Origin of the sequence: Microbacterium sp. C5A9, assembly GCF_022627955.1 — a bacterium.
Classification (GTDB): Bacteria; Actinomycetota; Actinomycetes; order Actinomycetales; family Microbacteriaceae; genus Microbacterium.
Map to the genome: position 1 here is coordinate 222,784 of NZ_JABXGD010000007.1, position 56,763 is coordinate 279,546.

Here is a 56,763-nt window from a genome sequence, read left to right on the forward strand (position 1 = left end):
TCTCGCGACCATCGCCCAGCGCATCGACACGCAGGGCGTGAACTACTACCACGGTGACCTGGTCTCGGGCACGGCACCCGAGGTCGCACCGGTCAGCGGCGGCCCCGCCACGGGGCGCCCCGGTCGCAGCCCCTATCCGTCGTCGGACGGCATCCACGCCGTCGAGCGCGGTCTCCCGCGCACCGCGCAGAACTGGGAGGTGCAGCCCGAGGGGCTGACCCGCCTGCTCCAGCGGGTGTGGTCGGAGTACGCCGAACCCGCCGGCACCGTGCTGTACATGACCGAGAACGGGGCCGCCTACGACGATGCGCCGATCGTGCAGAACGGCGAGGTCCGGGTGCACGACGACCCGCGCACCGAGTTCCTCCGCCTGCACCTCGGGGCGGTGCTCGACGCGGCGGATTCCGGCGTCGACGTGCGGGGCTACTTCTACTGGTCCCTGTTCGACAACTTCGAGTGGGCGTGGGGCTACGACAAGCGCTTCGGCATCGTGCGGGTCGACTACGACACCCAGGAGCGGTCTCTCAAGGACTCCGGCCGGGAGTACGCTCGCATCATCGCCGCTCGCTCTCTCTGAGCCGGGCGCTTTCGGATCGCTCAGGCGCCCCTGTTCCTCGTCGGAAGGGTCGCCTGAGCGATTCGAACGGTGATCAGTGTCGGAGTACGAGGGAGAGCTGTGTCGTCACGAGCGACCATCGAAGAGGTGGCGTCGGCCGCCGGGGTCTCGCGATCGACCGTGTCGCGGGTGGTGAACGGTTCGACGGCGGTGAGTCCCGAGGCGCTCGTCGCGGTGCAGCGCGCGATCGAGGAGCTCAGCTATGTGCCGAACCGCGCGGCCCGCTCACTCGCCTCGAGGCAGACGCACGCGATCGCGCTGATCGTTCCCGAAGACACCACGCGATTCTTCGGCGACCCGTTCTTCGCCGAGATCGTCGCGGGCATCACCGGGGCGCTCCGTCGCTCGGACTACCTGCTGAACCTGCTCATCGCGAGCGACGACCCCGGCGACAAGATGACGAGCTTCGTGCGCAACGGCGGCGTCGACGGCGCGCTCATCGTGTCGCACCACACGAGCGACGCGTTCATCGAGCGCGTGGCTGATGCGGTGCCGGTGGTCTGGGGCGGCCGCCCCACCCGGTTCCGCGACGGCGACTACGTCGTCGACGTCGACAACGTCGCGGGGGCGCGCACGGCGACGACGCACCTGATCGAGCGAGGACGTCGGCGGATCGCGACCATCGGCGGCCCCGTGACGATGGTCTCGTCGGCCGATCGCGTGCAGGGATTCCGCAGCGCACTGGCGGATGCGGGGCTGACGCCGTTCGCCGAGGAGGCGGGTGACTACAGCGAGGCGAGCGGGGCGGAGGCCGCGCGACGCATCCTCGCCGTCGGACGCCCCGATGCGATCTTCGTGGCGAGCGACCTCATGGCCCGGGGCGCTCTCACCGCGCTGCGCGGTGCCGGCATCCGGGTCCCCGACGACATCGCGATCGTCGGCTTCGACGACTCCTCGGTCGCCCAGAGCACCGACCCGCAGCTGACCACGATGCGGCAGCCCATGTATGCGCAGGGCGAGGCGATGGCCGGAGTGCTGCTCTCGCGCCTGGCGGGCGGCGATCCCGAGCACCTGACGATCCTGCCGACCGAACTCGTGGTCCGCGAGTCGGCGTAGGCTGTAGTCGAGCGCGGGTGCGGACCCCACGCCCCCTCGAAGAGGCCCGCACCGCGTCGATGCCCGATCACCCGAAGACCGGACTGAATGTCGTCAGGCATTCTCAGCCCCCGCTTAGCCTGAACGGTCATTCAACAACTAATATAGAGGTTTGGCTTCGATTTTCGAAGTCGTCCGATTTCTGGGGAAGAGGACGAAATGGCACGATCCGACGACCGCAACCGACAGGTGCGCGAGCGTGCACGCGAGGTCATCCTGCTCTCGGCGACCGAGCTCTTCGGCGAGAAGGGCGTCGCCGGCGCCAGCATCGCGGAGATCACGCGGCGGGCCGGAGTCGCTCAGGGGCTCGCGAACTACCACTTCGGTGCGAAGGACCAGCTGGTCGGCGCCGTGATCGACCGGTGGTTCGAGATGCTCTTCGACATCCCGCAGCGGCCGGGATCCCCGGATGAGAAGCTCGCGGGCATCATCGACGGGGTGCTCATGGCCACGGGTTTCGCACTGCCCCTGCAACGTGCGGTGCTCGCCATGCAGCAGCAGCCCGAGACCCATCGGCTCTTCGCCGAGTCCGAGCAGCGGTTCGTCGAGCAGGCCGCGGCCTCGGAGGAGATCGTGCGTGGCATCTTCCGTGATCGCGGAGCCACCGACCCCGCACTCGAAGAGGTCATGCTGCGCAGCACTCTCGAGGGCATCGTGATCAAATACGCCGTCTACGGAGACTCGTTCCCCCTCGAAGACGCGCGTCGGTGGATGTACCGCCTCTACGACCTGCGAGAGCCCGAGGAGCCGCTGGCGCTCGAGCTCGCTCCCCGCGACGCCGATCTCCGGCTGCGCGCGATCCGCGCGGTGCGACCGACGCACTGACCGGTCGGGTCACCCCAGCTGCATCCGGGCGAACGCTCCCAGCACGACCCGCTCCGACTGCACGAGGTAGCGCTCGAGCTCTGCGGCGCCTTCCTGCGCCCCTCGCTCGAGGAAGGTGTCGAGCACGGCGCGGTTCTTGCGCACGAACGGCTCGTGGAGCGAGCGCGGTTCATCGATCTTCAGGAACGCGAGCCTCAGCTCCGCGGCCAGGTCGCGATACGTGCGGGCCAGGCGGGGACTGTCGGCGAGATCGACCAGCGCGACGTGGAACGCCATGTTGGCGCTGCCCACCTCGCGCCAGGTCTGGGTGTCGTCGAGCAGTGCGTCCTGAGCGGCGGCCTCGGCGGCGCGCACCGCCTCCTGCATCCGCTGGACGGCGGGGTGCTCGGGCTCGGAGTGCAGCAGCGCCGTGCATTCGATGACACGGCGAGCCCGGTAGATGTCGATGACGTCGGCGATCGTCGGTGAGGCGACGGAGACGCCCCGGTGCGGCACGTGCTCGAGCAGTCCCTGCGCGGAGAGGGCGCGGAACGCCTCGCGCAGCGTGTTCCGCGCGACGCCGAAGTGCTCGGCGAGGGCCGACTCCGACAGGCGCGACCCGGGGGCGAATGCTCCGTCGATGATCTGCTGTCGGAGCGCATCGGCGAGCATGCCCTGCTGAGTCATGCCTTCATCGTAGGCGGCGTGCTGACGGATCGTTCCCGGGGTCGCGTCGGGACGTGCACGAACGCAACGTCGCTGTAGCACAGTCGAAACAAAGTTGTTGAACAATAATGCTCGATCCGTTCTACACTGGGTCTCGATCGAGACCCACCAACGACGATGGGAATTCCCCCGCCATGTCAGAGAACACCACAGCCTCGCTGTCCTCCGAAGACGAAGCCCGCGTCGCGGCCGCCAAGAAGCGGGCAGGCCGCAGCGCCGTGATCGGCGCGATCTTCCTGATGGCGACCAGCGCCATCGGCCCCGGATTCATCACGCAGACCGCCACGTTCACCGCGACGATGGGGGCGGCCTTCGCGTTCGCGATCCTCGTCTCGATCCTCGTCGACATCGCGGTGCAGCTGAACATCTGGCGCATGATCACCTCGTCGGGAAAGCGCGCCGGAGAGCTCGCGAACAGCGCCATCCCGTTCTCGGGGCACGTGATCGCCGTGCTCGTCGTGATCGGCGGCCTGGCCTTCAACATCGGCAACATCGCCGGCGGCGGCCTCGGCCTGAACGCACTGCTCGGCATCGATCCCAAGCTCGGCGGCGCCCTCACCGCTGCCCTCGCGATCATCATCTTCCTCGTCAAGAAGGCCGGACCGGTGATGGACGTCGTGCTGGTCGTGCTCGGCATCGGCATGATCGTGATGACCGTGGTCGTCGCCGTCATCGCCCAGCCGCCCATCGGCGAGGCGCTGCGACAGACGTTCGTCCCCGACGAGCTCAACTTCGCCACCATCACGACGATCGTCGGCGGAACCGTCGGCGGATACATCACCTATTCGGGGGCGCACCGCTACCTCGACTCCGGTCACACCGGCCCCGAGCAGGCCGGTCCGGTCATGCGCGCCGCGACCAACGGCATCCTCGTCACCGGCGTCATGCGCTACGTGCTGTTCCTCGCGATCCTCGGTGTGGTCGCGTCGGGCGTCTCGCTCGACCTCTCGAGCCAGGCCGCGAACCCGGCAGGGCAGGCGTTCGGCGCCGTGCTCGGCGACGCGGGTCTGCGCATCTTCGGCGCGATCTTCTGGGCCGCGGCGATCAGCTCGGTCATCGGCGCGGCGTACACCTCGGCGACCTTCCTCTCGACCTTCACGAAGAAGCTGAAGGGAGGGTGGCCCCTGCAGCTGGCGACCGTCGCCTTCATCGTCGTCTCGCTGATCGTCTACCTGTCCATCGGCACGGCGCCGGCCGCGATCCTCGTCTTCGTCGGCGGCTTCAACGGGCTCATCCTCCCCATCGGCCTCACGGTCTTCATGTACATCGGCTGGTTCCGCCGCGATCTGCTCGGATCGAAGAAGTACCCGATGTGGCTGCTCGTCGCCGGTACGCTCGTGACGCTGCTCACCTGGTACATGGGCATCGTCTCGGTGGGCCCCATCTTCGCCTTCCTCGGAATCGGAGCGTGACCCCATGACATCGATCGACCTGAACTCCGATCTCGGCGAGAACGTCCCCGACCGCATGGTCAGCGACGACGAGAGCATGCTCGGACTCGTGACGAGCGCGAACGTGGCATGCGGCTTCCACGCGGGCAGCCCCGAAGGCATCCGTGCGACGCTCGCGAGCGCCGTGGCCGGGGGAGTCGTCATCGGCGCCCACCCCGGATATCGGGACTACGAGAACTTCGGTCGCACGAAGGTCGACATCGACTCCGCGACGCTGCAGGCGCACGTCGAGTACCAGCTCGGCGCCCTGATCGGTCTCGCCGCGGCGGTGGGCGGCACCGTCGCCTACGTGAAGCCGCACGGAGCGCTGTACAACACGATCGCCCGCGACGAGCGGCAGTCGAAGGACGTGGTGGCCGCGATCCGTGCGATCGATCCGAGCCTCGTGCTGCTCGGGCTCGCCGGGGGCGTCGTGCTCGACGTCGCCGCACGTGCGGGGCTCGCGACCGCGGCAGAGGCCTTCGCCGACCGGGCCTATCAGCCCGACGGTCAGCTTGTCTCGCGCACCGAGCCCGGCTCCGTGCTGCACGACCCCGCCGAGGTCGCCGAGCGGATGGTGCGCCTCGCCGGAGAGGGAGTGATCCGCGCGATCGACGGCACCGACGTCCCGGTCAGCGCGCAGTCGATCTGCGTGCACGGCGACAGCCCGGGGTCGGTCGCGATGGCGGCCGAGACCAAGCGGATGCTGCAGGATGCGGGCATCACGATCGCACCTTTCGCGGGCGTCTGACATGACCGTCCTCGCCACCGCCGAACAGCTCGCCGAGGCGCGTGCGGCCCGCGCCGCCATCCGGGCGGGCCACGCTGCGCCGACCAGCGGGGTCGCGACCGGTCTGACCCAGGCCAACCTGATCTCGGTTCCTGCGGACTGGGCCTTCGAGACGCTGCTCTTCGCGCAGCGCAATCCGAAGCCGTGTCCCGTGCTCGAGGTCATCGAACAGGGTGAGGTCGAGTCACGGCTCGCGCCGGGCAGTGACATCCGCACGGACATCGGTCGATACCGCATCTGGCGCGACGGCGAACTGGCCGACGAGGTCACCGACGCGACGGCGGCCTGGGCGGAGCATCCCGACCTCGTCTCGTTCCTCATCGGATGCAGCTTCACGTTCGAATCCGGACTCGTGCAGGCGGGCATCCCGATCCGCCATCAGGAGCTCGGCCGCAACGTGCCGATGTATCGCACCGCGGTGCCCTGCGCACCCGCGGGTCGTCTGAGCGGAGAGATGGTCGTGTCGATGCGTCCGATCCCGGCGGGTCGCGTGGCGGATGCCGTGCAGATCTCCGGGCGGACCCCCGCCGTGCACGGTGCTCCGGTGCACATCGGCGATCCGGCGTCCCTCGGAATCCTGGATCTCGCCCGGCCCGACTTCGGCGACGCCCCCGAGGTGCGCGAGGGCGAGGTGCCGGTGTTCTGGGCCTGCGGCGTCACCCCGCAGGCCGCGATCATGGCCTCGAAGCCGCCGTTCGCCATCACGCATGCGCCGGGATACATGTTCATCACGGACGTTCCGGATGCGGAGTACCTCGTCTGATGCGCATCCTCACGGCATCCGATCACGCGCTCCTCGTCGAGGCCGCCGACCTCGACGAGGCGATGCGCCTCAACCTCGCCTGGCGCGGGGTGCGCGGTGTCGTCGAGCGCATCCCCGGGGCGCGCACCGTGCTCGTGCGCTTCGATCCTCTGGTCGTCTCGGCCGTCGACCTCGCGGACGCGCTCGCCGCGACCGAGGTCGACGCGGCTCACCTGCCGGCGACCGGCGAGGTCACGGTGCCCGTGCGGTACGACGGCGAAGACCTCGATGAGGCGGCATCCCTGCTGGGTGTGTCGGGGGACGAACTCGTGAATCGCCACCTCGCCGCCGACTGGAAGGTCGCCTTCTCGGGCTTCGCCCCCGGGTTCGGCTACGTGGTGAGCACCGATCCCCTCTTCGACGTGCCTCGTCGCGCGTCGCCCCGTACCCGCGTGCCGGCGGGATCGGTGGCGCTCGCCGGACAGTTCACCGGGGTGTACCCGCGTGAGAGTCCGGGTGGGTGGCAGCTCATCGGTCGCACGGACGCCCTGATGTGGGACATCGACCGCGACCCGCCGGCGCTGCTGTCGCCCGGCACGACGGTACGGTTCGAGCACGTGCGCGAGCAGGTCGTGATGTCGGCCGTGGTGTCGGAGAACGCAGATCACGCGGCCGACAGCGGGCGCGTTCCCGAGCGGCACGCCGCCGCAGCGGCGCCCGCTCCGGACTCTCCCGCGTCCGCCGCGATCGAGATCGTGCGTCCCTCGCTGCAGCTGCTCGTGCAGGATGCCGGACGCCCGGGTTTCGCGGCGCTCGGCGTCTCGGCCTCCGGCGTGGCCGATCGCCGTGCGATGCGCGACGCGAACCGCGCCGTCGGCAACGAGACCGGCGCCGCCGTGCTCGAGAGCGTCGGCGGTGCGGTGCTGCGCTTCCGCGGCGCCGGGGTCGCGGCGGTCACCGGCGCCGTCGGCTCCCTCGATCTCGTGGATGCCGGCGGCGTGGTGCGCCGGATCGCCCACGGCGAGCCCTTCGCCACCGTCGACGGAGACGAGCTCACCCTCGGGCATCCCGCCGGCGGTCTGCGCTTCGTCGTCGCGGTCCGCGGCGGTGTGGCCGCAGAGTCGGCGCTGGACAGCCGCGCGAGTGACACCCTCGCCGGGCTGGGTCCCGCGGCGCTCGCCGCGGGAGACGTCGTCCGTGTGGGCGATCGCGCACGGCATCCCGTCGAGCCCGATGCGCTCCCGCGTGTGCTTCCGGCGCCCGGTGATCTCGTCGATCTCGAGATCACCCTCGGCCCGCGCGACGACTGGTTCACGGCGGAGGCCCTCGCGACCCTCGGCGCCCAGGAGTGGACGGTGACACCGCGATCCGACCGAGTCGGCATCCGGCTCGAGGGGGCACAGCCGCTCGAGCGCGCGATCGGTGGGGAGCTGCCCAGCGAGGGAGCCGTCACCGGGGCGATCCAGGTGCCTCCCGACGGTCAGCCCGTGCTGTTCCTGCCCGATCACCCGCTCACCGGTGGATATCCGATCATCGGCGCCGTCACCGACAGCAGCCTCGACCTCGCCGGGCAGCTGCCGCCCGGCGCACGTGTCCGTTTCATCGTCAAGGAGACCTCATGACCACGGTGTTGATCGCGAATCGCGGAGAGATCGCCGTGCGCGTCATCCGCGCCTGCGCCGAAGCCGGGTACACGTCCGTCGCGGTCTACGCCGACCAGGACGCCGATGCCCTGCATGTGCGACTCGCCGACGAGGCGCTCGGCCTCGGCGGAGACACCGCGGCGAGCACCTACCTCTCGATCGATGCGCTGATCGACGCGGCGCGCAGGAGCGGCGCGGATGCGGTGCACCCCGGTTACGGGTTCCTCTCGGAGAGCGCCGAGTTCGCGCGGGCCGTCGAGGCCGCCGGCCTCGTCTGGATCGGCCCCTCGCCCGACAGCATCGACGCACTCGGCGACAAGATGACCGCGCGCCGGATCGCGCAGCGCGTCGGAGCGCCGCTGGCGGCCGGCACCGACCAGCCCCTCGCCGGGCCCGCTGAAGCCGTGGCGTTCGCCGAGCAGCACGGGCTTCCGATCGCCATCAAGGCCGCGTTCGGCGGTGGCGGCCGCGGGCTGAAGGTCGTGCGGGAGCTGTCGGAGGTCACCGACGCGTTCGACGCGGCGACTCGCGAGGCGATCGCCGCCTTCGGTCGCGGGGAGTGCTTCGTCGAGCGCTTCCTCGAGAGCCCGCGCCATATCGAGGTGCAGGTGCTCGGCGACGGACGCGGTGGCGTCGTGGTCGTCGGCGACCGTGACTGCTCGATGCAGCGTCGAAACCAGAAGCTCATCGAGGAGGCGCCTGCGCCCGGGCTGTCGAGCGATCAGCGCACACGGTTCCACGACGCGGCCCGGGCGATCTGCGCCGAGGTGCAGTACCGCGGCGCGGGAACCGTGGAGTTCCTGCTCGCGGCCGACGGCACGATCTCATTCCTCGAGGTGAACACCCGCCTGCAGGTGGAGCATCCCGTGACCGAAGAGGTGACCGGCACCGATCTGGTGCGCGAGCAGTTCCGCATCGCCTTCGGAGAGGGCATCTCCTTCGCCGAGACGCCGGTGCCCGCCGGGCACGCCTTCGAGTTCCGCATCAACGCGGAGGACCCCGGTCGCGGATTCCTGCCGAGCCCTGGTCGAGTGGCCTCGCTGCGCGTGCCCGGCGGCCCCGGCGTGCGCTGGGACAGCGGCATCGAGGCGGGCGACGCCGTGCAGCCGGCCTTCGACTCGATGATCGCGAAGCTCATCGTGCACGCCGAGAGTCGTGATGGGGCACTCGTGCGGGCACGACGGGCGCTGCGCGAGCTCGCGGTCGAGGGGCCGGCGACGGTCATCCCCTTCGATCGGCTCGTTCTCGACGACGATGCGTTCGCCACTGACACCTTCGCCGTGCACACGCAGTGGATCGAGAGCACGCTGCTGCCGCGCCTCGAACCGCAGCTGCGTCCGGCACCCGTCGCCGATGTCGCGCTCCAGCGCGTCCCCGTCGAGATCGACGGACGCCGCGTCATGCTCGGACTCCCGATCGGTCTGCTCTCGGGTCTCGGCGGACCGGCGGATGCCGAGGGCGCAGCCTCCGCATCCGATCCGACCGAACTCCGCTCGCCCGCGCCGGGGACGCTCGTGCGCTGGCTCGCCGATGACGGTGCGCGCGTGGCGGAGGGCGACGCGGTCGCGGTGCTCGACGCGATGAAGATGGAGACCACCGTCGTCGCCCACCGCGCCGGCGTTGTGTCGCACCGGGCCGAGCTCTCGTCGACGATCGCCCCGGACGGTGTGCTCGCCGTGATCGACTGAGCGCGGTCAGCCGCCGGACGCGACGATCCCGGATGCCGCAGCGGCAGCATCCGGGATCGTCGTGTTTGCGAGGGAGGGCTGTTAAGCCGGGTCGCCGCCCAGCGGACCCACGGCCTCAAGGGGCTTCGGGTCGTCGGCACCGGTCTTGCGCGCCCGGGCGACGAGGTTGCCCAGGTGGTAGATGAGCAGTGCCGCGACCGTGCCGAGCACGATGCCGCCGAACGCGAAGTCGCCCAGCTGCATCGAGAAGCCGGCGATGCCGATCACGAGCGAGACGGCCGCCGTGTACTGGTTGACCGGGCGCGAGAAGTCGACCTTGCTGTCGACCCAGATCTTGATGCCGATGATGCCGATCAGGCCATAGAGCGCAGTGGTCGCCCCGCCCAGCACCCCGGCCGGGATCGAGTTGAAGACCTCGCCCACCTTCGGTGAGAACGCCAGCAGGATCGCGAAGAGTCCCGCGACCCAGTACACCGCGGTCGAGTAGACGCGGGTGGCGGCCATGACGCCGATGTTCTCGCCGTATGTCGTGGTGCCCGAGCCGCCGAACCCTCCGGCGATCGTGGTGGCGACGCCGTCGGCGATGAGCGCGCGACCGGTGTGCTTGTTGATCGCGGGGTCTTCGGTCATGGTCGCGACGCCGCGCACGTGGCCGACGTTCTCGGCGATCAGCACGAGGACGACGGGCAGGAACATCGCGATCGTCGACCACGTGCCCGGTTCGACGAAGTTCGGGAACTGGAAGTCGGGCAGGCCGACCCAGGGCGCGTCCGCGATGAGCTCGGCAGGGGTCCTGCCGCCGCGGAGCTCGTTCGGCACCTCGAACGATCCGGTGAACGCGGCGTAGACGAAGCCCACGGCGACGCCGAGGAAGATCGAGATGCGTCCGAGGAATCCGCGGAACAGCACCGCGAACAGGATGATCGCGACGAGGGTGATCGTGGCGGTCACCGGGTCGAGGGAGAAGTTGTTCCACGCGGTCGGAGCGAGGTTGAACCCGATGAGGGCGACGATCGCGCCGGCCACCACCGGCGGCATCAGCGCATCGATCCACCGCAGTCCGGCGAACTGCACGACCAGGCCGACGACAGTGAGCAGGATGCCGACGGCCACCACGCCGGCCAGCGCCGAGCCCGTTCCGCCGGCGGCGACCGCTGCCGTGATCGGTGCGATGAACGCGAACGACGAGCCGAGATAGCTCGGCAGCTGGTTCTTGGTGACCAGCAGGAAGATCAGGGTGCCGAGCCCGCTGAACAGCAGGGTGGTCGAGACCGGGAAGCCGGTCAGCGTCGGCACGAGGAACGTGGCGCCGAACATTGCGACGACGTGCTGCGCGCCGATCGCGATCGTGGCGGGCCAGTTCAGGCGCTCTTCGGGGGTGACGACGGCGCCGGGTTCGACCGTGCGACCGTTTCCGTGGATCTTCCACAGAGGCATGCGGGCTCCTCAGGATCGGGGGAGTGGGAGTGCTTCCGCAACACTACCGATTCCTGAGTGTTGCCTGGGTGCGCTCCGGGCGCCTGCTCGGGCGGACTTCTCCGCGTCGGGCGGACGATTACCGAGGTCCCGTCCTCCCGATGGGGAGACGTCCTCCCCGGGGAGACGCCGCGGCGTCAGGCCCCGAGGCGCTCGATGAGCTCACGGTACCGATCGGCCGTGCGCTCCACGATGTCCTCGGGCAGCACCGGGGGCTCGCCCTGCTTGTCCCAGTTCGCGGCCAGCCAGTCGCGCACGATCTGCTTGTCGAAGCTCGCCATGCGCTCGGCAGGGGTCGTCCCGGTGCGCCAGGCCTCGGCATCCCAGTACCGCGAGGAGTCGCTCGTGAGCACCTCGTCGGCCAGGCGCAGGGTGCCGTCGGCGTCCGTCCCGAACTCGAACTTCGTGTCGGCGAGGATCAGGCCCTTCTCCTCGGCGATCGCGGCGGCGCGCGTGTACAGCGCCAGCGAGGCGTCGCGCAGCTCTGCGGCACGCTCGGCGCCGACGAGCTCGACCGTCTTCTCGAACGTGATGTTCTCGTCGTGCTCGCCCATCGGGGCCTTGTAGGCGGGGGTGAACAGGGGCTCGGGCAGGCGGTCGCCGTTCTGCAGGCCCTCGGGCAGCGGGATCCCGCACACGGTGCCGCTCTCGGTGTACTCGGCCCAGCCGGAACCGGTGATGTAGCCGCGGACGACGCACTCGATCGGCAGCATCTCGAGGGACTGCGCGAGCATCGCTCGGTCGGCGGCGCTCGCGGGGATCTCCCCGTCGGCCAGGTGGTTCGGCACGTCGCTCAGCTCGCTGAACCACCAGCGGCTGAGGCGCGTGAGCAGGGCGCCCTTCTGCGGGATCCCCGGAGACAGCACGAAGTCGAAGGCGCTGACCCTGTCGGAGGCGACCACGAGGATGCGGGTGTCGGCGGCGTCTTCCGAGGCGTACAGGTCGCGGACCTTGCCCGAGTAGATGTGGCGCCAGCCGGGGATGGTCTGCGCGGTGCTGTCCGAAGGTGTGCTCACCCGCCCATTATCCCGGTTCGCCGCGCCGGATGTCGGCGGGGATGCCTAGCCTGGACCCGTGACCGACGACACCTTCACCGAGCGCCTGCGGCTGTCGCGCCCGAAGCCCTCCGATCTCGACGCGGTCTTCGCGATCCAGAGCGATCCGCGGGTGTGGACCCACTACCCGAGCCTCCGTCACACCGACCCCGCGCAGACCGTCGAGATGATGCGCCGGTGGGAGCGCAGCTGGGCAGACGCGGGTCTCGGGTCCTGGGTCGTCCGTCTGCGCGACACCGGCGAGGTGGTCGGCAACGGCGGGTGCACGCTGCTCGGCGGCGAGGTGTGGAACGTCGGGTACCGGATCGCCGGAGATCATCACGGTCGAGGTCTGGCGACTGAGCTGGCACGGGCGGGGGTCGAAGCGGCGAGGGCGATCGCCCCTGAGCTCCCCGTGATCGCCTATCTCGTCGAGCACAACCGAGCGTCGGCGCACGTCGCCGAGAAGCTCGGCCTCGCACTCGTGCACCGGGCGCCCGATGCGGGCAACCCCGACCCCGAGGCGGTGCGGCTCGTCTACGCGGATCCACCGCTGACGCCGGAGCAGCTCGCCGCCACCCTGACCTAGGGCGGGCTCGGCATCCGTCTTGTCGACCGGCTCGAGAGAGCGTATAGTCCACGTGGACTATTTGAGGGGGAGCACGTGTCGAAGGATCCGGTGGAGCGGTTGACCCCGATGGGGGTGATGGTGCTCGCGCTGCTGCGCGAAGGCGACATGCACCCCTACGAGATGGTGCGCCTGATGCGCTCCCGCCGCGACGAGCGACTGCTGGCCATCACCAACGGCACGCTCTATCACACGGTCGGCCGGCTGCAGCGGGAGGGGTTGATCGACGAGGTCGGCATCGACCGCGACGGCAACCGACCGGAGCGCACCACTTACACGCTCACGGATGGCGGAGTGGATGCGCTCGTCGAGTGGCTGCGGCGCGAGCTCTCGGTCATCGACCGACCGGCCGAGTTCCGGATCGCGCTCGCCGAAGCTCACAACCTCGAGCGCCCCGACGTGATCGACTGCCTCCGCGCCCGCCGCGCCGCGCTCGACGAGGGGCACGTGATGCACCGTGACGGACTGATCGGCGCACGGGCCACGGCCGTTCCCGAGCAGGTGCTCGTGGAGTTCGAGCGCCAGGAGGTACTGCTCGACGCCGAGCTGCGCTGGCTCGACTCCCTTCTCGACCGCCTCGACGCCGAAGCCTTCCCCTGGGGCCCCACGGCATTCGAGAACACAGACCGCTATCTCGCTCAGCGAAAGGCTGCACAGCAATGACCGATTCCTCCTCGACAGGACGCCCGCCCGCGGCATCCTCGTCGTCCGGTCCCTCGACCGGAACCTTCGCCGCAGGGCATCGCCCCGCCAGCCCCTGGCCGGCGCTGTGGGCGCTGGTCATCGGCTTCTTCATGATCCTCGTCGACACGACGATCGTCTCGGTCGCCAACCCCGCGATCAAGGCCGCACTCGACCCCAGCACCAACAACCTCGACAACGTGGTGTGGGTCACCAGCGCCTACCTGCTCGCCTACGCGGTGCCCATCCTGATCACCGGACGCCTCGGCGACCGTTTCGGCCCGAAGAACATCTACCTGATCGGTCTCGCCGTCTTCACGCTCGCCTCGCTCTGGTGCGGTCTGTCGGACTCGCTCGAGATGCTCATCGCCGCCCGCGCGGTGCAGGGGCTCGGCGCCGCGTTCATGACGCCCCAGACGATGGCCGTGATCACGCGCACCTTCCCGCCCGAGCGACGCGGCGCGGCGATGGGCCTGTGGGGGGCGACCGCCGGTGTCGCGACGCTGGTAGGGCCGCTGGTCGGCGGCCTGCTCGTCGACGGCTTCGGCTGGGAGTGGATCTTCTTCGTCAACATCCCGGTCGGGATCGTGGCGTTCGTGCTGGCCTGGCGTCTCGTTCCGCAGCTCGCCACCAGCCCTCATCGCTTCGACATCGTCGGCGTGGTGCTGAGCGCGGTGGCGCTGTTCCTCCTCGTCTTCGGTCTGCAGGAGGGCGAGAAGTTCGACTGGGGCGTCATCTGGGGGCCGATCTCGGTGTGGAGCCTGATCATCGCCGGACTCGTCGTGCTGGCGCTGTTCATCGTGCAGCAGGCGCGCACCCGCAGCGAGCCGCTCGTGCCGCTCGATCTCTTCCGCGACCGCAACTTCTCGGGGGCGAACGTCGCGATCGCCGCCGTGGGATTCACGGTGACGAGCATGTCGCTGCCCATGATGTTCTTCCTGCAGACCGCGCGGGGTCTCACCCCGACCGAGGCTGCGCTGCTGCTCATCCCGATGGCCGTGCTGTCGGGCGTGCTCGCCCCGTTCGCCGGCAAGCTGCTCGACCGTGTCGACCCGCGCATCATCCTGATCCCGGGGCTGCTGTGCGTCATCGTCGCCCTCATCTGGTACTCGACGCTGATCACCATGGACACCCCGATCTGGATGTTCCTGATGCCGTCGGCGCTCATGGGCATCGGCAACGCGGGCATGTGGGGACCGCTCGCGACCACCGCCACCCGCAAGCTGCCGCCGCGTCAGGCGGGGGCCGGTGCCGGCATCTACAACACCACCCGCACCATCGGCTCGGTCATCGGGTCGGCCTCCATCGCCGCCTTCATGCAGTCGCGTCTCGAGGCGAACCTCCCGGGCCTCGCCGACTCCCCGGCGGGCATCAGCGGCGGCACCCTCCCGCCGCAGGTGGCCGAGGGCTTCGCCGCAGGCATGTCGCAGGCCATCCTCCTGCCGGCGTGCGTGATGGTCGTCGCGCTCGTCGCCTCGCTCTTCCTCGGACGCTATGACAAGGCGGATGCCGCGGCATCCGCGCGCGCGGAGGCGCCCGCTCCGTCGGCATGACCGATCTCTGACGACGGGCCGGGTCCTCTGCACGATCATGCGGAGGACCCGGCCCTCTTCCGTCGGCCGGGCTCCTGCACCGAGCCTGACCGGTTTGCCACCGCCGCAGCAGGTGTGATGTCATCGGGCGATGACGATCGAGCTCACGAAGCCCACCGCCGACCTCTTCGACTCCTGGGCGGCGGCCGTCGCCGAGTTCGGTGACGGGCACGTCGACGGATCGGGTCTGCACGCACCCGTCACCCCGGACCGCGCGACGCTCGACGCCCTGATCGAGAAGTCGACGCTGCTCGCCGACACGAGCGCCGAACTGCCCGCGGATGCGGTGCACAACGACCTGTACTGGATCACGGACGACGGCGAGGTCGTCGGCTTCCTCTCGTTCCGTCACGATCTCAACGACTACCTGCGCGAGGTGGGCGGCCACATCGGGTACTCCGTGCGGGAGTCCCGTCGCCGCCAGGGCTATGCGTCGGCGGCGCTGCGGCTCGGACTCGAGCGTGTGCGGCAGATCGGGCTCGACCGGGTGATGGTCACGTGCGACGACGACAACGTCGGCTCGTACCGCACCATCGAGGGCGCCGGCGGCGTGCTGCAGGACGTCCGCACGCTGCCCGAGCACGGCGAGCAGCCGGTGCGACGGTACTGGATCGCCCTCTAGTCGCGAGCGCCGCGGAGCCCCCTCGGAACACGACGACACGCCGTCGCCGGTTAGGGTGGATGGTCGACGACCATCCCGGTGGCAGCATCCTGTCGCCCATCCGATCCGAGGAGCATCCGTCGTGATCCCACATCCCTCCCCTGCGTCTGCGCGTCTGCGCACGCTCGGACGCACCGTCGGGGCGATGGCGCTCACGGCGTTCGTCGCGGCCGGCGCCCTGCTCGGCGGAGCTTCTGCCGCCACCGCGGCCGATGACACCGAGACGTACGTCATCGGCACCGACACGACGTTCGCGCCGTTCGAGTTCACCTCTCCCGAGGGCGACCTGGTCGGCATCGACATGGATCTGCTCCGTGCGATCGCGGAGGACCAGGGCTTCGAGGTCGAGATCCGCCAGCTCGGGTTCGACGCGGCGCTGCAGGCTCTGCAGTCGAACCAGGTGGATGCCGTCATGGCCGGCATGTCGATCACCGAGGAACGTCAGCAGATCTTCGACTTCAGCGAGCCGTACTTCACCAGCGGCATCCAGCTGGGTGTGCTCGACGCGAGCGACATCCAGTCGCTCGACGACCTCGACGGCAAGACGGTGGCGGTCAAGACCGGCACGCAGGGGCAGACCTTCGCCGAGGACAATCAGGACGAGTACGGCTTCCGCGTGACGCCCTACTCCGACACGACAGACATGGTCGATGCGGTCAAGGCCGGGCAGGCCGTGGGCTACTTCGAGGACTTCCCGGTGCTCGCCTACGGCATCCAGCAGGGATCCGGCTTCCGCCTCATCGGCGACCCGGAGCTCGGCGGCGAGTACGGTTTCGCGGTCAACAAGGGGCAGAACCCCGACCTGATCGAGAAGTTCAACGCGGGCCTCGAGAACCTCCAGGCATCGGGGGAGTACGACGAGATCGTCGACACGTACCTCGCCGGCGGTGAGGAGACCACGCAGGCGACCGACATCTTCTCGGTGGCCGTGAAGTACTGGCCCGCGCTCATGGAGGGCCTGTGGCTGACGATCCTCGCGACGCTCGTCGCGCTCGTCGCCGCGTTCATCCTGGGCATCGTGTTCGGCTTCGGTCGCATCTCGAAGTTCCTGCCGTTCCGGTGGCTCGCGACCGCGTACGTGTTCGTCTTCCGCGGCACTCCGATCCTGGTGCAGGCGTTCTTCGTGTTCTTCGCGATCCCGCAGCTGTTCCCCGGCCTCACGTTCAACCCGTTCGTCGCGGGAGCCATCACGCTCTCGCTGAACACGGGCGCGTACATGACCGAGATCATCCGCGGCGGCATCCAGGCCGTCGACCCGGGCCAGAACGAGGCCTCGCGCTCGCTGGGTCTCGGCCACTGGAAGACCATGCAGAAGGTCGTGCTCCCGCAGGCGTTCCGCATCATGATCCCGTCGTTCGTGAACCAGGGCATCATCACCCTCAAGGACACGTCGCTGATCAGCGTCATCGGTCTCGCGGAGCTCACGTTCGTGTCGCGGCAGATCATCGCCTCGACATACCTGTCGGCCCAGGTGCTGACGATCGTCGCCATCATCTACTTCGTCGTGATCACGCTCCTCACGCTGCTCGCGAACCGCCTGGAGAGGAAGTTCAACGCATGAGCAAGATCGAGGTCAAAGGCCTGCACAAGTCGTTCGGCGACAATCACGTGCTCCAGGGCATCGATCTGACGGTCGACGACGGCGAGGTCGTCGCGGTCATCGGTCCGTCGGGGTCGGGCAAGTCGACCCTGCTGCGCTGCCTCAACAAGCTCGAGGAGCCGACGTCGGGGCACGTCATCGTCGACGGCGTCGACCTGACCGACAAGAGCGTCAAGCTCGACGAGGTGCGTCAGCGCATCGGCATGGTGTTCCAGCACTTCAACCTGTTCCCGCACATGACGGTGCTCGAGAACATCACGCTCGCCCCGATCGAGCTCGGCAAGCTGTCGAAGGCCGAGGCCCGTGAGCGGGCACTCGGGCTGCTCGACCGCGTGGGCCTGGCCGAGAAGGCGGATGCCAAGCCGGCATCCCTGTCGGGCGGTCAGAAGCAGCGCGTCGCGATCGCCCGTGCGCTGGCCATGGATCCCGAGATCATGCTCTTCGACGAGGCCACCAGCGCCCTCGACCCCGAGATGGTCGGCGAGGTGCTGCAGGTCATCCGCGACCTCGCCTCGGGCGGCATGACGATGGTGCTCGTCACCCACGAGATGGGCTTCGCGCGCGAGGTCTCGGGCCGCACGGTCTTCATGGACGGCGGAGTCGTCGTCGAAGAGGCGCCGCCGGCCGAGCTGTTCGGTGCCCCGAAGAACGAGCGTCTCAAGGACTTCCTCTCGAAGGTCCTCTGAACCCCTCGCCCGCGTCGAGGGCCCTCACCCGGTAAAGCCGTGCCCCCGGGCGGAAGCCGTGCAGGGTGGGGCGGTGGGCCGAGTGGGCCGAGGGCTACTCCGCGACGCGGGCGGCGATGTCGGTGCGGTGGTGCGAGCCCTCGAGGGAGATCAGGGCGATCGCCTCGTAGGCGCGGTCGCGCGCGGTGCGGAAGTCGGATGCCACGGCGACGACGTTCAGCACGCGTCCGCCCGTCGCGATGAGCGAGCCGCCGGGGGCGTCGGGGCTGGCGGTGGCGGCGTGCACGAGGCGCACGCCCTCGACCGCGGCGGCCTCGGCGAGGCCCTCGATGGGGCGGCCGGTCTGCGGCGCCTCGGGGTATCCCTCGCTCGCGAGCACGACGGTGATGGCGACGTCGTCGCTGAACACCGGTGCGGGCTGATCCTCGAGGGTGCCGGATGCCGCGGCGAGCAGCAGCTCCGACAGCGGGGTGACGAGTCGCGGCAGGACGATCTGCGTCTCGGGGTCGCCGAAGCGCGCGTTGAACTCGATCACACGCACGCCCGCGGGCGTGAGGATGAGCCCGGCGTAGAGCAGGCCGATGAACGGGGTGCCCTCGCTGTCGAGCTGACGGATCACGGGGAGCGCCACGTCGCGCGTGACCTCCTCGACGAACGCCTGCTCGCTGCCGAACTGCTCGGCGAGCCAGGGGAGAGGAGAGTAGGCGCCCATGCCACCCGTGTTCGGGCCCTCGTCGCCGTCGAACGCGCGCTTGAAGTCCTGTGCAGGGCTGAGTGCACGCACGGTGTCGCCGTCGCTGAGGAAGAACAGCGAGACCTCGGGGCCGGAGAGGAACTCCTCGATCAGCACGGGACCGGAGGGCAGATAGTGCGCGGCGTGGGCGAGCGCTTCGGAGCGGTCGGACGTCACGATGACGCCCTTGCCCGCCGCCAGCCCGTCGGCCTTCACCACGTAGGGGGCGCCCAGGTCGTCGAACGCGGCCTCGACCTCGGCTGCCGTGGTGGCGCGCACCGCGCGGCCGGTGGGCACGCCGGCGGCATCCATGATGCGCTTGGCGAACGACTTCGATCCCTCGAGCTGGGCCGCCGCCTTGCCGGGGCCGAACACCGGGATTCCGTGCGCGCGCAGCACATCGGCGACACCCGCGACGAGCGGCGCTTCGGGGCCGACGACCACGAGGTCGACGGCGTGCTCGTTCGCGAAGGCGGTCACGGCGGCGCCGTCGAGCATGTCGACCGTGACGGGGGTCGCGTCGCGCGCGATGCCGGCATTGCCGGGGGCGACGAAGATCTCGTGCTCCGCGGTCTCTGCTCGCAGAGCGAGGATGATCGCGTGCTCACGGGCACCGGAACCGAGGACGAGGATCTTCACCCGTCCAGACTACCGACGCGGGCCGCCAGTCCGCGTGCGGCGGGTCAGAGCTCGATCGGGCGTTCGACCGACCGGTCCCACTCGACCGTCCACCCTGCGGCGTCGAACAGGGCGTCGAGCACCATCGCGGTGAAACCCCACACGATCGTGCCGTCGATGTCGAACGCGGGGCCCTTCCAGGTGCGGCCCATGCGGTGGATCGTCGACGTGTGTCGGTTCGCGGGGTCGAGCAGCTGCGCCACGGGCACCCGGAACACGTCGACCGTCTCGGCATGGTCGACGGCCGCGACGCGCGAGGGGGAGCGCCACCATGCGAGCACGGGGGTCACCACGTGGTTGCTGGCCGCGAGAGGGAGTTCGGGAAGGGTCGCGAGGATCTCGACGCCCGACGGATCGAGACCCGTCTCCTCCTCGGCCTCCCGGAGGGCGGTGGCGACCGCATCCGCATCCTCATCCTCGGCGCGGCCACCGGGAAAGGAGACCTGTCCCGGGTGCGACGACAGTGTGGCGGCGCGTCGCTGCAGCAGCACGTCGAGATCGGCGGCCATCGTCACGGAATCGGTCTGTGCGGGGATGCTGTCGAGCCGCCCGAACAGCACGAGGACGGATGCCGGCTGCGCGCTGCCGACGACCGGAGGGAAGGGGCGCGCCCAGGCCTCGGTGCGCCGCGTCGCGGCGAGCAGCTCGTCGCGCGCTCCATGCAGAGTCTCGGGATTCTGGCTCATCGAGTCGAGCCTATGCCCGTGGCGACGGGCGGCGGCAGGCACTGATCCGAACCGACCGGCGCAGGCCCCCCCCGGCGTACCCTGGAGCACATGCCCTCCCGCAAGATCGACATCGTCGACGGACGCGCCGCTCTCGATGCCGTGCGTGCCGCCGACGCCGCCGGCGAGAAGCCGCAGCGCCCCGTGCTGGCGACGAGTGTGCGCTATCTGCTGCAGCTGCTCGACGAGAAGGCGCCAGGCAACAGCGTCGAGGTGCGGGTGCCGCCGTTCGGTGCGGTGCAGGTCATCCAGGGGCCGCGGCACACGCGGGGCACCCCGCCGAACGTGGTCGAGATGGATGCCGCCACCTGGATCGCGGTCGCGACGGGAGCGGAGCCGTGGGCGCAGGCCGCAGCATCCGGACGCGTCCAGGCCTCGGGCACGCGGGCAGACCTCGCCGACGTGCTGCCGCTCCGCCCCTGACGGATCCACCCGAGACCCGCATGCGGTGCACCGACAACGGTGGGAGAATGGGAGCATGTCCTCCCACGATTCCTCCGAGACGGTCGAGGCGACCGTACGACGCGTGCCGCGATTCGGCGTTTTCATGGGCATCGGCGTCGTGCTCGGCGTCATCGCCGCCGGCATCCTCACGATGGTCGGCAGCTACGAGCCGTCGGCGGCGGTCAACGTCGTCTACCCTCCGGGCCAGGTGTTCGGATTCCTGCTGCTGTGGACCGTGCCGATCGGCGTCGCTCTCGCCAGCGTGGTCGCGTTGATCCTCGAGCGCACCGCCCGCCGTCACGATCACGTCGTGCGCGTCGAGCACGAGACGATCATCGAGAAGGACTGACCCCGGCCGGACCCGTCACGCCAGTTCGGCGATGATCGGTCGGATCGCCGCGTCGAACGACACGACGTCGCGCCGCAGGCCGTCGGTCACGGCGACGGTGAGCGCGCCGACCCACCAGATGCCCCGCTGCGAGAACGGCAGCACCTGCACGTTCAGCTCGAACGAGTGCGCCCGACGACCGATGTCGCGCTCGAACTCCGCGATCGCGCTGGCGTAGGCGCGGTAGGCCTCGCCGCCGATGGTTCCGCTGCCCGAGCGCGTCGCGATCGAGCTGCGGATCGACGACACGTATCGGTCGTGCGCGACGCGGGCGAAGTGCAGGGCGGATGCCGCGTGCGGCGCGATCGCCTCGGCGAGCTGCTCGGCTCCGGTCGCGGGCAGTGCGACGAGCGTGTCGAAGCCGTCGATCAGTTCGAGGGGCACTCCGGAGGGGTGTGCGCGCGGCTCGATCGTCATGTCCCAGTAGTCGCGCCACTGCTTCTCGAGCTCGGGCGTGACCTCGACCGCATCGGGTGCTCGGACGGGCAGGTCGCGCAGGCTCGGCAGGTCCTGAGGAGCGCGGATGCCGAGCGATTGGCGCAGTGCGAGCGCGACGAGCACCGGAACGCTCGCGTCTTCGCGGATCAACCACTGCGGCTTGTCGGCCATGGCCCCATCGTAGGAGATGGAGGGAGGGGAGAGGAGGCCTCGACGGGCGGTAGGCTGGAGGCGTGGCTGCCTCCCCCACCAATCCCTATTCCGAAGCCGGCGTCGATACCGCTGCAGGCGATCTCGCCGTCGAGCTGATGAAGTCCTCCGTGCGCGCGACGCACGGCCCTGAAGTGCTGGGCGGTGTCGGCGGATTCGCCGGGCTGTTCGACGCGAGCGCACTGCGCGACTTCCGTCGCCCGCTGCTCGCGACCAGCACCGACGGCGTCGGCACGAAGGTCGCCATCGCGCAGGCCATCGACAAGCACGACACGATCGGTCAGGACCTCGTCGGCATGGTCGTCGACGACATCGTGGTGGTCGGTGCGAAGCCGCTCTTCATGACCGACTACATCGCGTGCGGCAAGGTCTTCCCGCAGCGCATCGCCGACATCGTGCGCGGCATCGCCGAGGCGTGCTCCGCCACCGGCACCGCGCTCGTCGGCGGCGAGACGGCAGAGCACCCCGGCCTCCTCGGTCCGCGCGACTACGACGTGGCGGGAGCTGCGACGGGAGTCGTCGAGGCCGACGGCATCCTCGGAGCCGACCGCGTGCAGGACGGCGACGTCGTGCTCGCGATCGAGTCGAGCGGACTCCACTCCAACGGCTACTCGCTCGTGCGCCATATCGTCACGAACGCGGGGATCGGCTACGGCGACAACGCCGCCGACTTCGGCACCACCTGGGGCGAGGCCCTGCTCGAGCCGACGCGTCTCTACACTCTTCCGCTGCTGCGTCTGATCGAGCAGCTCGGATCGGCGACCGGTTCGGGCAGCCAGGGCGTCCACGCGCTCAGCCACGTCACCGGCGGCGGCATCGCCGCGAACCTCGCCCGCGTTCTGCCGCAGGGCAGCTGGGCCGAGGTCGACCGCAGTACGTGGTCACCGAGCCCGGTCTTCCGCGTGCTCAGCGACATCGCCGGATCCACGCTGGAGTCGGCCGAGGGCACCTGGAACCTCGGCATCGGGTTCCTCGCGGTCATCGCAGCCGACAAGAAGGACGCCGCGATCGCGGCCCTCGCAGCCGAGGGCATGCCCGCGTGGCAGGTCGCGACGGTGGGCTTCGGCGCACGTCCGGCAGGAGAGTTCGAACAGGGCGCCAAGGGCGTCGACGGTGGAGCAGTGCGCCTGGTCGGCGCCTACGCGGACGGAGCGAAGTAAGAGCCCATGTGCGGCATCGTCGGAATGGTGGGCTCTGCCCCGGTCAATCAGGACATCTACGACGCTCTCCTGCTGCTGCAGCACCGCGGCCAGGATGCGACGGGAATCGCCACCGCCGAGGCGAACGGCGTGATGCACAACGCCAAGGCGCAGGGGATGGTCCGCGAGGCGTTCCGCACCCGCGACATGCGCGGCCTGCTCGGCAACGTCGGTCTCGGCCACGTGCGCTACGCGACGAAGGGCACCGCCTCGAACGAGGAGGAGATGCAGCCGTTCTACGTGAACGCGCCGTACGGCATCATCCTCATCCACAACGGCAACCTGACGAACACGCGTGAGCTCACGGCCGACATGGCCCAGCGCGACCGCCGCCACCTGAACTCCTCGAGCGACACCGAGCTGCTGCTCAACGTGCTCGCCGGCGAGCTGCAGAACACGACCTCGACGGTCGACCTCGATGCCGAGCGCATCTTCGAGGCCGTCGCCCGCACGCACGAGCGCATCGAGGGCGCCTACGCCGTGATCGCCGTGATCGCCGGGTACGGACTGCTCGCGTTCCGCGATCCGTTCGGCATCCGTCCTCTCATCCTGGGGCGTCGCCCGTCGACCGTCGCCGGATCCGAGGGGCGCGACGAGTGGGTCGTGGCGAGCGAGTCGCTCGTGCTCGAGAACGCCGACTACGAGGTCGTGCGCGAGGTCGAGCCCGGTGAGGCTATCTTCATCACGAACGAGGGCGAGCTGCACAGCAAGCAGTGCGCGACCGAGGCCGTGCTCGCGCCGTGCGCGTTCGAGTACGTCTACCTCGCCCGTCCCGACTCGGTCATGAACGGCGTCTCGGTCTACGAGTCGCGGCTGCGCATGGGCGACAAGCTCGCCGACACGATCGCGAAGCACGTGCCGATGGACAAGATCGACGTGGTCATGCCGATCCCCGACTCCGCGCGCCCCGCCGCCATGGAGGTCGCCCGCAAGCTGGGCATCGAGTACCGCGAGGGCTTCTACAAGAACCGCTATGTCGGCCGCACCTTCATCATGCCCGGGCAGGCGGTGCGCAAGAAGAGCGTGCGGCAGAAGCTCAACGCCATGTCGACCGAGTTCCAGGGCAAGAACGTGCTCCTGATCGACGACTCGATCGTGCGCGGAACGACCTCGAAGCAGATCATCCAGATGGCTCGTGACGCCGGTGCGACCTCGGTGACGTTCGCCTCGGCGGCGCCGCCGGTGCGACACCCGCACGTCTACGGCATCAACATGCCGTCACGGCACGAGCTCATCGCGCACGGTCGGACGATCCCCGAGATCGCCGAGGAGCTGGGGTGCGACCACCTCGTGTATCAGGAGGTCGAAGACCTCAAGGCCGCCATCACCGAGGGATCCGTGCTCAGCGATCTCGACATGAGCTGCTTCGACGGCCGGTACGTCACCGGCACCGTCTCCGACGAGTACCTCGCGTGGGTGGAGGGGTCGCAGACCTCGTGACCTCGGGTGCGCAGCCGCTCTGGCGCGGACGCGCGCTCGCGCTGATCGGGATCGTCCTGGTCGCGTTCTCGCTGCGCTCCGCCGTGGCATCGCTGTCTCCGGTGATCGACCACGTCGCGGCGGACTTCCCGGTCTCATCGGTCGTGATCGGCCTGATCGGGGCCGCGCCGCCCGTGTGCTTCGCCGTGTTCGGGCTGCTCACGCCCGTCTTCGAGCGTCGATTCGGTCTCGAGCGGGTCGCCGTCGTCGCGATCGCCCTGATCGCCGCGGGACTGCTGCTGCGCAGCCTGTCCGTCGACTCGACCTCGCTGCTCGCCGCGACCGCGGTGGTGTTCGCAGGTGTGGGCTCGGGCAACGTGCTGCTGCCCCCGCTGGTCAAGAAGTACTTCCCGGATCGTCTCGGTCTCATGATGACCGTGTACTCGACCACCATGGCGGTGTCGACGTTCGTGCCACCGCTGGTCGCCGTGCCGATCGCCGACACCGCAGGGTGGCGTGTGTCGCTGGGGCTGTGGGGTGTGTTCGCCGCGATCGCCCTGGTGCCGTGGGTCGCGATGCTGCTGACGAGCAGAGCGGATGCCGCCGCCGCGCCCGCGCTCGTGAAGCCGGCGTCCGCCTCCGCCGACCAGCCCTACGACGCCGCCTCGGTCGCGACCGGCCCCATCTCGACCACGCCGGCCAACCCCCGGGTCTTCGGGCGGCTCTGGCGTCTGCCGATGGCGTGGTCGATCGCGCTCGTGTTCGGGGCGTCGTCGACCATGGCCTACGTCTCCTTCTCGTGGCTGCCCACGATCATGATCGACGTGGGAGGGGTGAGCCCGTCGAACGCCGGGCTGCTGCTCTCGCTGTTCGGACTCATGGGACTTCCCTGCTCGCTGCTCGTGCCGATCCTGATCGTGCGCTTCCAGGCGACCCGTCCGGTGTTCGTCATCGCGATCGCCTGCGGTCTCGCGGGCCTCGCCGGCTTCCTCTTCCTCCCCACCGTGGCGATGCCGCTGTGGGTGGTGCTGTTCGGGCTCTCCCCGGCGCTGTTCCCCCTCGCGCTGGTGCTGCTCAGCATCCGCGCCCGCACGCCCGAGAGCGCCGTCGCGTTGAGCGGGTTCGTGCAGAGCATCGGCTATGCGGTCGCCGCGGCGTTCCCGCTGCTGATCGGACTGATCCACGATCTGACGGGCAGCTGGCAGATTCCGCTCTGGGTACTGGTGGGCGTTCTGGTGGCCGTGATCCCCGCGGGCTGGGTCGCTGGCCGCCGCCGCACGATCGAAGAGGACTGGGAGCGCCGGCACGGCCGCTGGTGATCCGGGCCGGTCGCGCTCGTCGGCGGAACCGCCTGCGGTCGGACCCGCTGTCCGTCAGGCGCTGCGGGCGCTGATCTCGTCGCCGATGCGGATCGTTCCGCCGGACCAGGCCTCCGACCCCTCCGCGGCACCGCCGGGCAGCAGGAGTCGGCCGAGCGTCGGCTCATCCTGCCCGAGAGCACCCGTGAGGGTGGTCAGCACTCTGGCGTCGCGCACCCCCGTGTCCGGATTCGCGTGCGTCGCGAGGCAGCGCACGATCGGACCCGCGGCCTCGAACACGACCTGTCCCACGGTCACGGTGCCGCGCCAGTCGAGCTCCGACCAGGCTGCTGCGTCGTCGATCACGATGTTCGATCGGAAACGGCGGTCGTCGATCCCGAGACCGAGGGCCTCGCCGAGCGTGCTCACGCTGGCGCGGGTGTGCACCGACACGTAGCCGCGCGCGCGGTCCTGGAACCTCGAGGTCGTGCCGTCGCCGACCACGACCAGCGGCAGCCTGCCCGGGCGGCGAAGGCGGCGCCCGTCGGGTGTGGCCAGCACGAAGTCCGTCACGGCATCCGCGAGTGCGACGCGACCGTCGTCGTCGAGACCGGCCTCGACGAGCATCGAACCGTCGTGCTCGATCCGAACGGTGTGGGAGCGATCGTCATATGTCGTCCGCAGCGCGGCGAGAGCGGGGAAATCCTGCAGCGACAGCCCCTTCGCCTTGGGCCAGTGGTCGAGTCCGTCCCGGTGCTCGGGCACCGCGGCATCCCCGAAGCGGAAGGCGAGGACTCGATCACCGGCGATGCGCCCGTCGGGCTGCACGGTGAGCGAGTCGACGGATTCCGGGGTCAGCCCCTTGATGGGGTGCCGATAGAGCGAGACGACGCGAGCCATACAGAGAGTCTGTCAGCCGCGTGCTCGAAGACCGTGATCTCGCGCGTGCACGACACGATGGTCGGTGCTCCGGACACGACGAATCCCCCGTGTGGCGCACGGGGGAGACGACGGTCGAGCGAATCGGCGGTCAGGCCTTTTCGAGTTCGTCCTCGTCTTCGTCTGCATACTCGTCGGCCCACTTGTCGACGTACGCGTCTTCGGAGTCGCTCGGATGCCCGAGTTCGCGCTCCAGCGCGGAGTAGTTCACCGACGGACTGAATGACTTCAGTTCGCGGGCGATCTTGGTGTGCTTCGCCTTTTGACGGCCACGGCCCATGCGCGAGACCCCCTCACGAGTTAAGCGGCGGGCAGCTGACGGCCCGATGCATTCACGACACCGGCTCAAGGCCGGTAAGAGTAGCATTCAGAATAGCACGCGGGTAGGCCCCCCTGGCCGACGCCAGGCTGGTGAAGGGAGCGATCGTCATGACCGACAACACCTCGAAGCCCTCCGACGAGGCGGCACAGAACGCGACTCTGCAGAAAGCGGTGATCGTCGGGATGCAGCCGGGTCAAGCCGCGCGCGTGATCGACGAGGCGGCGCGGTTCGCCCGGCTGCTGCGAGTGCCGCTCGTGGTCGCCCATGTCGACGTCACGCGCTTCGTGACCTATGAGGATCCCGACGGCTATGTGCACTCGGCGCCGATCGATATGAACCTCGACGCAGGGGCCGCCGAGTTCGAGGCCGTGCAGGCCGAAGCGGCCGCTGCACTCGACGGCACGGGGATCACCTGGACGGCACGACAGCTGGTCGGAGACCCCGCTCTCGCTATCAAGCAGCTCGCGAACAAGCTCGATGCCCAGCTGATCGTCGTCGGCACGCGGAAGCGCGGGATCGGCGAGTCGATCCGCGAGTTCTTCACCGGATCGGTCGCCGCTCGACTCGCGCACCGTCAGCACCGCTCGGTCCTCGTCGTGCCCCTCCAGGAGCCGGTGCCCGACTCGCAGTCCGAGATCTGGACCGAGTGACGTCGTCCCCGTTCGGTCGTTGAGCGAGCCGGGCGGAGCCGCGCGAGACGACACGCGCATCGATACGAGATCGGGGTGCGACGTGTCGTCTCGGTCGGCTCCGCGCAACGACCGGGGAGTGGGACGGGTGTCAGCGACCGAGTGACGCGAGTGCCGTGGTGATGCCGCGGGCGGCGGCATCCAGTCCGTCCTCGAGGTCGGACACGACGGATGCCGGCAGTGCACCGCCCTTCGCCACGTGCGTGCGCAGGTCGGTGCGCACCCGTGCACGGAACGCGTTGATGACGGCATCCGCCCGGTGCATCTCCTCGCGACTGACGATGCGCTCGTCGTCACCGGCGGTGCGCGGGCGGGACTTGGATGCCGCGCGATCGTCCTTCTCGGCGGTGGCGAGATCGGCGCGGAGGCTCTTCATGGCCTCCTTGACGCTCTGGCGCACCTCGTTCGCGATCAGGCGCACCGAATCGGTGATCCCTGCTTCGATGCCCGCGAGATCTCCCTCCCGGGACGAGAGCTCGGCGCGTCCGGCCTCGGTGATCGCGTAGATCGTGGTGCGGCCGTCGACGGTCTTGGTGACCAGGCCCTCTTCCTCGAGCTTCGCGAGCCGCGGATAGATCGTGCCGGCGCTCGGCGTGTAGGTGCCGCCCGTGCGGTCGGTCAGCGCCTGGATGATGCCGTACCCGTGCTGCGGCGACTCGGCGAGCAGCGACAGCAGGTACAGGCGCAGGTCGCCGTGGGAGAAGACTGCGGGGCTCATGCTTCCCACTCCGCATCGTCGGTGATCGACGCGGGGGTGCGGCGTAGCACGGTCACGCCGCCTGACACGGAGTTCGCGCGCAGGTCGACGAAGCGTCCGGCGAGCTCTCCCGTCGATCCGGTGTAGTTGTTGAGGCCGGAGGAGCCGCGCTCGATGCCGTCGATGAGCAGGCGGCCGCTGAGCGAGCGGATCACGTAGTTCGCGGCGAGGGACTCGTCGAGGCGCACGGTGGTGCCGCCGGAGACCGAGTTGATGTTGATCGTGTTCACGTCGCCCGCGGCGTCGACGAGCGTCGAGCCCGAGACGATGTCGACGGTCGCCTTGCGCACGGTGCCGGTGACGGCGACATCGCCCGAGACGCTGTTGGCCGTGATCGAGCCGGTGAGGCCTCGCACCTGCACGTCGCCCGAGACGGAGTTCACCGACAGGTCGCCGATCAGGGTGTCGACGATGATGTCGCCCGAGACGGTGTTGAGGCGGGCGTCGTTGCGGATTCCCGACACCAGCGCACCGGCGCTGACGACGCCCAGGTTGAGCGCGATCGAGCGCGGAACGGCGACGCTGACCTCGGCTTTGGGGCCGCCCGATCCGAAGTTGCGGAACACCTCGAGGAAGTTGTCCCAGCCGAGCTGCGGGTGGTCGATCTCGACCTCGCCGTCGTGCGCCTCGATGCGCAGGTCCTTGGTCGTGACGCCGTGCACCTCGATGCGGATGCCCGGTTCGTCGTGTGCGATGACATCGACCTGGCCGCCGACCAGACCGATCTTCAGTCGGGTGACGTTCTCGATGTCGATGACGCGTTCTTCGCCCGGGGCGATGAGCCACTTCTCGGTCATGTCTGCTTCTCCTGTGTTGAGGGATCACGATATATCGTGTTCATCGAGAGTAACACGATATATCTCGATCCTGTCAAGGGGCGGTTCTGTCCGGGGCGGATCCTGCCCTGTCGAGGGCGATCACTCCAGCGGGGCGGCGTGCCAGACGCGGTCGAGGTAGTCGCGGATCGAGCGGTCGGACGAGAAGAAGCCGGTGCGGGCGACGTTGAGGATCGCCGAGTGCGTCCAGGCGTCCTGATCGGCGTACGCGGCATCCACCCTGTCCTGCGCCGTGATGTACGACGCATAGTCCGCGAGCACCATGAAGCGGTCCTCGTAGAGCAGGTTCGAGACGACGGGCTCGAAGACCGAGCGGTCGCCGCGTGAGAAGGCGCCGGAGGCGATGAGATCGATCGCTCTGCGCAGCTGCTCGTCTGCCTGGTAGACGTCCTGCGGCCGATACCCTCGAGAGCTCAACGCCTCGACCTCCGGTTCGCTCATGCCGAAGAGGTGGAAGTGCTCGTCGCCGACGAGCTCGCGGATCTCGACGTTCGCGCCGTCATCCGTGCCGATCGTGAGCGCGCCGTTCAGGGCGAACTTCATGTTGCCGGTGCCCGAAGCCTCTTTGCCGGCGAGGGAGATCTGCTCCGACAGGTCGGCCGCCGGGATCACGCGCTCGGCGAGGGTCACGTTGTAGTTCGGCGGGAAGACGACCTTCAGCCGGCCCTCCAGTCGCGGGTCCGTGTTCACGACCTCTCCGACCGCGTTGATCAGGTGGATGATGCGCTTCGCCATCGCGTAACCCGGGGCGGCCTTCGCCCCGAAGATCGCGGTGCGGGGCACGACATCCGCCACGGCGATGCGCCCCGAGATCACGCCCTCGTACGTCGTGACGATGTGCAAGACCTTGAGCAGCTGCCTCTTGTACTCATGCAGGCGCTTGACCATGACGTCGAGCATGTGGCCGTCGCTGATCTCGATGCCGTCGCGCTCGCGCAGCACCTCGCTCAGACGACGCTTGTTCGCGGCCTTCACCCCGGCGAAGGCCGCGCGGAACCCGGCATCGTCGGCGAACGGTTCGAGCTCGCGCAGGCGTTCGAGGTCGGTGGTCCAGCCGTCGCCGATCGCTGCGGTGATGAGCGACGAGAGCTCGGGGTTCGCGAGGCGCAGGAACCGACGGGGCGTGACGCCGTTCGTGACGTTCGTGAACTTGCCGGGGAAGAACGCGTCGAAGTCGTGGAGCACCTTGTCGCGCAGCAGCTGGGAGTGCAGCTCGGCGACGCCGTTGACCTTCGCTCCGGCGACCGTCGCGAGGTACGCCATGCGCACGGACCGCACCGGATGCTCGGCGATGATCGACATGCTGCGCACGAGCATCTCGTCGTCGCCGAAGCGCTCGCGCACCGCCACGAGGAACTCGTCGTTGATGCGATAGATGATCTCGAGGTGCCGGGGCAGCAGGCGGCCGAGCAGCTCGACCGGCCACACCTCGAGCGCTTCGGGCAGCAGCGTGTGGCATGTGTAGGCGAAGCACTGCTGCGTGATCGCCCATGCGGCATCCCACTCGGGGCCCTTCTCGTCGACGAGCACCCGCAGGAACTCGGGCACCGCGATCACGGGGTGCGTGTCGTTGAGCTGGAAGATCACGCGCTCGGGCAGGGTCGTCAGGTCGAAGCCGTCGGCGAGCATGTTGTCGAGGAAGTCGTGGATGGATGCCGCGACGAAGAAGTACTGCTGCTGCAGGCGCAGCTCTTTGCCCTGCGGGGTGGAGTCCTCGGGGTAGAGCACCTTCGAGATGTTCTCGGCGTAGGTCTGTGCCCGCACGGCCTCTTCGTAGTCGCCGGAGTTGAAGATGCGCAGGTCGAAGGCGCTGGTGGCGACGGCGCTCCACAGGCGCAGGGTGTTGACGCGGCCGTTCTGGAACCCGGGGACCATGTAGTTGTACGGCACGGCCTGCACGTTCCACGCGGGCACCCACCGGCTGCGGGTGACGCCGTCGTCGTCGTACTTCTCGGTGTGGCCGCCGAAGGCGATCGTCTGTGCGTCTTCGGGGCGGGCGAACTCCCACGGTGATCCGAGTGCGAGCCAGGCGTCGGGCTGCTCGACCTGCTGGCCGTCAACGAACGTCTGGCGGAAGATCCCGTACTCGTAGCGGATGCCGTAGCCGATGCTCGGCACCGCCATCGTGGCGAGCGAGTCGATGAAGCAGGCCGCGAGGCGTCCGAGTCCGCCGTTGCCGAGGCCGGGCTCGACCTCGTGCGCCCGCAGCTCGTCGAGGTCGATGCCGCACGATGCCAGGGCCTCGGTCGCGACGTCGGTGAGGGCGGCGGCGAGGAGGTTGTTGTCGAGCTGGCGGCCCAGCAGATACTCGGCCGAGAGGTAGCAGACGGCCTTGGCCTGTGACTCCTTCTGGCGACGCAGATCCTCGAGCCACCGCGCCATCAGGTAATCGCGCACCGTGTGCGCGAGGGCGAGGTAGCGATCGTTCGCGCTGGACGCCGACAGCGCGACGCCCCGGTCGAAGTTGAGGTTGTGCAGGAAGCGCTCCACGAACTCATCCGCGGTACTCGGCGGAGCGATCACGGGGGCGAGGGCGAGCGGATGCAGGGCGGAGTGTGTTTCGGGCACGACACGACCGTAGCGAGGGGACGCCGCATCCGTGTGTCGGGCGGATGAAGAATATCGGTTGGGATGAAGGCTTGACCTTGACGCAGCGTCAACTTCTACCGTGGAGTCATCGACGAACGGATCCACGGAGGGAGGACGCGATGACCGGTCGTGATTGGTCTATCCAGGAGATCGCCCGGCTCGCGGGCACCACCAGCAGGACGCTGCGTCACTACGACGATGTCGGCCTGCTGCCGCCGTCGCGCATCGCGCACAACGGCTATCGCCACTACGACGAGACAGCCCTCGTGCGCCTGCAGCGCATCCTGCTGCTGCGCGAGCTCGGACTCGGTCTGCCGCAGATCGCGGAGGTGCTGAACCCGGTGACCCCGCGGCAGAGCGAGGAGTCCGCTCTCGAAACCCACCTCGCGCTGCTGCGTGAGGAGCAGGACCGGCTGGCGCGACAGATCGCGTCGGTCGAGAACACCATCAATGCATTGAAAGGAGGTGAAGAACTCATGGCAGAGAACATGTTCGACGGTTTCGACCACACCCGGTACAAGGAGGAGGTCGAGCAGCGTTGGGGTCGCAAGACCTACGCCGACAGCGACCGCTGGTGGCGCGGGATGACCGACGCCGAACGGGCCGACTGGCAGCAGCGGGTCTCCGACCTCGGTCGGGACTGGATCGCCGCCGCCGAGAGCGGCATCGACCCGGCATCCGCCGAGGCTCAGGACGTCGCTCGTCGCCACGTCGAGTGGCTGACCGGGATTCCGGGAACCCCTGCCGCGGTCCCTGGCGGTGACGTGAAGGGATACGTCATCGGGCTCGGAGAGATGTACGTCGCGGACCCGCGCTTCGGTGCGAACTACGCGACGTCGGCCGGGGGCACGCAGGGTGCGGAGTTCGTCCGCGACGCGCTCCGCTTCTACGCGGAGGCGAACCTGTAGCCGCCGCGCGGCATCCGCTGGCGCGTGCGGTGCAGCCCACCGCCATGCGGGGTCGATGACGCATCCGAAACGCTCGTTTCCGGTGCGTTTTTGACCCCGCAGGGTGCGGGAGGTGCGTTTTTGACCCCGCACGGATCGGGGCCCCGCTTTGCACAGATCGAGACACCGGGGCAAGACCGAGATCGGATGCCGGTGCTGGGCGTAGGGTCGGGTCATGGCCCCCCGCCGCAGACGCACCGATGCCGCACCGCTGTTCGCGGTGGCCGCGGGTGCCTACGCCGCGAACGTCGCCCTCGGCTCGGCCGTCGCCGCCAGGCTCATCGACACGAGCAGCTTCCGCTGGGTGCATCACGCGATCTACATCGCCACGTGCGTGACCTCCGCAGCCGCGTTCTCGGCGATCGTCTGGGGGCGCCCGGCGCACGCCAGCCGCCGCGCCGCCCTGGCGCTCGCACCGGCCGCCGTCCCTCTCGCCGCCATCCCCTACCTCGGCACGCACAGCCGACGGCATCCGCTCGTCGCGCTCGCCGCGGCCCCCTTCATCGTCGCGGGCGTCGTCTGCTCGCGCCTGGCCTCCGACCGGAAGTGAACGCATGGAACTGCTCGACGCCATCCGCCGCCGCAAGACCACGAACGGGCCGTTCCTGCCCGACCCGGTATCGGAGGAGCATCAGCGGATCCTGCTCGAGGCCGCGGGCCGTGCACCCTCGCAGCTGAACAGCCAGCCATGGCGGTTCGTGGTCATCGAGAACCGCGAGACCATCGACAGGATCGCGCGCATCTCGGGCGAGAGCATGACCGAGGCGATGTCGAACGGCACGTTCTTCGAGCGCTACAAGCCGTACTTCCGGTTCAGTCAGGCCGAGATGGAGGAGAAGCGCAGCGGGATGCTGTTCGACAAGCTGCCCGCCGCACTGCGCCCGTTCACGAGCCAGGTCTTCACGAAGCGCGGCCAGAAGCTGATGAACACCTTCGGGGTGCCCAAGACCCTCGGCGAAGAGAACCACAAGCTCGTCGCCGGCTCTCCGCTGCTGCTCGGCGTGATGCTCGATCGCAGCGAATACCGACCCGGTCAGCTCTCGTCGTTCTACTCGGTGTTCAGCATGGGCGCCGCGATGGAGAACGTCTGGCTCACCACGGTCGAGCTCGGCATGGGCATCCAGTTCATCTCGTTCCCGATGGAGGTGCCCGGGCGGTGGGAGGAGATCATCGATCTGCTGCACGTGCCCGACGACCTCGAGCTCATGGCCGTCTACCGCCTCGGCTACCTCCCGCCCGAGCAGCGTCGCCCCGCCATCGACTGGTCGAGTCACCAGCGCAAGCTCGTGTCGCAGTACGTGTTCCGCGAGAACTGCGACGAGCCGCAGCAGGGCTGGGACGCCCCGCCGCCCGGCGTCGAGAACCCTGCCGCGCGCTGAGGGTCAGCCCTCGCTCGTGCGGGGCAGTGCCGCCAGGTCCTGCAGCGCCGGCCCCTCGATGCGCGTGCCGTCGGCTTCGAAGCGCGAGGCGTGCAGCGGGCAGTCCCACGTGCACTCGGCGTCGTTCCAGGCCAGGACGCCACCCAGGTGCGGGCACACGGCGGACACCGCGCGGGTGACCCCGTCGACCGTCGAGATCGCGACCGGCCGCCCACCGCGGTTCGCGACCACGCCCTCTCCCTCGGCGGGGCGAGGCACGGGGACGGCGGTCGTCTCCGCGCCGATCCAGCCGCTCGTCGCGGCGGCGGCCACCTTCGCACCCTCGAGCGCACCGCGGGCGAGGTCGGCCGGAACCGTGAGCCTCGTGCCGATCTTGACCATCCACGACGGCCGGTCGTGCCAGCTTGCTCCGCGGATCTCGGTGGTGAGGCGCAGCGCCGCAGCGGGGGCGTTCGAGAGGCCCCACTTGGCGTAGCCGGTCGCGAATCGCACGACGCCGAGTCCGCGCGGCATGGCCCCCACGAACGGGATCTGATTGTGCGACTCGTAGTCCTGGGCTGCCCAGCGATGGGTCTCCTCGGCATCCGGGAAGTACTGTCGCGTCCACGCGATGAGCCCGTCGATCGCCGCCGCCTCGCTGTCGGAACGCCCGACCGGATGCCCGTTGCCGCCCACGACGAGCCGGGCGCTGCCACCCGGGCCGTCGGCAGCGGACACGGGCCGGATCGACCGCGTCGCGCCGTCGACCGAGATGAACGTGGACTCCGGGACGTCGCCGCCCACCGCGAAGGAGACGCAGTACGACCGGAACGCCCGCATCTTCGTGAAGTACAGGCCGCGGTCCAGGATGGGGTATCCGGTCGCGATCACGACGTGCTCGGCGAACATCGGCCCGGCCGTGGTCTCGACGCGAGGGTCGGGCAGCACGTGGGTCGCCGTCACCCTGACGCCGGTGTGCAGGGTCCCGCCCGCGGCGAGCAGCTCTTCGGCGAGAGCCTGAGCGACGAGCGCGGGGTCGATCGTCACCTGGTCGTCGAGAGCGACGGCTCCGAAGACGGGGAAGGCCAGCGACGAGAGCTGGTCGCGCGTGAGCATCCTCGTCGGGAGACCTGCCTCACCCGCCGCGGCATGTACCTCGCTCAGGGTGTCGAGCCCCGAGGGGTCCTGCGCATACGAGTGGTCGGTGCGCCGCTCATACGGGACGCCCGCGTGGTCGGCGAAGGCGAGGAGCCAGTCCATGCCCGCACGGTTCGCGTCGACGTACGCCTGCACGAGCGACGCCGGATGGTGGCGACGGATCTCGGCCAGACGCTTGCCCTGCAGCAGCGACAGCTTGCCCGTGTTGGCCCCGGTCGCGAGCTCCGCCACGGCGCCCGCCTCGATCACCGCCACGTCGAGGCCGGCGCGCGTGAGCATGACGGCGGTGGTGAGTCCGGTCAGGCCGGCGCCGACGATGACGACGTCGTGCCGCGCGCCGGGGTCGAACGGTGTGCCGAGGGGCGGAGTCCGGTCGAGCTTCCACAGTGGCTTCATGGGGACAGTCTCGACCCGCCGCCGCTCCACGCGCACCCGGTTGACAATCGGCGGATGCGTCGGCGGGGCGCGACTAGAGTTGCCGCGTGACCCCTCGGCGTCTGCTCCTCGTCTTCAGCGGCGGCGCCATCGGCACCGCGGCACGGCTGGCAGTGGGGCTCTGGCTGCCGGACGCCGACGGCTTCCCCGCGGCGACGCTCCTGGTCAACGTGCTCGGCTCGCTGCTCATCGGCGTCGTCGCCGCGCGGCTCGCCTCCACCGCGGGGCTGCGGGTGTTCCTCGGGACGGGCGTGCTCGGCGGATTCACCACGTACAGCGCGTTCATGACCGGCACGGTCTCACTGTGGGCGGATGCTCCGCTGTGGGGCCTCGCGTACGCCGCGGGCAGCCTCGTGCTCGGCCTCTCGGCCGCCGCCCTGGGGCTTCATCTGGGGCGTCCGCGCTCGTCGGCCCGTCTCGCGGGAGCCGACTCATGAGCCCGCTCCTGTTCATCGCGGCGGCGCTCGCCGGAGGGGTGGGGGCGGTGCTGCGCTACCTCGTCGACCTCGGCGTCGCGAAGATCGCCGGGCGCCGCTTCCCCTGGGGCATCCTCCTCGTGAACCTGAGCGGATCGTTCGCACTCGGACTCGTGACCGCGGCCCTGCCCGATCAGGCCTTCCTCCTCGGTGCCGGGCTGCTCGGCGGGTACACGACCTTCAGCACCGCGATGCTCGACGCGGTCGCACTGTGGCGAGACGGCGCGCGCCGCGCCGCGGCGTTCGACGCCATCGGGATGCTGCTGCTGGGGCTGCTCGCTGCCGGCCTCGGACTGGCACTCGGCTCCCTGCTCTGACGCGCGATTCTGCGCGCTCGGTGACGGCGCCCGTGCGGGGCTAATCTCCAGCTTCGGGATGCAGAATGTACAAACGTACATGTACGGGCGTACAGGGTTGATCGCCGCGTGCATATCCACGAATGGGCGAGGGGGATCGATGAGCGAGGGCACACGACGCCGCCGCGATCCTGAAGCGCGCCGCCTCGAGATCGTCACGGCGGCCGCCGAGCTGATCATCGAGATCGGCGTCGACGCGCTCACCCACCGCAAGGTCGCCGCCCGCGCCGGGGTGCCGCTCGGCGCCACCACCCAGTACTTCGCCACGCTCGACGACCTGCGGGAGGCCGCCATCGGCGCACTCGCGGCCGAGATCGAGGCGCGCATCGACGAGACGCGGCGAGCCGTGCGCGTCGAAGGCGTGACGCCCGAGGGGCTCGCGAGGCTGGTGCACCAGGGCCTCGCCGATGCGCGCGCGATTCAGGCAGACCGAGCCGTCGTCACCGCTGCCGTGCACGACCCGCGGGTGCGGGCCTTCGCCAGGCAGTGGTCCGACGAGGTCGTCGGGTTCATCGCACCCGTTCACGGACCGGATCGCGCCAGGGCCGCCGCCGTCTTCATCGACGGCGTACTCTGGCATGCACAGATCCACGACGAGCCGCTCGACGAAGAGCTCATCCGCGACGCCCTCGCCGGGATCCTCCTTCCTCGGCAGGCGTCCCCCTCCGCATCCACCGCCGCAGCATCCGCCTGATCCGACCGAGAGAGAATCCGCCCTTGTCGAACCTCGCCGTCCTGAGTCTCAAGAACCGCGCGCTGATCGCCCTGATCACGATCGTCGCCGCCGTGTTCGGCGGGCTCGCTCTGACGAACCTCAAGCAGGAGCTCATCCCGTCGCTCGAGCTGCCCAACCTCATGGTCATGACGACCTACCCCGGCGCCTCGCCCGAGGTCGTCGAGAACGACGTCTCGACGCCCATCGAATCGGCGATCCAGGGTGTTCCCGGACTCGAGGGCACGACGGCGACGAGCACGACCAACGCCTCGATCGTGCAGGCGACCTTCGCCTACGGCACGAACCTCGCGACGGCCGAGCAGAAGATCCAGCAGGCGATCAACCGCATCTCGGGACAGCTGCCCGAAGACGTGAGCCCGCAGGTGCTCGCGGTGTCGATCGACGACTTCCCCGTGATCCAGGTCGCGGTCACCGGATTCGATGACGCCGAGAACGCCCAGGCCGAGCTGACGAGCATCGCGATCCCCGACCTCGAAGACGTCGACGGCGTCAACGCCGCGCAGCTCATCGGCGGTGTCGGCCAGCGCATCACCATCACGCCCGATGTCGCCGCCCTCGCCGCGCTGGGCCAGAGCACGCAGGCCATCAGCACGGCGCTGCAGCAGAACGGCACGCTGTTCCCCGGCGGAGACATCACCGAGAACGGCCAGACCCTCACGGTGCAGACGGGCGCCAAGATCACCTCCGTCGAGGAGATCGCGGCGCTGCCGCTGGTCGGCACCGAGGCGACGGTCGGCGATGTGGCGACGGTCGTGCAGGAGTCCGACCCGATCTCGTCGCTCTCACGCGTCGACGGCGAGGATGCCCTCTCGATCTCGATCACCAAGCTTCCCGCCGCGAACACCGTCGAGGTGTCGCAGGGCGTGATCGCCGCGCTCGACGAGATCGGCGAGGCGTTCCCCGACGCGACGTTCACGATCATCTTCGACCAGGCGCCGTTCATCCAGCAGTCGATCGAGACGCTCGCGACCGAGGGCCTGCTCGGACTCGCCTTCGCGGTGATCGTCATCCTCGTCTTCCTGCTGTCGATCCGTTCGACTCTCGTGACGGCGATCTCGATCCCGACCAGCGTGCTGATCACGTTCATCGGTCTGCAGGCGTTCGGGTACTCGCTCAACATCCTCACCCTCGGTGCGCTCACGATCGCGATCGGTCGCGTGGTCGACGACTCGATCGTCGTGATCGAGAACATCAAGCGCCACTACGTCGGCGACGCCGACAAGGGCGACGCGATCCGTCTCGCCGTGCGCGAGGTGGCGATGGCCGTGACCTCGTCGACCATCACCACGGTGGCGGTGTTCCTGCCTATCGTGTTCGTCGGAGACATGGTCGGCGAGCTCTTCCGCCCGTTCGCCATGACCGTCTCGATCGCGATGGTCGCCTCGCTGCTCGTGTCGCTGACCATCGTGCCCGTGCTCGCGTACTGGTTCCTGCGCCCCGGCAAGCCGCTGCTCGACGAGAACGGCGTGCAGATCGACCCCGAGGACCCGGCCGCGCCGCCGACCCCGCTGCAGCGCGCCTATCGACCGATCCTCGGCTGGACGTTGAAGCACTCGGGTGTGACCGTGATCCTCGCGGTCGTCGTGCTCGGTGCCACACTCGCGGCAGCGCCGCTCATGAAGGTGAACTTCCTCAGCGACTCGGGCCAGAACACGATGACGGTCACGCAGGACCTCGGTCCGACCGCGAGCCTCGAGACCAAGTCGGAGGCGGCGGTCGCCGTTGAGGACGCGCTGCTCGACATCGACGGCGTCACCACCGTGCAGGCCTCGATCGGATCGAGCGGATCGGCTCTGCGCGATGCGTTCTCGGGAGGCGCGGGCATCACCTACTCGGTGCTCACCGACGCCGATGCCGATCAGGAGGAGCTCCGCGCCGCGGTGCAGGACGCCGTCAAGGACCTCACCGATGTGGGAGAGGTGTCGGTCGCATCGTCCGCAGGCTTCGGATCGAGCGACATCGAGATCACGGTCTCGGCGTCGAACGCCGACGACCTGCAGACCGCGACCACCGCCGTGGGTGACGAGCTCGAGGGCCGAGACGGCGTCGGTCAGGTCACCGACAACCTCGCCGCGGCCCTGCCGTACCTGGCTGTGGTCGTCGATCGTGACGCGGCCGCGCAGCGCGGCCTCTCGGAGGTGGCCGTCGGATCGATCGTGTCGAACACGATGCGCCCCCAGCAGGTCGGAACCGTCGAGATCGACGACACCGCGCTGACGATCTATCTCGCATCGGCCCAGCCGCCGACGACCGCCCAGGCGCTGCGCGAGCTGACCATCCCGACGCCGCTCGGTGTCGTGCAGCTGCAGGAGATCGCGACCGTCGAGGAGCGCAACGGCCCCACGTCGATCACCACCGAGCAGGGACGCCGCACCGCGACGATCACCGTGCCCCCGGCATCCGACAACCTCGCCGTGGCCACCCAGTCGGTGAACGACGCCCTCGCCGCGGTCGATCTGCCCGACGGGGCGTCGGCCGAGGTCGGCGGCGTCGCGACGCAGCAGGCCGACTCGTTCTCGCAGCTCGGGCTCGCGATGCTCGCGGCGATCCTGATCGTCTACGTCGTGATGGTGGCGACCTTCAAGTCGCTGCGCCAGCCGCTGCTGCTGCTCGTGTCGGTGCCGTTCGCGGCGACCGGTGCGATCCTGCTGCAGATCATCACGGGCGTGCCGCTCGGAGTGGCCTCGCTCATCGGCGTGCTGATGCTCATCGGCATCGTGGTGACCAACGCGATCGTGCTCATCGACCTCGTGAACCAGTACCGCGAGAAGGGGCTGTCGACGCTCGACGCCGTGAAGGCGGGTGGCGAGAAGCGTCTGCGGCCGATCCTCATGACGGCACTCGCGACGATCTTCGCGCTGACCCCGATGGCGCTCGGCATCACCGGGCACGGCGGTTTCATCTCGCAGCCGCTGGCGATCGTCGTGATCGGCGGACTCATCTCGTCGACCGTGCTGACGCTGATCGTTCTGCCCACGCTCTACAACCTCGTCGAGGGTGCGAAGGAGCGGCGCCGGGCGCGCAAGGCGGGCTCGGGCGACGACGGCTCTGCGCCGGTCGACGGCGCGGCGCCGTCGGACGGGCCTGCGCCGGCCGGCGGGCTGGTGCTCGCCGGTGCTGGTGCGGGTGGCACCTCGGGTGCCGGTACGGGCGGTGCCTCGGGTGCCGGTGGCGACTCGGGTCTGCCGCACGCGAATCAGCTCACTCGCCGCGAGCTCCGCGAGCGCGGCGAGTAGCCGTCTCGGCGTCCATCACTGCGCAGGGGAGTGCGCGATGCCCGTCCGGAATCGGTTTCCGGGCGGGCATCGGCCGTCTCCGGCGCAGGGGGGCGAACCGCAGGGCGCGGTGAGCGGGCTCAGTCGAGCGTGAGGCCCCACTGCAGGGTCCAGGTCTCGCCCGGGGTGAGCCGTCGGATGCCGATACCGCTGTTCAGTGCATCGGCGGGAGCGGTCATGGGCTCGATCGCGACCGCGAGAGACTGCCCGGGGTACTTGTCGGTGGTGTAGACCTGCACGACGTCGAAGCCCTCGCCCTGCCAGAGCGTGACACGACGACCGTCGGGGGCGGTGAGCGAGTGCCGCACGAGTCCGTCGGCATCGCGGTCGAGGTCGGTGAAGCCGGTGTCGAGGTGGATGTCTCCGAGACGCACGCCGTCGCGGAGTGCGGCATCCGCCGGGCGAGTGCCCGTGGGCAGCATCCGCTCATCGGTGTCGAAGGCCGTGTGCGCGGGCACGCTGAGCACGAGATCGTGCGGATCCACATCGCCGATCGTGACGAACGGGTGGGTGCCGAGAGCGACCGGAGCGGCCTCGGCCGAACGGTTGGTCAGCGCGTGGGTCACGTCGATGCCGTCTGCGCGCAGCACATAGGTCACGCTGGTCTCGATCAGGTAGGGGTAGCCCGTCTGCGGGACGATCGTGGCGCTCAGCGTCGTCGCGGATGCGCTCTGCTCGATGTCGTACGCCGTGAAGCGCAGGAGTCCGTGGCTGGCGTTGTGGAACTTCGGCTCGGTGAGGGCGAGCTGCCGCTCGACGCCGTCGTCGCTCCAGCGACCGTCGCGGACGCGGTTGGGCCAGGGCGCGAGCACGACGCCCGAGCACGACGGGGTCGGGGCGTCGAGGGGATACGGGGCGATGAGGTCGACGGCTCCGATGCGGAGCGATCGGAGGGAGGCGCCGACCTGCGCGATCTGAGCGCTGACGTCGCCGAGCTGGAGGTGCACCTGGGTGCCGGTGGGGGATGCGGAGGTCACCCCGCAATCGTAGGGCGCGTCGCACGTGCCGGTGGACTGGGCGGTTTGTCAGGTGCGACCGCTACACTTGATGCGTCGGCTTCGGACACCCGCGCAGTGCGCGGACGTTTTTGTGTAAGAAGTGTGAGTCCAGGGGCCGATGGTGAGCGTCGCTCGACGCTTGATCAACCATCACATGAATGGCCCCGGCCGCTGACAGTCCGGAACCCTGCTCGATCGCATCCGATCGGGCGCAGGGTGCTCGCGCGTGTGCGCGGCGCTGTTCTCGTGCGAGAACTCAGAAGGACACACCCATGCCCAAGAACAAGAAGCCTCGCGGCGGACGTCCCGCCGCCAACTTCGAGCCGCGCTACGGCGCGAGCAAGACGTCGTTCCACGACCGCCACGCCGGCGGTCGCGACGGCTCGCGAGACACCCGCGACTCACGCGATTCCCGCGACACCCGTGGCGGACGTGCGGATGCCGGCGAGCGTCGCACCGCGTCTGCCGGTTTCGACCGTCGTCCCGGCAGCCGCAGCGCCGGCCACCGCGGATACCGCCCCGCCGAAGAGGGCAGTGCGCCCAAGCAGCGCTGGAGCGCGCAGGAGCGCGCGGGTCGCGATGAGGCCCGCGGCATCCGCAACCGCGCCGAGTCGGGTCGACACAACGCACCGCACAACCGCGACGAGCGTCCCCGCTTCGACGACCGCTCCGAGCGTCCCCGCTACAACAGCGACCGTCCGACCGGAGGGCGACGCTTCGACGACCGCCCTCGTCGTGACGACCGCGGCGGCCAGCGTCCGACCGGTCCCGGCACCTACCGCGATGAGCGCGGCGGCCAGCGTGACGAGCGTCCGCGCCGTGACGACCGCGGCGCCAACACCCAGCGCCAGGGCTTCCGCGACAACGACCACCGCGACGGTGGACGTGCGGGTCGTGACGACCGCCGTGACCAGCGTTCCGGTGGCTTCCGCGACGATCGCGGTGGCCAGCGCTTCTCCCGTGACGACCGCTCGCAGCGCGACGACCGCGGCGCGTCCGAGCGTCCGCGCTTCAACCGCGACGACCGTCCCGCCCGCTCGGGTGACCGCACCGAGCGTCCGCGCTTCGACCGCGCATCGTCCGAGCGTCCGCGCTTCGACCGTGACGAGCGTCCGCGTCGTGACGACCGCAACGACCGCCCGCGTCGTGACGACCGTGCCGGCGCCGACCGCCCCGAGCGCTCCTTCGACGCCGACCGCGCCCGCCGCGCCTTCGACCGTGACCGCGCCCAGCGTTCGATCGAGGGCGGCCGCGACGAGCGCTCGCGTCCGTCGACGGGTGGCGCGTACCGCACCGAGCGTCCGCGTCGCGACGACCGCACCGCTCGCGATGCGCGTCCGACCCGCGACGACTGGAACAAGAAGCCCAAGGCCGCTTTCGAGCCGACCGACGACGTCGTGCACGAGCGCCTCGAGGCCAAGTCCGTGGCAGCGGTCGAGGTCGACGGTGTGAGCTTCGGCGACCTCGGTCTGGGATCCAACATCGTCGAGACCCTCGTCGGCATGGGCGCGGCGACGCCGTTCCCGATCCAGGCGGCCAGCATCCCGGCCGTGCTCGAGGGCCGAGATGTGCTCGCCCGTGGCCGCACCGGCTCCGGCAAGACCATCGCCTTCGGCGCTCCGCTCGTCGAGCGCGTGCTGCAGTCGCAGGCCGGCAAGCGTCGTGAGTTCGGCCGGTCGCCGCGCGCGATCATCCTCGCTCCGACCCGTGAGCTCGCGCTGCAGATCGACCGCACGATCCAGCCGATCGCCCGCAGCGTCGGTCTCTTCACCACGCAGATCTACGGCGGCGTGCCCCAGGGCCGTCAGGTGGGCGCGCTGAAGAAGGGCGTCGACATCGTGATCGGCACGCCCGGTCGCATCGAGGACCTGGTCAACCAGGGCAAGCTCGATCTCTCCGACTGCCGCATCGCGGTGCTCGACGAGGCCGACCACATGTGCGAGCTCGGGTTCGTCGAGCCGGTGCAGCGCATCCTGCGTCACACCGCCGACGGCAGCCAGAAGCTGCTCTTCTCGGCGACGCTCGACCGTGAGGTCGCGGCGCTCGTCGACGAGTTCCTCGTCGATCCGGCCGTCTACGAGGTCGCCGGTGAAGACCAGGACTCGAGCACGATCGAGCACCGCGTGCTCGTGATCGAGCACCGGGACAAGGCCGACATCCTCACCTCCCTCGTCGACCGCGACGGCAAGACCCTCGTCTTCGCCCGCACCCGCGCCTACGCCGACATGCTCGCCGAGCAGTTCGACGATGCCGGCATCCCCGCGGTGTCGCTGCACGGTGATCTCAACCAGGCCAAGCGCACGCGCAACCTCGAGCGGCTCACCTCGGGTCGCGTCAACGTGCTCGTCGCGACCGACGTCGCCGCCCGCGGCATCCACGTCGACGACATCGACCTGGTCGTGCAGGCCGATGCTCCGGACGAGTACAAGACGTACCTGCACCGCTCCGGTCGCACCGGCCGCGCGGGCCGTTCGGGCCGTGTCGTGACGCTGATCACGCGTCAGCGTCAGCGCCGCATGACCGAGCTGCTCGAGCGCGCCGAGATCGACGCGCCGTTCGAGAACGCTCGCATCGACGACGACCTGATCGAGGAGATCGCCGGTCGCGTGCCGACGGCGGCAGACCTCACGGCCTGATCCGTCCGACTCGAAGGCCCCGTCCCTGCATCCGCGGGGGCGGGGCCATCGTCGTGCGTCGGCCCCTGGGGCGGTGAACTCGCTGTCGGGCGGAGGAACGCGCGCGCGTCGGCCTCCCTACGGGGAGTTCACCGCCCACACGGTGCCCGAGGGGCGGATGCCGCGGTGCATGGCGACGCGGCACGTGGTGCGGATGCCGCGGTGCATGGCGACGCGGCACGTGGTGCGGAGCCGACTCAGCCCAGCTCGTGCACGTGCACGGCGCTGGTCACGCTCGTGCCGTTGAGGTCGAGGTACAGGGTTCCCTCGGTGACGGTGATCGTCATGGTGTTGCGGCGCTCGATGAGCGGAGCGGCCGACTCGATGAATCCGGGGTCGAAGCTGAAGACCCGGATGTCCTCGGAGCGGTGGATGCGCTTGTCGACCCACGGGGCCATCACCTTCACCGGATCGCGGTGCGTGTAGACGACCGTGCGCTCGGCGAGGCGGCTGCCGTAGTGCAGGCGTTCGGCGTCGGGGGCGCCGACCTCGATCCAGGCCGTGGTCTGTCCGGTGAGGTCGCGCACGAGCACGGCCGGCTCATCGGTCTGTGAGATGCCGCCGCCGAAGGCGATGCCCTCGGTGAACTCGAGCCCGTAGGCCAGCACGCGGGTGAGCATGTAGGCGTCGGTCTCGGACGGATGCCTCGCGACGCGCAGCGCGAAGTCGTCGTACACGCCGCGATCCATGTCGGCGAGCTGGACGTCGAACGTGTGCATTGTGGAGCCGATAGCCATAACGAACGAGCCTACGCGTCCGTGGCAGGGGTCGCCGACGCGTCCGGCACGCCTGCCTGCGCCGCAGCGGTCAGAAGAGCAGTGCTCGGAACGGCAGCGCTCAGAACAGCATCGGCTGTGCGGGCGCGGGTGAGGGGGCGAACGCGGGCGCGGGCCGCCCGTGGGGCGCGGACGCACGGATGCCGCGCACCGGATAGTCGTCCTCGTGCTGTGCGTCGAGCCCATGCAGCCGGATCAGCGGTCGGGCCCGCTTCGCGAGCCACTGGCGATAGCCCTTCGGGGCTTCGGCGGAGACGCCCGGATACAGCCCCCGGTACGACGAGACGAGGTCGGGGCGGAACTCCCCGAGCCACTGCATGAACCACGGCTTCACCCCGGCGCGCAGATGCAGCGCGCCGTAGACGACGCTGCTCGCCCCGGCCTCCTTGATGCGTCGCAGTGCGGTGTCGATCGCCTCGACCGAGTCGGTCATGTGCGGCATGATCGGCATCAGGAAGACCGTGACGCGGAAGCCGGCGTCGCGCAGGGCTCGCACCGTGTCGAGACGCGCCTGCGTGGTCGGGGTTCCGGGTTCGATGGCCTTCTGCAACTCGTCGTCGTACATCGCGATCGACATCTGGATGTCGACGGGCACGCGCTGTGCGGCTCTCACGAGCACGGGGATGTCTCGCCGGATCAGCGTTCCCTTGGTCAGGATCGAGATCGGCGTGCCCGACGCGGCGAGGGCGTCGATGATGCCGGGCATGAGCCTGTAGCGCCCCTCGGCCCGCTGGTAGGGATCGGTGTTCGTGCCGAGAGCGACGGTCTCATGGGCCCAGCTGCCGCGGCGCAGCTCTCTCTGCAGCACCTCCACGATGTTCGTCTTGACGACGATCTGCGAATCGAAGTCGGCGCCGCCGTCGAGATCGAGGTACTCGTGCGTCCCGCGAGCGAAGCAGTTGTGACTGACGACCCCGTTCGCGACGAAGTCTCCTGTTCCCGTCGTGATGTCGAGGAGATCCTGTTCTCTGGGGATCGCCGAGATGCTCACCACCCGCAGCCCGGCGGAGCTCTTCACCGCCGTTCCCACGGCGGCGCCCGTCGCACCGGTCCCGTACCCCATGAGCCGGTTGTTCGTGGTCAGATGCGGGCGCTGGCCGGACGCGGCATCCATCACGTGCTTCCACCCGCGATCCGTGAGGAATCGGTGATCCCCGCTCGCGACGATCTCCGTGCCGTCGGCGAGGGCCACCCGGTAGGCGGGCTTGCGTGTGGGCCATTTCGCCTGGATCGTCGTACGGACGTATCGCCTGTATCGCCCGTGGCGCTCGGTGCCGATGATCTCATCGCCGATCTCCAGGTCGGAGAGCGGGCGTTGCCGTCCGTCCGCGCACAGGATCGACGTGTCGGGGGAGAGGCAGTACACGCAGGCATGACTGCATCCGCGATACGGGTTGATGGTCCACGCGAAGGGCATGCGTGACGCACCCGGAACATGGTTGAGGGCCGACTTCGACAGCACCTCGTGGAACGTCATGCCCGCGAACTCCGGGGTGGTCACGGTGCGGACGAGCCCGGCACGGTTCTCGAGGCCCGGCAGCGCGGACTCGTCCGCCTCTCCGACCTTCTGCCCCTGCCATCGCATAGTTCATTCGAACATAGGAACGAGTCGTGCGTCAACCTGATTCGCAGTTCTCTTCGATCGCGACGGCGGTGCGGCGGGGATCGCGGCAGGGGTCTCCGATGCGACTTAAGACACAATGGAGCAATGCTCTCCTCGCCGCAGCCTCAGCATGCGGCACGGCGTTCCCGGGTCCTCGGGGCTGCTCTGCCGCTCGGTCTCGCGGTGACCGCCGTCGGAGTCCTGCTCTCGCTCGCGAGCACCCCGACCGCGGTCTCGACCCAGCCCGAGCCGGCGCTGCCCGAGCCGGTCGTGATCGCGTCGGTGCCCGAGGTGCAGGTCGGGGCGACGACCGCGGCCGATCCGTGTTCCGAGCCGAGCGTGCTCGAGGCGATCGCCGTGGCCGACGACGCGGCCATCATCGCGGGCTTCGGCGGTGGTGAGAGCTTCCGCTCCGCCGTGGTGGCGGGCAACGCGCCGTGCATCTCGCTCGCCGACCCCGCGCACGTGTGGGTGGTGGTCAACAAGGCGCGTCCGCTCGATCCGATCGAGTACGCGCCCTCGTCGCTCGCCGACCTGCCGATGCAGATGACCACGAGGTCGGGTCAGGCTCGGTCCGATGTCGCGGCGGCGATCGGCGCTCTGGTGGCCGACGCGGCGGCCGAGGGGGCGGGGAGCATCGGAGCGAACAACGGGTATCGGTCCTACGATCTTCAGGTCGCGACGCACGCGTCTCACGTGCGCAACAGCGGTCAGGCGGGCGCGGATGCGTCCTCGGCCCGTGCAGGCCACAGCGAGCACCAGACCGGCCTCGCCCTCGACCTCGTGGCCTGTGATTCCGCGTGCGGAGGGATCGACGCCTTCGGCGGCACTCCGCAGGGGGCATGGGTGGCCGAGAACGCCTGGGAGTACGGGTTCATCGTGCGCTACGAGCAGGGTGGCACGGGCATCACCGGGTACAAGCCGGAACCGTGGCATCTGAGGTACCTCGGCCCGGAGCTCGCGGCTGCCTACCACCACGGCGGATATCACACGCTCGAGGAGTTCTTCGCGCTTCCCGCGGCTCCCGATTACGCGCACTGATCAGCCGTAAAGGCGTTCTTGCGGCATCCGACAAACGCGAAACCCAGTCTCACCTCCTGTGAGATGCATTCCCACAACCGACTGTCGCCGCATCGGGCACCGGCATAGAATCGCCGGAGCAAAGACGCACGAGACGTTCGGGAGGACGCAATGGAACGCGACATCTACGAAGAGGATCACGAGGCCTTCCGCGACCTCGTCAAGGACTTCGTCAAGCGCCACGTGAGCAACGAGGCGATCGAGCGATGGGATGCCGCGGGAGAGATCGACCGCGCCACCATGCTGGCGGCCGGTGAGGCGGGCCTGATCGGTCTGTCGGTGCCCGAGGAGTTCGGCGGTGCCGGGATGCTGCAGGACTACCGCTTCCGCACCATCGTGATGGAAGAGGTCATCGCCTCGGGCGCAGGGTCGCTGGCGGGCGCCTTCGGCATCCAGGACGACCTGGCCGTGCCCTACCTCGTGCACATGGGCACGCAGGAGCAGAAGGAGAAGTGGCTGCCCCGCATGGCCACGGGCGAGGTGCTGGGTGCGCTCGCCATGACCGACCCCGGAGCGGGATCGGATCTGCGCGGCATCAAGACCAACGCCAAGAAGGTCGACGGCGGGTACATCCTCAACGGCGCGAAGACCTTCATCTCCTCGGGCTCCACGGCCGACGTGGTCGTGACCTTCGTCAAGACGGGCGAGGGCAACCGGCCTGACGCGTTCAGCCTGCTGCTCGTCGAGAAGGGCATGAAGGGCTTCGACCAGGGCAAGCGGCTCAGCAAGATGGGCTTCCACGGCTGGGACACGGCCGAGCTCAGCTTCACCGACGTGTTCATCCCCGACGAGAACCTCATCAGCGGCAAGGAGGGGCAGGGCTTCATCCAGCTGATGCTGAACCTGCCGCTCGAGCGCCTCTCGATCGGCGTCGCCGCGGCCGCGGCCGCACAGGCCGCCCTCGACTGGACCGTCGCCTACACGAAGGACCGCGAGGCGTTCGGCGAGCGCATCGCCGACTTCCAGAACACCCGCTTCCGCCTCGCCGACATGGCGGCGACCACCGACGCGATGTGGGCGTACATCGACCGTGCGCTGCTCGCCTACAAGAACAGCACGCTCACCGCGGAGGACGCCGCGAAGGTCAAGTTCTGGGCGACCGAGCGCGAGTGGGAGGTGCTCGACACCGGCGTGCAGCTGCACGGCGGCTACGGCTACATCATGGAGTACCCGATCGCCCGGGCGTTCACCGATGCTCGGGTGCACCGCATCTACGGCGGCACCAACGAGATCATGCGCGACCTCGTCGGTCGTCAGATCGTCGGCAAGCGCTGACGTCCCGTCTGCGAAAGGCCCAGGATGCTCGCATCCTGGGCCTTTCTCGTCGGGGCGGCGCACCGTCCGACCCGAGGACGGATCCTCTTCCGGGCACAGATTCGGACCGCAGGCGCGACGCGCCGGGATGGGCGGCCGGATGACGGCGCGCCGCGCGACGGCATCCGAAGCCCAGCCCGGAGGAGGGGCACCGGAAGGCGATCAGTCGAGCGCCGGTCAGCGGGGCAGACGTCCCCCGACTCCGGCCTTGCGCAGCCGGTCGGCGATCAGGATGCCGAGCGCCGTGCCCCCGAGGCAGCTCGCGAGCGTGATCGCGAAGAACGTGATCTGCAGGCCGAGGCCGAACGTGCCCAGGTCGAACGACGCCCAGGCGAGGATCGGATACACGATGCCGACGATCGCGGCGCCGAGGTAGTGCATCCAGGTGCCCCAGTAGCGCCACAGCACGAACAGGAACGGGAGCTCGGTGAACGCGGCCCACCAGACGTTGGTCGCGACGCTGCCGAACCCGTATCCCGAGAAGGGGACGATCACGAGCCCGGCCAGGAGCCCGACGAGCAGGCCAACCAGGGGTCGTCGCAGCAGGCGCAGCGCGATGACCGACGGCAGCAGCCACAGTCCGGCCAACCCCACACTGACGAACGGGAGTCCGGGGAACAGGACCGTCGAGATCCAGTTCGCGGGAGCCAGCAGGATGCCGCCGGCGACGCCGAGAGCGGCGCAGGTCAGCAGGATCGCGGTCGGGAAGCGGAAGCGTGAGCGGCCGCCGCCGATGCGCGGTCGATTCGGCGCCGCGGAGGGCGATTCCCGGGGCGCTTCTGGCCCCGCACCGTGCGTGGGATCCGCCCCGCTCATGCGAGGGGCTCCGCAGCGGCGTCGCGAGCGGCCTTCGAGGCCGGGGAGGACGCACCGATCTTCCAGTACCCGCAGAAGCTCACGGAGTTCTTGTCGACGCCGCGCTCGCCGACGAGGTGCTTCCTGGCGCCGGATGCGAGTGACTGCTCGCCCGCCGCGTACGCGTGGAACGGCGCCGCGGGCAGCGCGAGCTCGCCCAGCCGGGCGAGAGCGAACGACCCGGGAGGGAACTCGTGCGGACGCACGATCCACACGACGTCGACGCCGTCGGGATGCGAGAACTCCAGAGCATCCTCGTCGGAGGGCATCTCGATGATCGCCGTGCCGGTGGCATGCGACGGCAGCGAGGCGCAGATCGAGGCGATCGCCGGCAGTGCGGTCTCGTCTCCCACGAGCACGACACGGTCGGTGCCGCGCTGCGGGTTGAACGTCAGGCCCTCGTCGATGATGAGGACGTTCTCGCCGGGTTCGCAGGTCTCGGCCCAGCGAGAGGCGGGGCCGGCCGTGCCGTCGGCGGCTGATCCGTGCAGCACGAAGTCGACATCGATCTCGGCGCCCGCGTCTGGGGTCGCGGGGCGGTACGCGCGGACGCTGTAGTTGCGCATGACAGGCCGCTCGCCGTCGGGGATGCGCAGGAACTTCAGATAGCCGAACATCCTGTTGGCCTTGGCGGGCACGCGGTCGAGGCCGGCATCCCCGCCGATCGGCAGGAAGAGTCGGAACCACTGGTCGAAGCCCATCGGACGGAACCGCTCGATCTCGCCGCCGCCGAGCGTGACCCGCATCCAGTGCGCGGACAGGCGCTCGGTGCGCAGGACGGTGAGGTGGATGAGCTCGGAGGACTCGGGCTTGACGAGCTTGCTGTATGCCATGTGGATGCCTTTCAGGGCAGCTGCCAGGGGAAGAAGATCACGAAGATCGCGGCGGATGCGGCGATGCAGACGACGAGGAAGACGGTGTCGCGGGTGCGGAACGGCACGAGGTGACGTTCGGTGCGCGTGGGGTGGGCGCCGAAGGCGCGCGAGTCCATCGCGAGGGCGACGCGCTCGGCATGGCGGATGGCCCCGGCGAGCAGCGGCACGATGTACCCCCATCCGCGAGCGATCCGCGCGAACGGTCCGCTGCCGCCGTGATGACCGCGCACCCGGTGCGCGGCGCGGATCACCGAGAGCTCGTGACCGAAACGCGGCACGAACCGGAAGGCGGCGAGGGCGGTGTACCCGATCCGATAGGGCACACGCAGCTGCTGCACGCTCGCCCGCACGAGATCGGGACCGGTGGTCGTCAGGCCTCCGATGAGAGCCAGGGCGATGATCGCCCCGAGCCGCAGCGCCGTGGCGAAGCCGATCGCGAGCGCGCCCCGGTACAGGGTCCAGTCGCCGAGCTGCAGAGCCGTCCCGGTGCCGCTGACGAGGCCGGCGTCGACCCACAGCGAGAACCCCACGCCGATCGCGAGGATGCCCACCGGCAGCGCGACGAACAGCAGAGCCGCGGTGCGCACCGTGAGCCGAGCACCCACCACGATCGTCGCGAGCGCGATGATCAGGAACGCGGCGGGAGTGGCGAGGTCGCGCACGAAGACCAGCACCAGCATGGCCGGAGCGACGCCCGCCACCTTCGCGAGCGGGTTGAGGGCATAGAGGAACTGGCGGGGAGACGAGGCCGTCATCGCCGCATAGGGGTCGAACGTCTGCGCGGTCATGCGACCGTCCGTCCCGCTGCGGCCAGCACGCGCTGCAGAGACGGCAGCCGCAGCCCCGCCTCGACGAACGGCGCCTCATCGCGGAAGAGCTCGGCGGTGCGGCCGGCGGCGTGCACCCGTCCGTCTTTCAGGATGACGACGTGCGAGGCATGCTCGGCGACCAGCTGCAGGTCGTGCGTGACGATCAGGATCGTGGTGCCCTCGTCGCGCAGATCGTGCAGCAGGGCGAGGAGCTCGGATGCGCGGGCGCGGTCCTGGCCGAACGTCGGCTCGTCGAGCGCGAGCACCCGGGGACGCGTGATCAGTGCGGTCCCGACCGACAGTCGTCTCTTCTCGCCCCCGGAGAGCAGGAACGGATGCACGTCGGCCTTGGCCTCGAGCCCGAACCGCGCGAGCATCGCCCCGACCCGCCGGTCGATCTCGGCATCCGCGGTGTGCCGCAGCCGGAGTCCGTGCGCGAGCTCGTCGAACACCGTATGTGCGATGAACTGGTGCTCGGGGTTCTGGAAGACGAAGCCGATGCGGCTCGCGAGCTCGCGCGGCGAGGCCGAGCCGGGGTCGATGCCGTCGACCGACACCTGACGCCGCGGCGGGGGGACCACGCCGGCCAGCGACTGCAGCAGGGTGGTCTTGCCCGCGCCGTTCGTGCCGACGATCGCGGTGAGGGTGCCCGGCTCGACGTCGAGGTCGATGCCGTGCAGGATCTCGGCGCGGCGACGACGCACGGTCAGGCCACGGGCGCGGACGACCGGCGCGATGCCGGTCTCGTCGCCGGACGGCGGCCGGTCACGCGGCCGGTCGGTCGGCAGACCGGATTCCGCGGTGTCGGACGCGAGAGCGGGCTTCGCGCCTGCCGCCGCATCGCGGACCTGGAGTCGGGCGGATGCCGGCGCGGATGCCAGGGCGGCCGCGAGCTCGTCCGGGGTGAGGGGCAGCTCGTCGAACGGCGTCCCGGCATCCCGCATCCGCAGCGCTGCGAGGGAGGCGGCGGGCAGCCAGACCCCCATCGCGAGGAGTTCGTCGACATGGGTGCGGATGATCTCGGCCGGCGGCCCGTCGAATGCCACCCGCCCGGCACGATCGAGCACGACCGTGCGGGTCACGAATCCCATGGCCGCGTCGAGGTTGTGCTCGACGAGCAGGATCGCGCGGTCGCCGGTCGCGATCACGTCGCGCAGGGCCGCGTACACGTCGTCGATGCCCTGAGGGTCGAGGTTCGCCGTGGGTTCGTCGAGCACGACCAGAGGAGATCCCATCGCGAGCGCACAGGCGATCGCAAGACGCTGGCGCCCCCCGCCCGAGAGCCGGTCGGGGTTCTCCTCGCGTCGATCCCACAACCCCACGCGGCGCACGGCGTCTTCGGTGCGCCGATGGACCTCGTCGAGCGGCAGCAGCAGGTTCTCGGGGCCGAAGGCGACCTCGTCGTAGACCGTGCCGGTGACGATCTGGGCATCCGGATCCTGGAACACCATCGCGACCCGCGTGCTCAGCTCGGCGGTGGCGGCCTGAGCGGTGTCGATGCCGCCGGCCTCGACGGCACCCGTCATCGTCGCCGGGACCGCGTGCGGGATGAGCCCGTTGAGCGCGAGGGTCAGCGTCGACTTGCCCGAGCCCGAGGGGCCGAGCAGCAGCACGACCTCGCCGGCGGCGATGTCGAACGTGACGTCTTCGGGCGAGGGGTGCACGGCATCGACGTGCGTGATCGAGAGGTCACGCACGCGGAGGAGAGGCGCAGATGAGCGCACGGCATAACCCCGGTTCTGCGGATCGGTACCGTTCTAACTTAGCTGAGCCTTACCTGAATCGCCACGAGTCGTGGCGGGCACGGACCTCAGCGCCGAGCGACGCCGGCCCGGCTCAGGGCCGCCCCGATCGCGAGCCCCGCGGCCGTCCAGGCGATCGGTCCGAGCACCGAGATCACGAGGTAGGCGATCTGCGCCCACAGGGGGAAAGTCGCGAGGTCGACTGCGAAGAAGACCACGACCGCCACGATCACGCCGATCACGGCCGCCGAGACGAAGAAGCGCCACGCGCCCCACGACCGGTAGCGGGTGAGGGCGGCGATGCCCTCCTGGATGGCGCCGAACAGCAGCGCGGTGCCGATGAAGCGCAGCGCCCAGGCCGGGTTGAACGCACTCGAGATGAGGGCGGCGATCAGATGCGTGACCAGGGCCACGAACGGTCGGCGCAGCACCTCCTGCGCGATGATCCCCGGCAGCACGTGCGAACCGAGGACGAGTCCGTAGAGGTAGGGGGTCAGCACGATCACGCCCGGCGTGATGAGGCCGGCGATCCCTCCGAGGATGCCTGTCGCGACGCCGATCGCGGCGCAGATCAGCAGCACGCGGGTCGTCAGCACGGGGGAGGGGGCCACACTCTCAGCCTACTGTCGACCAATGGCGACTCGGCTGGTCGATCGTCCAGTAATAACCCCGAGGCCTGGAACCCGACGCGAACCCGGCTTAGCGTGAGCGGCGGTGCGGCAACGCGGTCGCACCCGGATCATCGGGAGAAGCGCATGGGTCGAACACCCCTCCGGATGGCAGCGGCCGCCACCCTGGCCACGCTGTTCATCGCATCGACGGCAACCGCAGGCTACGCAGGAACGGAGGAGGTGAATCACCCCAGTCCGGTCGAGGGAACGCCCGGGCACTACATCGTCGTGATGAAGTCCGACCCGCTCGCGAGCTACACCGGCGACGTGGACGGACTCGAGGCGACCACGCCCGCCGAGGGCGAACAGCTCGAGACGCAGTCGCAGGATTCGCAGCGGTACGTCGAGCACCTCGAGGCGCAGCAGCAGACCCTCGCGCAGGAGGTCGGCGTGACCCCCGACACCACGTACCAGGTGGTCCTCAACGGCTTCAGCGCCGATCTCTCGGGCGAGCAGGTCGACAAGCTCCGCGCCTCGAAGGACGTCTACGGCGTGTATCCCGACTTCATCCGGCACCCGGATGCGCAGACCTCCACCGATTTCCTCGGGCTCGGTGACGACCGGAAGGGGCGCGGCGGACTCTGGCAGCAGACCGGCGGCGTCGACAAGGCCGGAGAGGGCGTCGTGGTCGGCGTGATCGACACCGGCATCGCCCCGGAGCACCCCTCGTTCGAGGGCAAGAAGCTCAAGAAGCAGAAGAAGGACGACAAGCGGCACAAGGGGTCTCAGCCCTACACCGACGGCACCCACGTCTACTTCGACAAGTCCGACGGCGGCCGGTTCCAGGCGGCGATGGTCGAGGGTCAGGACTGGGACAAGAGCGACTACTCGTCGAAGCTCATCGGCGCGCAGTACTTCCACGCGGGCGCCGAGGCCGCCGGCTTCGACTTCCAGTACGACTACCTCTCGCCGCGGGACGGCGACGGGCACGGCTCGCACACGGCGAGCACCGCGGCCGGTGACTTCGGCGTGAAGGCGTCGATCGAGGGCGTCGACTTCGGCCGGATCTCGGGCGTCGCCCCCGGTGCGAAGATCTCGGCGTACAAGGCCTGCTATGTCGGCCCCGACGAGTCCGTCACCACCGACGACATCTGCGCCGGCAGCGACCTGATCGCCGCGATCGACCAGGCCGTCGCCGACGGCGTCGACGTGATCAACTACTCGATCGGCGGTGGTGCGGCATCCACCGTCCTCGCCCCCGAGGACATCGCGTTCTTCAACGCGGCGGCGGCGGGCGTGTTCGTGGCGACCAGCGCCGGCAACGACGGCCCCGATCCCGTCACCGCCGATCACGCGTCGCCCTGGTACACCACGGTCGCGGCATCGACGGTCCCGACCTGGGAGGGCACCGTGCAGTTCGACGGCTTCGCCCAGGCCGGCGCGTCGGTGAGCGTGCCGTTCGGCACGACCGTCACGGGTCCCTCCGTGTACGCGGGCGACGTGCCGGCGGCCGGTCAGACCGCCGCCGATGCTGCGCTCTGCCTCCCCGGCACGCTCGATCCGGCGAGGGTCGCGGGCCACATCGTGGTCTGCGACCGCGGCGGCAACGCCCGCGCCGAGAAGTCGCAGGTCGTGAAGGATGCCGGCGGCATGGGCGTCGTGCTCGTGAACGTGCCCGGTGGCGCCGACTCGCTCGACAACGATTTCCACGCGGTGCCCACCGTGCACCTCGCCTCGGCGTACCGCGCGGCCGTGCTGGCCTACGTGCAGGGCGGCACCGACCGACCGATCACCCTCGTCGGCGAGAACACCACCGGTGTCGTGACCCCGGTGCCGCAGATCGCCGGCTTCTCCAGCCGCGGACCGATGCTCGCCGACGGCAGCGACGTCATGAAGCCGGACATCGCCGCTCCCGGCGTTGCGATCCTCGCGGCGACGCAGAACGCCCCGGGCGAGGAGCCGACCTTCGGCATCCTCTCGGGCACGTCGATGTCGTCGCCGCACATCGCGGGTCTCGCCGCGCTCTACCTCGGTGAGCGTCCGAACGCCAAGCCCGCGGAGATCAAGTCCGCGATGATGACCACCGCGTACGACACCGTGAACCCCGACGGGTCGAAGAACACCGACCCGTTCCAGCAGGGTGCGGGGCAGGTCGATCCGAAGCGCCTGTTCACCCCCGGGCTGCTCTACCTGAACGACGTGCCCGACTGGGCGGCGTTCCTCGAGGGCAAGGGGCTGGCGGAGTTCGACGGGGTCGAGCCGATCGACGGCAGCGATCTCAACATCGCCTCGTTCTCGATCGGGTCGCTCGCGAGCGCGCAGACCGTCACCCGCACCGTGACCGCCACCGAGAAGGGCACGTTCACGGCATCCGCCGACCTGCCAGGGGTCGACGTGACGGTCGAGCCGTCGACGCTGAAGTTCGACAGGCCCGGTCAGACGGCGACCTACACGGTCACCTTCGACAACCAGAGCGCACCGGTCGAGCAGTGGGCGACCGGATCGCTGACATGGACGAGCAAGAAGAACACGGTGCGGTCGCCGATCGCGGTGTTCCCGGTCACGGCGGATGCTCCGGCAGAGGCCTCGGGCACGGGTGTCGACGGCGCGACGACGGTCGAGATCACGCCGGGGGTCGACGGGGACCTGGCGCTCCGAGTGTCGGGGCTGACGCCGTTCGCGCTGCTCGAGGACCCCGACGGTCGTGTCGCGGAGCACTCGGGCGACGAGGCGTCGGGCGACGAGAACAAGGACGTGTCGTGGATCGTGGACGTGCCGGAGGGCACCACGCTCGCGCGCTTCGACCTCGACTCGTCGGATGACACCGGAAGCGACCTCGACCTCACGGTCTACCGGGTCGTGAGCCCCGACGACCCGCGCTACTACGAGCGCTGGCAGTCGGCGACGGGTTCGGCCGACGAGCAGGTCACGCTCCCGGCGCCCACGGCCGGCACCTATCTGGTGGTCGCGAACGTCTACTCGACCTCGGCGCCGATGACGTGGGACATGACCTACGCCGCCGTGCAGCCCGAGGGCGAGGGTGCGCTCGCCGCCGACCCGAACCCGCTGCCCGCCGTGCGCGGCGAGGCGACGAGCTACGAGCTCAGCTGGACCGGTCTCACCCCCGG

General features: G+C 69.7%; 51 protein-coding genes (2 of these 51 cut by a window edge). 31 read left to right on the top strand and 20 right to left on the bottom strand.

What is annotated here, in order from left to right; genetic code table 11:
- The 3 genes from HWD99_RS14675 to HWD99_RS14685 all read left to right on the top strand — a co-directional run.
- Window positions 1–577: the 3' portion of a glycoside hydrolase family 1 protein gene (locus HWD99_RS14675; RefSeq protein WP_241796930.1), read on the top strand. Its footprint begins 854 nt before the window's first position; the window shows 577 of its 1,431 coding nt (coding positions 855–1,431); its start codon lies off the left edge, out of view; the stop codon is at window positions 575–577.
- 99 nt (window positions 578–676) lie between these two features.
- A complete protein-coding gene (locus tag HWD99_RS14680; RefSeq protein ID WP_241796931.1) occupies window positions 677–1,672 on the top strand; it encodes a LacI family DNA-binding transcriptional regulator in 996 nt (331 codons plus the stop codon).
- A 198-nt stretch (window positions 1,673–1,870) separates the two neighbouring features.
- Entirely contained in the window at window positions 1,871–2,536 is a 666-nt protein-coding gene (locus HWD99_RS14685; RefSeq protein ID WP_241796932.1) for a TetR/AcrR family transcriptional regulator, read from the top strand.
- A 9-nt stretch (window positions 2,537–2,545) separates the two neighbouring features.
- On the opposite strand, the gene HWD99_RS14690 is transcribed toward HWD99_RS14685, so the two are convergent.
- Entirely contained in the window at window positions 2,546–3,202 is a 657-nt protein-coding gene (locus HWD99_RS14690; protein WP_241796933.1) for a GntR family transcriptional regulator, read from the bottom strand.
- Window positions 3,203–3,375: 173 nt separating this feature from the next.
- Here HWD99_RS14690 and HWD99_RS14695 point away from each other — a divergent pair, with 173 nt between their 5' ends.
- From HWD99_RS14695 to HWD99_RS14715, 5 genes are read left to right on the top strand one after another with little or no spacing between them, the layout of a single operon-like run.
- Window positions 3,376–4,653, top strand: coding sequence for an NRAMP family divalent metal transporter (locus tag HWD99_RS14695; RefSeq protein ID WP_241796934.1), 1,278 nt, complete (start codon window positions 3,376–3,378; stop codon window positions 4,651–4,653).
- A gap of 4 nt (window positions 4,654–4,657) precedes the next feature.
- Window positions 4,658–5,422: a LamB/YcsF family protein gene (locus tag HWD99_RS14700; protein WP_241796935.1), complete on the top strand. Its 765-nt coding sequence runs from the start codon at window positions 4,658–4,660 to the stop codon at window positions 5,420–5,422.
- 1 nt (window position 5,423) lies between these two features.
- Window positions 5,424–6,224, top strand: a complete 801-nt coding sequence (locus tag HWD99_RS14705; protein WP_241796936.1) for a putative hydro-lyase — start codon at window positions 5,424–5,426, stop codon at window positions 6,222–6,224.
- On the top strand, window positions 6,224–7,825 hold the full coding sequence (locus HWD99_RS14710; RefSeq protein WP_241796937.1) for an urea amidolyase family protein: 1,602 nt from the start codon (window positions 6,224–6,226) through the stop codon (window positions 7,823–7,825). The genes HWD99_RS14705 and HWD99_RS14710 overlap by 1 nt, the downstream gene beginning before the upstream one ends.
- Window positions 7,822–9,534 carry a biotin carboxylase N-terminal domain-containing protein gene (locus HWD99_RS14715; RefSeq protein ID WP_241796938.1) on the top strand — a complete coding sequence of 571 codons (1,713 nt, stop codon included), beginning with the start codon at window positions 7,822–7,824 and terminating at the stop codon, window positions 9,532–9,534. The genes HWD99_RS14710 and HWD99_RS14715 overlap by 4 nt, the downstream gene beginning before the upstream one ends.
- Window positions 9,535–9,615: 81 nt before the next feature.
- On the opposite strand, the gene HWD99_RS14720 is transcribed toward HWD99_RS14715, so the two are convergent.
- Both HWD99_RS14720 and HWD99_RS14725 read right to left on the bottom strand, forming a co-directional pair.
- Complete coding sequence (locus HWD99_RS14720; protein ID WP_241796939.1) at window positions 9,616–10,971, bottom strand: uracil-xanthine permease family protein; 1,356 nt, start codon at window positions 10,969–10,971, stop codon at window positions 9,616–9,618.
- Between the two features lie 176 nt (window positions 10,972–11,147).
- Entirely contained in the window at window positions 11,148–12,026 is an 879-nt protein-coding gene (locus tag HWD99_RS14725; protein WP_241796940.1) for a phosphoribosylaminoimidazolesuccinocarboxamide synthase, read from the bottom strand.
- Between the two features lie 58 nt (window positions 12,027–12,084).
- Between HWD99_RS14725 and HWD99_RS14730 the strand changes: the two genes are divergently transcribed.
- The 6 genes from HWD99_RS14730 to HWD99_RS14755 all read left to right on the top strand — a co-directional run bounded on the left by HWD99_RS14730 (window position 12,085) and on the right by HWD99_RS14755 (window position 17,892).
- The gene (locus HWD99_RS14730) at window positions 12,085–12,633 is read left to right on the top strand and encodes a GNAT family N-acetyltransferase (protein WP_241796941.1); all 549 of its coding nucleotides are present in this window, start codon (window positions 12,085–12,087) and stop codon (window positions 12,631–12,633) included.
- Between the two features lie 75 nt (window positions 12,634–12,708).
- On the top strand, window positions 12,709–13,335 hold the full coding sequence (locus HWD99_RS14735; protein WP_241796942.1) for a PadR family transcriptional regulator: 627 nt from the start codon (window positions 12,709–12,711) through the stop codon (window positions 13,333–13,335).
- Window positions 13,332–14,906: a DHA2 family efflux MFS transporter permease subunit gene (locus tag HWD99_RS14740; RefSeq protein WP_241796943.1), complete on the top strand. Its 1,575-nt coding sequence runs from the start codon at window positions 13,332–13,334 to the stop codon at window positions 14,904–14,906. The genes HWD99_RS14735 and HWD99_RS14740 overlap by 4 nt, the downstream gene beginning before the upstream one ends.
- 130 nt (window positions 14,907–15,036) lie before the next feature.
- The gene (locus tag HWD99_RS14745; protein ID WP_241796944.1) at window positions 15,037–15,567 is read left to right on the top strand and encodes a GNAT family N-acetyltransferase; all 531 of its coding nucleotides are present in this window, start codon (window positions 15,037–15,039) and stop codon (window positions 15,565–15,567) included.
- 121 nt (window positions 15,568–15,688) lie between these two features.
- The gene (locus HWD99_RS14750) at window positions 15,689–17,167 is read left to right on the top strand and encodes an amino acid ABC transporter substrate-binding protein/permease (protein ID WP_241796945.1); all 1,479 of its coding nucleotides are present in this window, start codon (window positions 15,689–15,691) and stop codon (window positions 17,165–17,167) included.
- Complete coding sequence (locus HWD99_RS14755) at window positions 17,164–17,892, top strand: amino acid ABC transporter ATP-binding protein (RefSeq protein ID WP_241796946.1); 729 nt, start codon at window positions 17,164–17,166, stop codon at window positions 17,890–17,892. Before HWD99_RS14750 ends, HWD99_RS14755 begins: the two co-directional genes overlap by 4 nt.
- A gap of 94 nt (window positions 17,893–17,986) precedes the next feature.
- On the opposite strand, the gene purD is transcribed toward HWD99_RS14755, so the two are convergent.
- Complete coding sequence (purD, locus tag HWD99_RS14760; protein ID WP_241796947.1) at window positions 17,987–19,264, bottom strand: phosphoribosylamine--glycine ligase; 1,278 nt, start codon at window positions 19,262–19,264, stop codon at window positions 17,987–17,989.
- A 44-nt stretch (window positions 19,265–19,308) separates the two neighbouring features.
- Window positions 19,309–19,989 carry a CoA pyrophosphatase gene (locus HWD99_RS14765; protein ID WP_241796948.1) on the bottom strand — a complete coding sequence of 227 codons (681 nt, stop codon included), beginning with the start codon at window positions 19,987–19,989 and terminating at the stop codon, window positions 19,309–19,311.
- Window positions 19,990–20,079: 90 nt separating this feature from the next.
- On the opposite strand from HWD99_RS14765, the gene HWD99_RS14770 reads away from it, so the two are divergent.
- On the top strand, window positions 20,080–20,451 hold the full coding sequence (locus HWD99_RS14770) for a sterol carrier family protein (protein ID WP_241796949.1): 372 nt from the start codon (window positions 20,080–20,082) through the stop codon (window positions 20,449–20,451).
- 55 nt (window positions 20,452–20,506) lie between these two features.
- Window positions 20,507–20,821 (top strand): potassium transporter Trk, encoded by a 315-nt coding sequence (locus HWD99_RS14775; protein WP_241796950.1) that lies wholly within the window; start codon window positions 20,507–20,509, stop codon window positions 20,819–20,821.
- 15 nt (window positions 20,822–20,836) lie between these two features.
- Here HWD99_RS14775 and HWD99_RS14780 read toward each other — a convergent pair whose 3' ends face one another.
- Window positions 20,837–21,469: a zinc-binding alcohol dehydrogenase gene (locus HWD99_RS14780; RefSeq protein ID WP_241796951.1), complete on the bottom strand. Its 633-nt coding sequence runs from the start codon at window positions 21,467–21,469 to the stop codon at window positions 20,837–20,839.
- A gap of 62 nt (window positions 21,470–21,531) precedes the next feature.
- Here HWD99_RS14780 and purM point away from each other — a divergent pair, with 62 nt between their 5' ends.
- Genes purM through HWD99_RS14795 form a run of 3 tightly spaced genes read left to right on the top strand, consistent with a single transcriptional unit; the run spans window position 21,532 to window position 25,445 of the window.
- On the top strand, window positions 21,532–22,668 hold the full coding sequence (purM, locus tag HWD99_RS14785) for a phosphoribosylformylglycinamidine cyclo-ligase (RefSeq protein WP_241796952.1): 1,137 nt from the start codon (window positions 21,532–21,534) through the stop codon (window positions 22,666–22,668).
- A gap of 6 nt (window positions 22,669–22,674) precedes the next feature.
- Entirely contained in the window at window positions 22,675–24,147 is a 1,473-nt protein-coding gene (gene purF, locus HWD99_RS14790) for an amidophosphoribosyltransferase (protein ID WP_241796953.1), read from the top strand.
- On the top strand, window positions 24,120–25,445 hold the full coding sequence (locus tag HWD99_RS14795; RefSeq protein ID WP_241796954.1) for an MFS transporter: 1,326 nt from the start codon (window positions 24,120–24,122) through the stop codon (window positions 25,443–25,445). The genes purF and HWD99_RS14795 overlap by 28 nt, the downstream gene beginning before the upstream one ends.
- Before the next feature lie 54 nt (window positions 25,446–25,499).
- Here HWD99_RS14795 and HWD99_RS14800 read toward each other — a convergent pair whose 3' ends face one another.
- Both HWD99_RS14800 and HWD99_RS14805 read right to left on the bottom strand, forming a co-directional pair.
- Window positions 25,500–26,324, bottom strand: a complete 825-nt coding sequence (locus HWD99_RS14800) for an MOSC domain-containing protein (protein WP_241796955.1) — start codon at window positions 26,322–26,324, stop codon at window positions 25,500–25,502.
- A 130-nt stretch (window positions 26,325–26,454) separates the two neighbouring features.
- Window positions 26,455–26,643, bottom strand: a complete 189-nt coding sequence (locus HWD99_RS14805) for a DUF3073 domain-containing protein (RefSeq protein ID WP_067119623.1) — start codon at window positions 26,641–26,643, stop codon at window positions 26,455–26,457.
- A gap of 149 nt (window positions 26,644–26,792) precedes the next feature.
- Between HWD99_RS14805 and HWD99_RS14810 the strand changes: the two genes are divergently transcribed.
- Complete coding sequence (locus HWD99_RS14810) at window positions 26,793–27,335, top strand: universal stress protein (RefSeq protein ID WP_241796956.1); 543 nt, start codon at window positions 26,793–26,795, stop codon at window positions 27,333–27,335.
- A 130-nt stretch (window positions 27,336–27,465) separates the two neighbouring features.
- Here HWD99_RS14810 and HWD99_RS14815 read toward each other — a convergent pair whose 3' ends face one another.
- The 3 genes from HWD99_RS14815 to HWD99_RS14825 all read right to left on the bottom strand — a co-directional run bounded on the left by HWD99_RS14815 (window position 27,466) and on the right by HWD99_RS14825 (window position 31,535).
- Window positions 27,466–28,092: a PadR family transcriptional regulator gene (locus HWD99_RS14815; RefSeq protein WP_241796957.1), complete on the bottom strand. Its 627-nt coding sequence runs from the start codon at window positions 28,090–28,092 to the stop codon at window positions 27,466–27,468.
- Window positions 28,089–28,928: a DUF4097 family beta strand repeat-containing protein gene (locus HWD99_RS14820; protein ID WP_241796958.1), complete on the bottom strand. Its 840-nt coding sequence runs from the start codon at window positions 28,926–28,928 to the stop codon at window positions 28,089–28,091. Before HWD99_RS14820 ends, HWD99_RS14815 begins: the two co-directional genes overlap by 4 nt.
- A 120-nt stretch (window positions 28,929–29,048) precedes the next feature.
- A complete protein-coding gene (locus HWD99_RS14825; RefSeq protein ID WP_241796959.1) occupies window positions 29,049–31,535 on the bottom strand; it encodes a glycogen/starch/alpha-glucan phosphorylase in 2,487 nt (828 codons plus the stop codon).
- A 140-nt stretch (window positions 31,536–31,675) separates the two neighbouring features.
- On the opposite strand from HWD99_RS14825, the gene HWD99_RS14830 reads away from it, so the two are divergent.
- The 3 genes from HWD99_RS14830 to HWD99_RS14840 all read left to right on the top strand — a co-directional run bounded on the left by HWD99_RS14830 (window position 31,676) and on the right by HWD99_RS14840 (window position 33,882).
- The gene (locus HWD99_RS14830; protein ID WP_241796960.1) at window positions 31,676–32,464 is read left to right on the top strand and encodes a MerR family transcriptional regulator; all 789 of its coding nucleotides are present in this window, start codon (window positions 31,676–31,678) and stop codon (window positions 32,462–32,464) included.
- Between the two features lie 214 nt (window positions 32,465–32,678).
- Window positions 32,679–33,053, top strand: coding sequence for a hypothetical protein (locus tag HWD99_RS14835; RefSeq protein ID WP_241796961.1), 375 nt, complete (start codon window positions 32,679–32,681; stop codon window positions 33,051–33,053).
- Window positions 33,054–33,057: 4 nt separating this feature from the next.
- Entirely contained in the window at window positions 33,058–33,882 is an 825-nt protein-coding gene (locus HWD99_RS14840; RefSeq protein ID WP_241796962.1) for a nitroreductase family protein, read from the top strand.
- Window positions 33,883–33,885: 3 nt separating this feature from the next.
- On the opposite strand, the gene HWD99_RS14845 is transcribed toward HWD99_RS14840, so the two are convergent.
- Window positions 33,886–35,415, bottom strand: coding sequence for an FAD-dependent oxidoreductase (locus tag HWD99_RS14845; protein ID WP_241796963.1), 1,530 nt, complete (start codon window positions 35,413–35,415; stop codon window positions 33,886–33,888).
- Window positions 35,416–35,501: 86 nt separating this feature from the next.
- Here HWD99_RS14845 and HWD99_RS14850 point away from each other — a divergent pair, with 86 nt between their 5' ends.
- From HWD99_RS14850 to HWD99_RS14865, 4 genes are all read left to right on the top strand, one after another.
- Entirely contained in the window at window positions 35,502–35,891 is a 390-nt protein-coding gene (locus HWD99_RS14850) for a CrcB family protein (protein WP_241796964.1), read from the top strand.
- Entirely contained in the window at window positions 35,888–36,247 is a 360-nt protein-coding gene (locus tag HWD99_RS14855) for a CrcB family protein (protein WP_241796965.1), read from the top strand. The genes HWD99_RS14850 and HWD99_RS14855 overlap by 4 nt, the downstream gene beginning before the upstream one ends.
- Window positions 36,248–36,386: 139 nt before the next feature.
- Window positions 36,387–36,980, top strand: coding sequence for a TetR/AcrR family transcriptional regulator (locus HWD99_RS14860; protein ID WP_241796966.1), 594 nt, complete (start codon window positions 36,387–36,389; stop codon window positions 36,978–36,980).
- A gap of 23 nt (window positions 36,981–37,003) precedes the next feature.
- A complete protein-coding gene (locus HWD99_RS14865; RefSeq protein WP_241796967.1) occupies window positions 37,004–40,258 on the top strand; it encodes an efflux RND transporter permease subunit in 3,255 nt (1,084 codons plus the stop codon).
- Window positions 40,259–40,377: 119 nt separating this feature from the next.
- On the opposite strand, the gene HWD99_RS14870 is transcribed toward HWD99_RS14865, so the two are convergent.
- Window positions 40,378–41,274 (bottom strand): aldose 1-epimerase family protein, encoded by an 897-nt coding sequence (locus HWD99_RS14870; RefSeq protein ID WP_241796968.1) that lies wholly within the window; start codon window positions 41,272–41,274, stop codon window positions 40,378–40,380.
- A gap of 293 nt (window positions 41,275–41,567) precedes the next feature.
- Between HWD99_RS14870 and HWD99_RS14875 the strand changes: the two genes are divergently transcribed.
- Window positions 41,568–43,931: a DEAD/DEAH box helicase gene (locus HWD99_RS14875; RefSeq protein ID WP_241796969.1), complete on the top strand. Its 2,364-nt coding sequence runs from the start codon at window positions 41,568–41,570 to the stop codon at window positions 43,929–43,931.
- 236 nt (window positions 43,932–44,167) lie between these two features.
- Here the strand turns inward: HWD99_RS14875 and HWD99_RS14880 are convergent, their stop codons facing one another.
- Both HWD99_RS14880 and HWD99_RS14885 read right to left on the bottom strand, forming a co-directional pair.
- Window positions 44,168–44,707: a YaeQ family protein gene (locus HWD99_RS14880; protein ID WP_241796970.1), complete on the bottom strand. Its 540-nt coding sequence runs from the start codon at window positions 44,705–44,707 to the stop codon at window positions 44,168–44,170.
- A 100-nt stretch (window positions 44,708–44,807) separates the two neighbouring features.
- On the bottom strand, window positions 44,808–46,331 hold the full coding sequence (locus HWD99_RS14885; RefSeq protein ID WP_241796971.1) for an Rv2578c family radical SAM protein: 1,524 nt from the start codon (window positions 46,329–46,331) through the stop codon (window positions 44,808–44,810).
- A gap of 123 nt (window positions 46,332–46,454) precedes the next feature.
- Between HWD99_RS14885 and HWD99_RS14890 the strand changes: the two genes are divergently transcribed.
- Together HWD99_RS14890 and HWD99_RS14895 are read left to right on the top strand one after the other, a co-directional pair.
- A complete protein-coding gene (locus HWD99_RS14890; protein ID WP_241796972.1) occupies window positions 46,455–47,390 on the top strand; it encodes a M15 family metallopeptidase in 936 nt (311 codons plus the stop codon).
- 150 nt (window positions 47,391–47,540) lie between these two features.
- The gene (locus HWD99_RS14895) at window positions 47,541–48,704 is read left to right on the top strand and encodes an acyl-CoA dehydrogenase family protein (RefSeq protein ID WP_241796973.1); all 1,164 of its coding nucleotides are present in this window, start codon (window positions 47,541–47,543) and stop codon (window positions 48,702–48,704) included.
- 216 nt (window positions 48,705–48,920) lie between these two features.
- On the opposite strand, the gene HWD99_RS14900 is transcribed toward HWD99_RS14895, so the two are convergent.
- The 5 genes from HWD99_RS14900 to HWD99_RS14920 all read right to left on the bottom strand — a co-directional run bounded on the left by HWD99_RS14900 (window position 48,921) and on the right by HWD99_RS14920 (window position 53,635).
- Window positions 48,921–49,559 (bottom strand): ECF transporter S component, encoded by a 639-nt coding sequence (locus tag HWD99_RS14900; protein WP_241796974.1) that lies wholly within the window; start codon window positions 49,557–49,559, stop codon window positions 48,921–48,923.
- Window positions 49,556–50,431, bottom strand: coding sequence for a siderophore-interacting protein (locus HWD99_RS14905; protein WP_241796975.1), 876 nt, complete (start codon window positions 50,429–50,431; stop codon window positions 49,556–49,558). Before HWD99_RS14905 ends, HWD99_RS14900 begins: the two co-directional genes overlap by 4 nt.
- Before the next feature lie 11 nt (window positions 50,432–50,442).
- Window positions 50,443–51,261 carry an energy-coupling factor transporter transmembrane component T gene (locus tag HWD99_RS14910; protein WP_241796976.1) on the bottom strand — a complete coding sequence of 273 codons (819 nt, stop codon included), beginning with the start codon at window positions 51,259–51,261 and terminating at the stop codon, window positions 50,443–50,445.
- Window positions 51,258–53,006, bottom strand: a complete 1,749-nt coding sequence (locus HWD99_RS14915; protein ID WP_241796977.1) for an ABC transporter ATP-binding protein — start codon at window positions 53,004–53,006, stop codon at window positions 51,258–51,260. Before HWD99_RS14915 ends, HWD99_RS14910 begins: the two co-directional genes overlap by 4 nt.
- Before the next feature lie 86 nt (window positions 53,007–53,092).
- Window positions 53,093–53,635 carry an ECF transporter S component gene (locus tag HWD99_RS14920; protein WP_241796978.1) on the bottom strand — a complete coding sequence of 181 codons (543 nt, stop codon included), beginning with the start codon at window positions 53,633–53,635 and terminating at the stop codon, window positions 53,093–53,095.
- Between the two features lie 144 nt (window positions 53,636–53,779).
- Between HWD99_RS14920 and HWD99_RS14925 the strand changes: the two genes are divergently transcribed.
- A protein-coding gene (locus tag HWD99_RS14925) for a S8 family peptidase (protein WP_241796979.1) crosses the window boundary here: on the top strand, window positions 53,780–56,763 show its 5' portion. It continues 73 nt past the right edge of the window; the window shows 2,984 of its 3,057 coding nt (coding positions 1–2,984); its start codon is at window positions 53,780–53,782; the stop codon falls past the right edge of the window.

Coding starts and splice junctions, on each gene's coding strand:
- HWD99_RS14685 (WP_241796932.1), top strand. CDS start 1,871: ATGGCACGATCCGACGACCGCAACCGACAGGTGCGCGAGCGTGCACGC.
- HWD99_RS14690 (WP_241796933.1), bottom strand. CDS start 3,202: ATGACTCAGCAGGGCATGCTCGCCGATGCGCTCCGACAGCAGATCATC.
- HWD99_RS14695 (WP_241796934.1), top strand. CDS start 3,376: ATGTCAGAGAACACCACAGCCTCGCTGTCCTCCGAAGACGAAGCCCGC.
- HWD99_RS14700 (WP_241796935.1), top strand. CDS start 4,658: ATGACATCGATCGACCTGAACTCCGATCTCGGCGAGAACGTCCCCGAC.
- HWD99_RS14705 (WP_241796936.1), top strand. CDS start 5,424: ATGACCGTCCTCGCCACCGCCGAACAGCTCGCCGAGGCGCGTGCGGCC.
- HWD99_RS14710 (WP_241796937.1), top strand. CDS start 6,224: ATGCGCATCCTCACGGCATCCGATCACGCGCTCCTCGTCGAGGCCGCC.
- HWD99_RS14715 (WP_241796938.1), top strand. CDS start 7,822: ATGACCACGGTGTTGATCGCGAATCGCGGAGAGATCGCCGTGCGCGTC.
- HWD99_RS14720 (WP_241796939.1), bottom strand. CDS start 10,971: ATGCCTCTGTGGAAGATCCACGGAAACGGTCGCACGGTCGAACCCGGC.
- HWD99_RS14740 (WP_241796943.1), top strand. CDS start 13,332: ATGACCGATTCCTCCTCGACAGGACGCCCGCCCGCGGCATCCTCGTCG.
- HWD99_RS14745 (WP_241796944.1), top strand. CDS start 15,037: ATGACGATCGAGCTCACGAAGCCCACCGCCGACCTCTTCGACTCCTGG.
- HWD99_RS14755 (WP_241796946.1), top strand. CDS start 17,164: ATGAGCAAGATCGAGGTCAAAGGCCTGCACAAGTCGTTCGGCGACAAT.
- HWD99_RS14765 (WP_241796948.1), bottom strand. CDS start 19,989: ATGAGCCAGAATCCCGAGACTCTGCATGGAGCGCGCGACGAGCTGCTC.
- HWD99_RS14770 (WP_241796949.1), top strand. CDS start 20,080: ATGCCCTCCCGCAAGATCGACATCGTCGACGGACGCGCCGCTCTCGAT.
- HWD99_RS14775 (WP_241796950.1), top strand. CDS start 20,507: ATGTCCTCCCACGATTCCTCCGAGACGGTCGAGGCGACCGTACGACGC.
- HWD99_RS14780 (WP_241796951.1), bottom strand. CDS start 21,469: ATGGCCGACAAGCCGCAGTGGTTGATCCGCGAAGACGCGAGCGTTCCG.
- purF (WP_241796953.1), top strand. CDS start 22,675: ATGTGCGGCATCGTCGGAATGGTGGGCTCTGCCCCGGTCAATCAGGAC.
- HWD99_RS14800 (WP_241796955.1), bottom strand. CDS start 26,324: ATGGCTCGCGTCGTCTCGCTCTATCGGCACCCCATCAAGGGGCTGACC.
- HWD99_RS14805 (WP_067119623.1), bottom strand. CDS start 26,643: ATGGGCCGTGGCCGTCAAAAGGCGAAGCACACCAAGATCGCCCGCGAA.
- HWD99_RS14810 (WP_241796956.1), top strand. CDS start 26,793: ATGACCGACAACACCTCGAAGCCCTCCGACGAGGCGGCACAGAACGCG.
- HWD99_RS14815 (WP_241796957.1), bottom strand. CDS start 28,092: ATGAGCCCCGCAGTCTTCTCCCACGGCGACCTGCGCCTGTACCTGCTG.
- HWD99_RS14820 (WP_241796958.1), bottom strand. CDS start 28,928: ATGACCGAGAAGTGGCTCATCGCCCCGGGCGAAGAACGCGTCATCGAC.
- HWD99_RS14830 (WP_241796960.1), top strand. CDS start 31,676: ATGACCGGTCGTGATTGGTCTATCCAGGAGATCGCCCGGCTCGCGGGC.
- HWD99_RS14835 (WP_241796961.1), top strand. CDS start 32,679: ATGGCCCCCCGCCGCAGACGCACCGATGCCGCACCGCTGTTCGCGGTG.
- HWD99_RS14840 (WP_241796962.1), top strand. CDS start 33,058: ATGGAACTGCTCGACGCCATCCGCCGCCGCAAGACCACGAACGGGCCG.
- HWD99_RS14845 (WP_241796963.1), bottom strand. CDS start 35,415: ATGAAGCCACTGTGGAAGCTCGACCGGACTCCGCCCCTCGGCACACCG.
- HWD99_RS14855 (WP_241796965.1), top strand. CDS start 35,888: ATGAGCCCGCTCCTGTTCATCGCGGCGGCGCTCGCCGGAGGGGTGGGG.
- HWD99_RS14860 (WP_241796966.1), top strand. CDS start 36,387: ATGAGCGAGGGCACACGACGCCGCCGCGATCCTGAAGCGCGCCGCCTC.
- HWD99_RS14875 (WP_241796969.1), top strand. CDS start 41,568: ATGCCCAAGAACAAGAAGCCTCGCGGCGGACGTCCCGCCGCCAACTTC.
- HWD99_RS14880 (WP_241796970.1), bottom strand. CDS start 44,707: ATGGCTATCGGCTCCACAATGCACACGTTCGACGTCCAGCTCGCCGAC.
- HWD99_RS14885 (WP_241796971.1), bottom strand. CDS start 46,331: ATGCGATGGCAGGGGCAGAAGGTCGGAGAGGCGGACGAGTCCGCGCTG.
- HWD99_RS14890 (WP_241796972.1), top strand. CDS start 46,455: ATGCTCTCCTCGCCGCAGCCTCAGCATGCGGCACGGCGTTCCCGGGTC.
- HWD99_RS14895 (WP_241796973.1), top strand. CDS start 47,541: ATGGAACGCGACATCTACGAAGAGGATCACGAGGCCTTCCGCGACCTC.
- HWD99_RS14900 (WP_241796974.1), bottom strand. CDS start 49,559: ATGAGCGGGGCGGATCCCACGCACGGTGCGGGGCCAGAAGCGCCCCGG.
- HWD99_RS14905 (WP_241796975.1), bottom strand. CDS start 50,431: ATGGCATACAGCAAGCTCGTCAAGCCCGAGTCCTCCGAGCTCATCCAC.
- HWD99_RS14910 (WP_241796976.1), bottom strand. CDS start 51,261: ATGACCGCGCAGACGTTCGACCCCTATGCGGCGATGACGGCCTCGTCT.